Genomic DNA, 57,671 nt, shown 5'->3' with positions numbered 1-57,671 from the left:
TTAAACCGTCTTTACGGCTGGCCGTGGTTTTGCTTACCGCATTCACCGGCTTTCAGTTCACACAGTCACCCACACCGTTGATCGCACCTGAAAAAGATGCACATATTGTTTTGATCGGCAACAACCTGGGTTCGAGAATGATGAACTACGGGTACTTCGAGACCGAACTGCAGCTGCGCTATCCGGAACACCGGCTGTTTATCCGCAATATGTGCGACGGCGGCAATACACCCGGGTTCCGTCCCCATGCCAGTCGCAATTCCCCCTGGGCCTTTCCCGGTGCAGCGCGTTTTCAGACCGAGCTGGCGGCCGGTTCAGACAGCCAGGGTTTCTTCGAGACCGAAGACCAGTGGCTGGAACGGCTGAAGGCCGATGTAATCATTGCCTTTTTCGGTTACAATGAATCCTTTGAAGGGACCGCCGGCCTGGAAAACTACAAGGCGGAGCTGGATGCCTTCATTAGGCATACCCTGAAACAACGTTACAACGGGCGTTCAGCACCCCGGCTTGCCATCGTTTCCCCCATCGCCTTTGAAAACCTGTCCGGTCAATACGACCTGCCCGACGGCAAGGCCGAAAATACGCGCCTGGCCCTGTACACCGAGGCCATGAAGGCCGTCGCGGCAAAGCATAATGTGCTGTTCGCAGACGTCAATACCCTTACCCGCCAGTGGTTCGCCGAAGCAAAGAGCCCCCTGACCATCGACGGCTGCCAGCTGAGCGACCAGGGCTATGCCCGTTTTGCACCGGCACTCGCCGATCTGCTGTTCGGAAAAACACCCGTAAAGGCAGAGAAGAACCGCGCCCTGGTGCGACAGGCCGTACTGGAGAAGAACTGGATGTGGCACAACGATTTCAAGATCCCCAATGGCGTACACGCCTATGGCCGCAGGTACGATCCCTTCGGCCCGGACAATTATCCGGCCGAGATCGCAAAGGTAAGGGCGCTGACCCTGATCCGGGACACCGCAATATGGCAGGCGGTAAAAGGCGTCCGCAAGGATCTGGTGGCCGCAGACCGCAATACGCCCGCCGTTCCTCCGGTAAAGACCAATTATACGCCTGCCGAAGGTGAAGAACTACGTTACCTGACCGGCAAGGAAGCCCTGGGCAAGCTAAAGGTAGCCCCAGGCTTTAAGATCGACCTCTTTGCCTCCGAACAGGAATTTCCCGACCTGGCCAAGCCCTGCCAGATCAGCTTCGACAACAAGGGCCGGCTCTGGGTAGCCACCATGCCCAGCTATCCGCATTACAAACCCGGAGACAGCAGGCCCAACGACAAGCTGATCATCCTGGAAGACTCCGATCATGACGGAAAAGCCGATAAACAGACCGTTTTCGCAGACAGCCTGCACCTGCCCCTGGGCTTTGAGGTGACGGCCGAGGGCGTTTACCTTTCTCAAGGCACGAATCTGATGCTGCTGAAAGACACCAACGGTGATGACAAAGCCGATATCCGCGAGATCCTGCTCAGCGGCTTCGATGACCACGATACCCATCACAATATCCACGCCTTTACAGCCGACCCTTCAGGTGCCATTTACATGGGCGAAGGCGTGTTCCTGCATACCGATGTGGAAACCGCTTACGGCCCGGTAAGGGCGACCAACGGCGGCTTCTTCCGGTACAGCCCGCAGCGCCGTCAGCTGGAGCGTACCGCCCAACCCTATGTACCCAATCCCTGGGGCATTGCCTTTGACGACTGGGGGCAGCCATTTTACGCAGAGACTTCCAGCCCCGACATGCGCTGGATGCTTCCCGTTACCGTAAAACCAAGATATGGCGACACGACACCCGTGGCGCGCAGCCTCATCGAGGAGGAGCACCGGGTACGCCCCACCTCCGGCCTGGAATTTATCTCCAGCAGGCATTTTCCGGACCACATGCAGGGCGATTTCCTGATCAACAACACCATCGGCTTCCTCGGCACCAAACAACACCGTCTGGCCGAGGAGGGCACCGGTTACCAGGGCAGGCACCGGCAGGACCTCCTGGTAAGCAGCGACAAGAACTTCCGGCCGGTAGACCTGGAGTTTGCCCCCGACGGTTCCCTCTATATCGCCGACTGGCACAACATCCTGATCGGGCACATGCAGCACAACGCCCGCGATCCGCTCCGCGACCATTCCCATGGCCGCATTTACCGCATCACCTATCCTTCCCGTCCCCTGGTCACACCGGCTAAGGTAGCAGGCGCCGGCATCCCGGTACTGCTCGATAACCTCAAACTACCCGAATACCGAAGCCGTTACCGCAGCAGGAACGAGCTGCGCGGACGCAAGGCTGCCGAGGTCCTGCCCGCGCTGAAGACCTGGGTATCGGCCCTCGACCCCAAAGACCCGGCATACGAACACCATCTGCTCGAGGCACTCTGGGTAAGCTGGGGTATGAACAAAATTGACCAGGAGCTGCTGGCCAAGCTGCTGTCCGCAAAAGACTACCGGACCCGGGCAGCTGCCGTCATGGCCCTGCGTTACAACGGCCATCAGGTAAAAAACCATCAGGAATTGCTGATGAAGGCCGCAGCAGACCCGCATGGAAGGGTAAGGCTGGCAGCTATCGCTGCAGCTTCCTGGCTGCCGGAAGGAAGGGGGCTGGCCATCCTGAAGGAAGCAGTTAAAATGCCCGTAGACGACTGGATGAAAGCTTCCCTGGAGACCGCGGTTGCACACCTCAGCGGCAGGGCCGCCAGCACAGAAGCAGCGACCACGCCGGAAGCAACAGCGGGCAGCGGCGTCCCCGGCGAAGCATACCTGCAGGGAAAGGCCATCTATGCCCGGGAAGGCTATTGCATTACCTGTCACCAGGCCGACGGAAAAGGCCTGCCCGCCTCAGGCTTCCCGCCCCTGGCCGGGGCCTCCTGGGTAACCGGCAAGGAAGACAGGCTCGTCAAGATCATCCTGAACGGGCTGCAAGGACCCTTGACCGTAAACGGGAAAAAGTATAGCGGCCAGGTACCGATGACCCCCTTCGGCGGTATGCTCAGCGATGAGGAGGTGGCAGCCGTGGCCACCTATGTGAGAAATGCCTTCGGGAACAGCGCAAGCGCCGTAACAGTGGAACAGGTAAAAGCCATCAGAACCGCAACTAAAGGAAAGAAAGGGTTTTATGCGCCCGAAGAGCTGCTGAAAGATTAAGGCTGACGATAAGGTACATTCATCTCAAACTTCCCCGCCCATTGCTTCGGGACAGGCATGCCCAGCGTCCAGTGCACCGCATTGACCACCAGCCTCTGCAGGCCTTCCTCGTTGAAATCTTCCGGATGGCCCAGGGTGGTCGTAAACACACGGCCTCCTGCAGGCGTCTTCCAGGTCCAGGCTACGGGATTTTCAATGGCAGGTTTGTCCGGATTGACCGACTTGCCGCTGAGCAGCCATACCGTCCCCTTTACCGGATAATCCGGCAATACATGGTACAGCCAGGAAGCGACATGAAAGTCGGGCTTCACCCCGGTGAGCACCGGATGCCCGGCCTGTTTGCGGATGACGCTGACGTCTGTCGTCGAATGGTGCCCGTAATGGGTGTGGCCGCCCTTGCCCCAGCCTCCGGGGGCACCCAGTGCGAATTCACCAAACTCGTTCCATTTGACCAGGGCATGCCCCGCCGGATAATTGAACGCATGAGTACTGGTACGAAAACCCATCACCGGCTTACCGGACTTGAGGTATTCGTCGATATATTGCAGCTGCACCCAGGGCAGACGCCGCCAGCGCAGGAAAAAAACGGCAAGGTCGGCTTCCTGCAGGGCCTCCAGGCCGGGGATGTTCTCTTCTGAATTGTAATCTGGCGAAGCCTTCAGTACCAGTGTACGCATGCCATAGTGCTTTTCAAGTTCCGCTGCGATCAGCGGCATGGTCGCCTCACTGCTGTACTCATGGTCACCGGTCACGAAGACGACCAGGGGCTTTTTAGCCACAGCAGTTTTCTGCTTTTGCGCATAGCTCTCCGTATTGATAAAAAAGACAGTGAGCAGGAAAAATAAAAAGACGTTCAGGGTTCTCATGAGTTCAGGGTTCTTTGGTGTCAACCAAAAATAACATAATTTTTCACTTAACCTCCCGCCTTTGTTTTCCCTCCGTTCACCCAGGCTTCACCTGCAACACACCTTATTTATTGAACTTCAGGATGGTAAAGGAATATGGCTTAAACACATATTCCGGGGTAGTCCCGCTCAATGTCACCCTGGTCTTTACGGTCTTGTGCTTTTCCGGTGCTTCCGGGGTATTCCGGTCAGTCAGCCTTCCCGACAGTTCAAAGACCCCGGCTTCCGGGTTGCGGCCTTCAAAGCCCGCCAGTTCCAGTATACCCTTCACGGCTTCACCGCCGGTGTTCACGACATAAAGTGCCAGCGTCCTGCCATCCTCACTCTTCGCGGCGGTCACATCAAGCTTCCCTTCCACCTCGCTCCTGACCTGCAACGACAAATGATTTTCCGACTGCATCTGCTGTGCATAAAAAGGCGGCATTCCCCATACCTGGTCAGGGGTAAAGAAGATCTGGCCCTGGTCCCAGTCATTGTCATTTTGAAGGTAAGGCTGCAGGGCATTGGCCGGGCTGGAAGTCAGGACATCTTCACTGTGCCTGCGGACCGCGTTCAGGTTGGTCGCGTGGCCCAGAGCCCTTTGCATACCGTGTTTGCTGCCATTTTCCTCGAATACCGCGATCTTCATACGGGTCTGCGGGTCCCATTTCCGGAACAGAGCCAGCATTCGTGTCAGTTGCCGATCGGTATCTATGCCCGCCTGCGGGTCGTCGCCCCCGACATGCAGGTCCCAGTAATCGGCCTTGCCGTTCAGCTCCCGGAATACGTATTCCATATTTGGGGACTCGGGGCGCCACCAGGCGGCATGGATAAATTTCAGCGAGGTATCTTTTGATTTCATCGCATCATATAACAGGTGGAAACGTGCGACATATTCCTCATAGGCTTTCCGGTTGTCTCCGTTAAAGATGACTTCCTCGTTGCCGATCTCAATGTATTTTACCTGGTAAGGCTTGGGGTGACCATTTTTCGCACGCAGTGCGCCCCATTTCGTAGTGGCCGCGCCGTTAAGGTATTCCACCATATCTGCCATGTCTTCCGGAGTTTCATAAATGTTTACGGCAAATGCCGGTATGATCCCTGTAGCCTCGCAATATCGCAGGAATTCCTCGATGCCAAAACCATTCGTGGTGTAATGGTTCCAGTGGCCACGGTAGTTGGGGCGCTTATCCGGGTCGCCGATCATTTTCTTAAAGCGGTATTCCGGCGAATTGGTCATGGTTCCGGCATAACGGAGAAAAGTAAGCCCTTGTTCGACCAGTTTATTGCCGATATCGGCGCGTATGGGCAGTCCTTTGAACTGGTCTTTGCCCGTACCCCTCAGCACCACCTGGTCTACCCAAAGTTGGCCTTTTGCCTCCAGGTAAATGGCCAGCCGTGCATTCGGGTCTGCTGCAGCGGCGGTCAGGCTGAACGGGAACTTCTTCCAGGACGCCCCGATACCGCTGAGCTTCTTCACTGCGTAGGTTCTGCTGCCGTCAGCACTTTCGAGCGCCACACTTACTACGCCGCTCACCTGCCCTTTCAGGTAGAGCCTGCCCTGGAACACCTGGCCCTTGCGGACGGCGATACCCCAGCGGTTCAGGCTGCGGTTGGCCACACCTGCCTTTCCGCTGCCCCCGGTAAAGCGGATCACCTGTGCATTTTTACCGTTATAGCCTGCGGAAGCATCCAATTCGAAGCTGGCCCTCGCCTGACCCGTCCGGATGATGTCCCAGTTGTAGCTGACCTGCTCGTCCGTTGCATTGACGAGTTTCAGCGGCCTGGCGATGCCGCCTGTGGTCATCATCACATTACGGAACGATACGGCCGAGCGCCAGGTACGCAGGCCGACCTTTCCCTGGCGCAGGGGATTCGGGTCTGTAAACGAGAATACCTGCTGCCCGTTCAGGTAGACTATAATTTCAGCGCCCTTTAAATCCACCTTCAGCTTGTTCCAGGCTTCAGGGTCGAAGTTAACCGAAGCTTCCTTCAACAATTCAAAGTTCTGCACATGCCTGCCCAGTCCAATCTTTTTGCCGTCGCGGTGCAGGTTGACCTCATAGCCGTCGAAGTTATCGGTACCTACACCTGCATTGGCCACACGGAGCAGCAGCGCGGCGCTTTCACCCCTGCCTGTAAAGCGGATCTCTGCTTCGGCGCTGCCATCTGTCATTTCCTCCGGCTCATAGATCAGCTTGGCGCTGTGGTCGGGTTCCACACCGATGCCATGGGTACCGTGCATGACCACATCGCTGGTCGTGCCCCTTCCCGGGATAATGGTTACCGCACCGTCCTTTGCGGTCCAGAACCCGCTGTACCTGCGCCACTGGTTAAAGTTCAGGCCGGTTGCGGGCTCCTCAAAGCTTTCTCCGAAAATACGCTGGTCATAAAAGCCCCCATAGATCTCATGGTTCACATCTTCTATATTGGACCCGTAAATGAGTGGGCTGATCTTGTTCTCTACCTGTCCGGTATGGATGCGGATGGTTGCCGTCTGCGGTACAGGCAGCCACACCTTATAGCCCTTGGCATCGCGGTTGCCCACGGCATAATAGGGTATTGCAGTAAAGGGGCCTCCCTTGACGGTCTTACCTGTAATTACATTCACGCCATTAAGCAGATCCTTTCTGTACTGCAGCTGCATAGCTGCGCCGGTATCGACCTGGATGGCATCGAGGTCGGCGTTATCCGGGGCTTCGAGTGAATAGACAATTGGGCCGGAGGCGATGGCCACCATATGGTCCAGGTCTTTTACCCTAGGGCTGGCCGTTACCAGGCGCGGGCTCATGTCCAGGTCCAGTTCTATCTTATCGCCTTTCTTCCATTTCCTGCTGATCACCGCATAGCCATTGTTCATGATGACCTTTTCCGGGCTGCCGTTCACGTGTAAGGTAAAATTACTTTTCAGGCCAGACCGGTAAAGCCCGTATGGGTTTTCGACCCCCCGCGCCCAGCCGGGAATGCGGATATGGACACTGAACAACGCCTGCTTGTCCGGATTGACATCCAGCACCACTTTTCCCGCCCAGGGATAAGTGGTCTGCTGATTTACACCGACCCGGTTCCTGCCCACTTCAACCGTTGCTTTACTGCCCGCAAAAAGGTTCACGTAAAGCTGGTTACTGCCTTTGGTCGCATAAATGTAGTCCGCCAGTTCAGATACCATTTTCAGGAACATCGGCGGACAGCACGGACATTCATGCCAGTCCCACCTGGAGTGGTCATGAGCATTCAGGGGGTTCTGATAGGTATATTTAGTCCCGGAAAGGGACACGCCGGTGAGCACGTTGTTGTAGAGTACACGCTCGAATTCGTCCATGTATTTGCCGTCACCCGTCAGTTCATTCATCCTTTGACTGAAGAACCCGGCCCCGACAGCCGCACAGGTTTCCAGGTAAGCTCCGGTAGGCAGGAAATAATCGGGCCCGAACTTTTCGTCATGCGCGATAGCGCCAACACCCCCGGTTACGAACATCCGTTGTCCGGCCATATTATCCCAGAGCCGGGTTGCGGTCTGTACATATTCCGGCATGTGCTCTTCCAGTGCGGCTGCCGTAATGCCTGTAGCCAGAAGTGTGGCCCGGACGGCATGTCCTTCTATCGTCTTTTGCTGAAACACGGGAATAGAGTCCTGGGCATAGTCCCCCCAGGTCGGGCGTACGCCAGGCCCGGACATGCTGCTCTTATATTCTTTCTTGATCCATTGTTCGGCCTTGTCGTTGCCCCAGGTAGCCCATAGTGGGTAACCGCTATTATGGCCGCGGTTCTCAATCCAGAACTTGGCCAGGTTATAATAGTCCTTTTCATTGACCGGCACATCAACCTTTTTCTTCAGCCCGGGATTTTCCTTGTACAGCCAGTAGAGCTTGATCAGCGCTTCTTCGGGACCGGAGTGGGCCGGAACGATATTGCGCTTGGGTACAGGCCCCATCAGGCCGCTCATGTAATTCGCCAGCCTTGTCGCCACTTCCAGCAGCCTGGTTTTCCCGGTTGCCTTATAGTAGTGCACACCCGCCTCGACCAGCATTCCCGAATTGTAGACGTCATGCTGGTAACGCAGGAAACCTCCGTTATCACCCCAGCGGTGACCCGGCTCTTCCAGGTCGGTGTAGGTATTGATATAACCGTCAGGATCTGCCTTTTGTGCGGCGTAGATGCGGTCGATGTACCCGTCGATACGGGCCTGCAGGGCAGCATCAGGATGCCTGGCGATGAGGTCGCCGATACCACGGATACTTTCATAGACCAGCCCGTCGAACCAGGGAAAACCGACATGATGGCCTGTTCCCTTTTTCCCGGAGGCCACCTTGTCAAAATTTTCGAAAACATTGTTTTCAGCGCGTCCACTGGGCTGAGCCAGGTGCTTACCTTCAAATTTGTCCAGTACGTCGTTGGCGGTAGTCGTGCTCCAGAGCGCAAACCTCGGGCTCCAGAACGCATCGTTTATCTGCACCTGTCTCGCTGCCGACAGCTGGTCCCTGTCCTCAGGTTTTCCGGAACGGACCTGTGCCACACTATTTTGCGCAACGGTTGCACCAAGTGCCAGCAATAAAACATATCCTTTCATGTTCATGTGTTCATATGTGGTTCTGCTGCCAAATATATAAATATTTTCAACTGGTACGAACTGGTACGAGTTTTTTATATTTTTTCTTTAAGCGGCAAGCCTAAAACCTATATATTTGCCCTGACCAGAGACAGTGAAAGCAAACAGATCAAAATATAAATTAGTCGTTAACCACGTTACCGACAGGATACAGTCGGAAGCCTACAGGAAGGGGGACCGGATCCCGTCTATCAACGACTTCAGGAATGAATACGGGCTTTCCCGTGATACGGTGTTCGCCGGTCTGCGGGAGTTGATGGCCAAGGGCATCATTGCGCCCAACCAGGGTGTCGGCTATTTCGTTACGAGCACAAAGGTGCAGGCGGGGCACAATATTTTTCTGCTGTTCAATGAGTTCAATGAATTTAAGGAAGACCTGTTCAATGCCTTCATGCAAAATATAGACAGCTCGGCCACGGTGGACCTGTATTTTCACAATTACAACCGCCGGGTATTTGAAACACTGGTCAACGATGCGAACAATAAATACACCGACTATGTCATCATGTCCGGAAAATTCACCGGGATCGGTCCCTTGCTGCAATCGCTTTCGGGAAGGGTTTTTTTGCTTGACCACTTCCATCCCGAACTCCTGGGCAGTTATTCGGCTGTGTTCCAGAACTTTGAAAAGGACACCTACGAGGCCCTGGTATCTGGCCGGGAACTCATCCTGAAGTACAGGCAAATCTTTATGGTACAAAGGGAGGAAAAGGAACCACTGGAGCGGTATGACGGATTAAAGACATTCTGTAAGGAGCACGGTCTGAAGCACGATTACCTTTCAGCAACGGGAAACAGGAAGATCAGGAAGGGCGACTTGTTCATCGTGGTAAAAGACCAGGACCTCGCCGACCTGCTGAAACAGGCCGCGTCACAAGGATTCCACCCGGGAACAGAATTCGGGATCATTTCCTATAACGATACTCCGCTTAAGGAGATCCTTGCCGGCGGAATTACGACGCTTTCCACCGATTTTAAGCTGATGGGCGAAACCATGGCCAGACTGATAGATACGCGGCAAATCTGTTCCATAGAAAATCCCTGGAAACTCAATATCAGGAAGTCATTGTAATCGATTTTGTCTATAATATATGCTGTAAGGCCAACAACACGGTCAGAGCGGCAGCCAGAAGTAAAAAACAGCACCCTGTCCCATTTCACTTTCCACCCAGAGCTTGCCCTGGTGCCGGCTGATGATCTCTGAGGAAATGTAAAGGCCCAGCCCAAGCCCCTCAAAGCGCATTGCCGTATGATCTGCCCGGTAATACCGGTCGAAAAGCAGGTGTCTTTGCGGGGCCTCGATACCCACCCCAAAATCCTGTACAGCCACGGTGATGCCTTTTTCGTCGCAGCGGTAACGGACATAGATCCGGTCTGCAGAAGGGGAATACTTGATCGCATTGCTGAGCAGGTTGTTCATGACCTGTTCCAGACGGGCCGCATCCCCGGGATACTGCACATCCCCCGCAGCTTCCAGCTCGATCCGGTGCCGGTCAGTTGCCTGTTGTGCATTTTCGATACTGTCCCTGAGCATTTTCAGGAAACTGAACGGCGCCATGTTGTACAGGATCTTTCCGGAGGTGATCTTGGTGACGTCTAGCAGGTCATGGATCAGCTTCTCCAGCCTGCCGATCTGTTCGGCGGATTTGCGGATATAGGCTTGCTGTTTCTGCAGGTCGTCGGTTCTGGCCATCAGCTGGTTAAAGCCTTTTATTCCCGTCAATGGCGTTTTCAGCTCGTGGCTGGCAATAGAGATGAACTCGTCTTTCTTCTGATCGATCTCTTTCCGCCGGTCTGTCTCACGCTGCCGGGCAAGAACAGCTTCCGTAACCTCGAGCGCAAAGACCATAATACCGTTTACCGTACCATCCAGGTCATGGCGGGGCTGGTAAATAAAGGTGAAGTAACGTTGTTCAAGCGGGCCGTCGGGCGTACGGGACAGCATAACCGGCAGTTCATTCCCTTCGTAAACTTCATTCTTTTCATACACATTGCGCAGTATGTCATGAACCTGGGTGTTTTCCAGTTCCGGCAATGCCTTGAAGATGGGCTTGCCCAGCAGCTCACGTCCGACGAAAAACTGTTCATACAAAGGGTTCGCCAGTTCGAAAACCAGCTCAGGGCCATACAGGATACAGATCCCTGCCGGAGCCTGCATAAACAACATCCTTAGCCTTTCAGCCTGGGCCCGGGCATGTTCCTGTGCAATGCTCAGCTCAGCTGTACGAGCCAGGACACGACCTTCGAGTTCAACGTTTGTCTTTCGCAGTTCCTCCTGCGTTGAGAAAAGTTCTTCATTGGTAGCGCTCAGCTCTTCATTGGAGGCCTGTATCTCTTCATTGGCCTGGGCCAGTTCGTTATTGAGCCCGATCAGCTCCAGCCGGCTATGTTCCAGTTCCTTTCTGGCGGCCACGACGGTAGTGACTTCATATTTAAAACTTAATACGGCATAGATCTCACCATTGATGTTCCTGAGGGGCTGATAGGAAACGTCAAAATAATGGTCCTTCAGCTCACCGCCGGTGACCGGCGCCAGCGGTACACAGATCTCCTTTTCCGTATGGGTTTCACCGGTCAGGTATACATGCTTCAGCACATCCAGGATAGGTTGGCCGCTGACCTCGGGAACCGCTTCGAGCAGGGGCATGCCCAGGACGTCCCGGTTGGGGAAAAGTTCGGCCTGGTATTGCGGATTGATATATTCATAAACAAAGTCGGGGCCACTGACAATGGCGATCTGCGCGGGTATCTCCTCAAACAAGCGCTGCTGCTGCGCGTTCAGGAGTTTTTCTTTTTCCAGGCTCCGGCGCAGCTGCTGCTCGGAGATCACCTGCTCAGAAACATCTTCCGTCTGATGGATGATGTACCAGATGGACCCGTCGTCGTTCAATACCGGCGTATTGGCACTTTTCCAGTAGCGTTCCTGAAGCCCGTCAGGATTTTCCGGATCAGGGACATCGAAGCGCATCACCGGAAGCGCATCCGGTTTTCCTGTAGCCAGCACTTTTGCGAGCGACTCCGCGATCCCACCGCTCTGCTCGGGCGCCCAGGGAGCCGATACCGGGAACACGTCGAAAACTTCCGCGCCCCTGATGCTGTCCATAGATTTACCTGTGAGCTCAAGATAGGGCGCGGACGCGGAAAGTATCCTGAGTTCCGGGGAAATGATCAGGCATTTTTGTGGCAGCGACTCAAAAAAACGCAGCATCTCTTTCGTAATTCCGGAACGTTCAGGCATGGTCAGGTATGGCCGGGACAAACGGACGGCCATTTACAAAACTAGTCATTTTCATCTTCATCTGCCGTAAAGGATCAGCCATTCAGATCATAGACCTTCAGGTCCTTTTGGGGCGGGCCGGTCAGGACCTTTCCGCTGAGGTCAAAACGTCCCCCGTGACAGGGGCAGTCCCAGCTGCGTTCCTCCGGGTTAAAATTCACGATACACCCGGCATGGGTACAGACCGGGCTTAGCGCAGTGACCTTACCCAGGCTGTCCTTATACAGGGCAATTTTTTCACCCCGGAACGTTACGACCCGGCCTTCTCCGGCTTTCAGCTGAGCTGTGGATTCCAGGTCTTCAAGAGAAAACCGGTCTGCGACAAAATGCCACGCTGCACCCGCATTCTCCTTAACGAACTCGCTGAATCCTGCCACCGGTTTGATCCGGGAAGGACTGAACAGCTCACTGTACCTGTTTACTTTGCCGAGCACCTGATCCCGAAGGATCATCGCTGCAAGCGTGCCGAACATCATGCCATTGCCGTTGTAGCCTGTGGCCACATAAGTATGGTCACTGCCCAGGGGTAGCTTACCGATATACGGAAGGCCGTCTACAGGTACATAATATTGCGAAGACCAGCGGAAAGCGATTTTATCTACTTCATAATATGTCCTTATATAGGACTCCAGCCGCTCAAAGGCGGCCGCAGGGTCGCCCTCGCCCGTCTTGTGGTCTTCCCCGCCAACCAGCAGGTAACGATGTCCGTCTATCTCATGGCTACGGAAATAGTGGTAGGGTTCCTGCATGTCGTAGCTGAGACAGTCGGGGTAACGGTCGTCTTTCAGCGTCAGCCCGAGCACATAGCTCCGGTAAGGGGCGCAGGTAAAGTTGGCCAGGGTAATGCCGGGCGGCATGTGCGTGGCATAGATCAGGTGCCGGGCCTGGTGCACGGCGTCCGCTGTTTTGACCAGGTGAACGCTGTCCTTAAATTCGGCGCCTTCTGCAAACGTGTGTTCGAGCAAGGTACCGTTAAGCTTTAGAAACTCCGCGGCGAGGGCGCGGATGTATTTGAGCGGATGGAACTGTGCCTGCTGTGCAAATCGCAGGGCCCTTTCAAAAGGTACGTGAACGCCATTATCGGCAGCCTCCTCTACAGCTATCCCCGCGGCTTTTGATGACGCCAGGATCTCTGCCAGCTGTTCCGTTTCCTTTTTATTCTGCGAGAAAAGAAAACCGTCCTTGTATTCGAAATCACAATCGATCGCATAACGGCCCGTCAGTTCCCTGATGAACGACAGTGCTTCCTTACCCGAATCTGCGACCAGCTTTGAGGCGGTTTCACCGAAATCCCCGTCAATCTCCGGATAGGTCGTATCGAAAAAGGTATTCAGATGGGCGCTGGTACCTCCCGTGGTACCGAAGCCGGTCTCCGAGGCTTCTATTAAAAGACATTGTTTTCCGGCCTCCTGCAACAGCAATGCGGTAGTGATACCCGTAATGCCGCCTCCGACGACAATGACGTCATACACCTTATCTTCAGCAGGGCTGGTCTGCAGACCCCCCGCAGAAGATTGCCAGATGCTCTCGCAGGCACCGTCACGTGCCTGTTTCTTTTTGTTCCTTGTAGCTGCTTCCATAAATTTTTTATAGTTGGACGTTGGTGATACCTGTCGTCAGTCTTCAGGCATAACAAGCGCGGCAGGACTAAGTTTTTATAGATTTAATCTGTCTAACGTCTTTATCACTTGCGCAAGTGATAAAAAATTTTATATTTGTATAGCCAATAGGGGTTGACAGTAAAAGAAGCTTTTTGAAATGAATGCAAATGAACTTACCCAAATAGCGGGTCTGGTCGCCGATGTCGCCAGACTGATTAAAACCGAACTGGCTTCCAATGGGACCGTCAGTACCGCTGCAGACCAGATCGTCGTATCCATTTCCCGTTTTGAAGTAGAGCACCGGCTCGGAAACCTGTTGCAGCAGATCTACCAGAAGGTCGACCTGCACTTCCCGGTAAGAAAAGAACACCTCTCCCTGATCATCAGGGACGTGGAAGGTGCCTACGAAAACTGTTTCAAGATCTGGAAATCTGCATAGTAAAACATATCTTTAAGCCAGACTGTTTGCTTCATGGCTACTGATAATCAGGCATTACATGCCGTATGGGATAAAAGAAGAGAATTTTTGGCAACCACCGAGGTGGCCCTGCCGCCTATGGAAATATCCGGATTGCTGGCCACCTTTTTCTGCCCGGGTCCCTTTTATTACTATATCGTGGATTTTTATGACCGGAGCATTTCCCTGATGAGCGAGCAGGCTCACGCTTTAATGGGCCTCGACCCGAAAGCTACCACATTTGACGACATCATCTCCCGTGTGCATCGTGAGGATATGGATTTTGTGGTCAGGGCGGAAGCCGCACTCCATGATCTTGTCAAAGATATCGGCTGGGAAAAAGTGAAAAATTATAAAATGGGGTACAGCTTCCGGATGCGCGATGCGACCGGCTCCTACAAACTGTTCCACCATCAGGCTCTGGCACTGACGACCGATAGCAACGGCGGAGCCGGAAAAGTGTTGAATGTGCATACGATGATCGACCACATTGCCGCAACAAACAGCAATAAGGCAACTTTAACGGGTGTCGGGGCGGAAACCGGATTTTATATTCTGGATATCGGGCCTGCTGCCAATATTGCGGACGAGCCCTCTCTTCCCTTTACAAAAAGAGAAAGACAGATCATCTGTCTGATATCGGCAGGTTTAACCAGCGAAACGATCGCTGAACAGTTATTTATTTCAGTTTATACGGTAAAACAGCACAGAAAAAATATTCTCAAAAAAGCAGGCGTAAATACCAGTGCTGAGCTGGTTTCATTGTGCCTGAAAAAGGGGCTGATCTGATTGTTTTTCTATAAATATGAGTTAGCCAGGAACATTAAAGAATAAAAAAATACCTTTATTTAAAACAAAAAGTATATTTTTATACTTTAATCTCGCGGCTATGAACTACAAACTTATTGCTGACCTGTTGCATCTTGCGGAAGAATTTGAACAAGCGGCCCCGCAGAAAGGGTACAGCGAAGATATAAACGGCTTCTGCAACTGGATCGGCGCGAAAGAAAACGGTCATACTGAAGAACCGGACTGGGAATTCAAAGCGCACGGCCGGAGCCCGGAAAGCGTGATCAGTACGCTCATTGTAAAAATGAACCGTTATGCTAAAAACTACGTAAAACCAATTCTGCAAGACTCCGGATTCTCTACCCAGGATGAGTTTGTGTACCTGATCAACCTAAAGGTCTTTGGCAAAATGACCAAAATGGAACTGATCAGGAAAAATATCCAGGACAAACCCGCAGGCATGCAGGTGATCAACCGTCTCATTAAAAGCGGCTGGGTCGAACAAACCACATCTCCGGACGACAAAAGGAGCAAGGTGATCAGGATTACCCCGGAAGGACTCCAGGCATTGGAAGGCCAGATGCATAAGATACGTCAGGCCACCAATATCGTCACCGGAAACCTCGATCACCGGGAAAAGATGGAACTGATCCGGCTGCTGAACAAACTTGATGTATTCCATCACCGTATATACCACCAGAACATAGACAGCGGGCGCTTACTGGATACCGTTATGAGAGATTATCTGAACCCTAAGAATTAACCTGATGAAAAAAATAGCCATTATCGGTTCGGGAATTTCCGGTCTTTCTGCAGCGGCTTACGCGGCGAGGGCAGGGAACGAAGTGCATGTATTCGAAAAAAATTCGGGCCCTGGAGGGCGCGCCCGGCAACTGGTCACGGAAAACGGCTATACTTTCGACATGGGACCGAGTTGGTACTGGATGCCGGACATTATAGAGGGCTTTTTTAAGGATTTCGGTCACAAGGCTGACGACTTTTACGAGCTGATCAGGCTTGACCCGCAATTTGAAATGGTATTCGGGGACGGAACGACTCCGGTACCCGGTCACTATGAAGCGCTGAAAAGACTATTTGAACAGATGCAGCCAGGCGCGGGCCATAAGCTGGAGCAGTTTATGAAATCGGCAAAATTTAAATACGAGGTCGGCATGCAGGAATTTGTAAATAAGCCCTGTCACAGCTGGTTCGAATTCATGTCGCCTAAAATCGCGCTGAGCGCCCTGAAACTAGACCTGCTCTCCAACTTCCGCGACTATGTAGGGAAATACTTTTCCAATCCGAAACTTCGCTTGCTGATGGAGTTTCCGGTCATTTTTCTGGGTGCGTCGCCTAAAAACATTCCTGCCCTGTACAGCCTGATGAACTACGGCGGATATGCGCTGGGCACCTGGTACCCTATGGGCGGCTTTTACAGCCTGGTCCAGGCCATGCTGAAAGTAGCAGAAGGGCAAGGTGCGAATTTTCATTTTGGCCAGCCGGTAGAAAAGATCATTACCGCCGGAGGTGAAGTCAGATCCCTTCGGGTAAAGGGCCGGGAGATCCCGTTTGACGCAGTGATTGCTGCTTCTGATTACCACCATACTGAAACCTTGCTGGAGCCGCAGGAACGGAATTACCATGAGTCGTACTGGCAAAGCCGCACCTTCGCGCCATCCTGCCTCATATACTACCTGGGATTCAACAGACAGGTTCCCAACCTTAAACACCATACCCTCTTCTTCGAACATGACCTCGATGCCCACATCGATACGATCTACAAGGAAAAACAATGGCCGGAGAAGCCCTTGTTCTATGCCTGCTGTCCTTCGAAGACCGATCCGGGCGTGGCCCCGGACGGGCATGAAAATATCTTCCTGCTAATGCCGCTCGCTACCGGCATTGCAGATGATGAGGCCGTCCGTGAAAAGTACCTGGCAGAAATGATCTCCAGGCTGGAAAAACATACCGGCACGCAAGACCTGACTGCGGCGATCGACTATAAAAAAAGCTATTGCGTCAGCGATTTTATCCACGACTATAACGCTTACCAGGGCAATGCCTACGGCCTGGCGAATACACTTGCCCAGACTGCCGTGCGCAAACCTGCAATCCGAAACAAAAAGCTGCACAACCTTTACTATGCCGGTCAGCTGACCGTGCCCGGTCCGGGTGTTCCACCATCCATTATCTCCGGAAAGATTGCCGCAGCAGAGATCAGTAAACTTAACCCCGTCTATAATGAAAGCGCTGTTTGACGAAGTATCCTTCCAGGTGAGCAAGGCCATCACCAAAAAATACAGTACCAGTTTCTCACTGGGCATACTGGCACTGCACCCCAGCATCCGTTCGGCCATCTATGCCATTTATGGCTTTGTCCGGCTGGCCGATGAGATCGTAGACAGCTTCCACGGTTACGACAAGGAGGTACTGCTCCGGCGTTTCAGGGAACAGACTGACGAGGCCCTGAACGAAGGTATTTCGCTTAACCCGGTTTTACAGTCGTTCCAGCAAACCGTGAACAAGTATCACATCGACCGGAGTCTCATTTACCAGTTCCTGAACAGCATGGAGATGGACCTGAAACCGGTAGCATACGATACCGACCTTTACAAGGAATATATCCTTGGCTCTGCTGAGGTGGTCGGCCTGATGTGCCTCCAGGTTTTTGTTGAAGGGGACACCGCAGCTTACACCAGACTAAAGCCTTTCGCCATGAAACTGGGGTCTGCTTTTCAGAAAGTAAATTTCCTGAGGGACCTGAACCATGATTACGAGCAGTTAGGCCGGACTTATTTCCCCAATATTGAGATGAGTATTTTCAACCGTCATGCTAAAGATGCGATCGAAGCAGAGATCGCCGAAGAATTTGCTGAGGCCTTAAAGGGCATCCGTAAACTGCCGGCATCTTCAAAATTTGGCGTTTTCCTGGCTTATAAATACTATCTTTCGCTGTTCAGCAAGATACGTAAAATGCCTCCGGAGAAGATCATGAGTCAGCGTGTACGCATACCGAACCGGCAGAAAGTATCGTTAATGATGAGCAGCTATATCCAGTACAAAATGGCGATATTATGAAAAAGCATTTATTTTTAACCCTGTTTGCGGTCTTTGTATTCTGGTCTGAGGCTTCATCTGCCTTTGATCTTGATTATGTTCGGCAGCATTACCAGAAAGCCGTACATGATAAGGCGCTATGCCGGGAAATGATCAGCCGGCTACGCTCCGGTCCGCGGAATAATACGCAGCTCGCTTACCTGGGGGCACTTCAGGCCATCTGGGCACGCCATGTATTCAATCCCATTACGAAGCTGGCCACCTTTAGCGAAGGGAAGGCCAATATTAAAAAGGCCATCAGTGAAGCTCCCGAAAATGCCGAGATCAGGTTCATCCGGCTCTCGATACAGCGCAACTGCCCGGGTTTCCTGGGATACAGGGACAACATCGGCGAAGACCGGGAATTCCTGATGAGTTCACAGGATGAGCTCAGCTCGGCATTACTGAAAAAAATGGTCACGGAATTGCTGAGACAAACTGAAAACGCTTAGTCATGAACTTTTTACTGGTCCTGTTTACTTTTCTGATCATGGAAGCGGCCACCTGGGTCATCCATAAATATGTAATGCACGGCTTTCTTTGGGTGCTCCACAGGGACCATCATGACCACAGCCATGACGGGCCCCTGGAACGCAACGACTATTTCTTCATCATCTTTGCCATACCGGCCATCATCCTGATGTACCTGGGTGCCCAAAAGGGCTTTAACTACCTGTTCTATATCGGTGTTGGAGTTACGCTCTATGGCATGGCCTATTTCTTCGTTCACGACATCTTTATCCACCAGCGGCTGCACATCCTGCGCGACACACAAAACCCCTACCTGCTGGCCATACGCCGTGCGCACAAGCAGCACCATAAACACACCGGAAAGGAAGAAGGGGAATGCTTTGGCTTTCTCTGGGTGCCGGTTAAATACTTCAGAATGTACTTTGCCAGGCACAATCAATGACCAGCTATACCTATCTCCTGGTCAACTTTCTGACCGTGATCGTCTGCTTTGTTTGCTCATTTGACCGGCGCATCCGGTTTGACCGGCTATTCCCGGCATTCATTAAGGCCGTTTCGATAGGAGCGGTACCTTTTATCGCCTGGGACGCCTGGTTTACCGCAAAAGGCATCTGGTGGTTCAATACAAATTATACCCTGGGTCCTGAGCTCGCAGGCATGCCGTTCGAAGAATGGCTCTTTTTCATCTGCATCCCTTTCTCCTGCATTTTTACCTGGTATTGCCTCAATAAATTCTTTGACCTGACCTGGGCAGACCGTTACAGTGCGGCCATCAGCTGGCTCACCATCATCGTTTGCACGGGTATCGCGGTGGTGTACTTCGACCGGATCTACACTTCGGTAACCACGGTGTTCACCCTCTTCGTCATGCTTTTCCTGACATTTATAGCCAGGGCAAGATGGATCGGCAGGGCTTCCTTAGTTTACCTTATCCTGATGCTGGGCTTCTTTCCGGTCAACGGCGTGCTTACAGGCACGGGTCTGGCCGCCCCGGTTGTCAATTACAACACAGCGCATATCCTGAATATCCGCATGCTGACCATACCGGTCGAAGATGCAGTATATGGATATGCGCAGTTTGTGCTCAATCTGTACCTTTTTGATCGCTTCAGCTCAGGTACCGTAAGTTCGCCACACCGGATGACCTAGGGGATATCTTCCAAAAATCCGGTCTTATGATAGCCTTCAACCTTATAGGTCTGCCCGTCAATGATCAGGTCAAAGGAGATCAGGTCTGCAGGCGTCTTGGACTCCGGCCCCACAGTGCCATTAGTGACCACTTTACCATTCGCCACACTAAACGTCTTGATGGTACCGCTCGTCACAGACGAAATGTTCGTTACGTTCGTCCCTGAAAAGCTTTGCCCGTTCAGGTCGACACTCAGCTTACCCTTTACGCCGATCGGGCCCGTCTCTGCCCTCAATCCGTTCGATTGTATCCACATTTGTGTCGACGAATTGTCCGAGGTATTGAACGTATACAGTGAAAAATAACCTTCTTCCCCGTCCACCGTCACATACCAGTCGCCGGCCATTTTCTCCATCGCCGTACCGCCGGCCGGCACATCCTTTTTGCACGACGACAATAATGTCGCAGCGATCACGAAAAATGCGTTTATATAATTTTTGATTTTCATTTCCTTTTCAGTTAGATCAAACTATTTGCCCCACCATACCTTGTTATACAGCGGCACCTGTGCCGGCGTATTGCTGTTGCGGCTCCGCTCATAATCCGGGAACACAAACCTTCTCGGGAAGTTTCCTTCGCCGGTTACCCCGTTCGGTACATAAACCAGTTCTCCCGGCACATAATCATCATCCGTCGAATACACGTCGCTGATCTCCGGATAACCGGTACGGTTCTGCTCAAAGAATGCCTCCAGTGCATGTGACCCGAACAGCGAGGCCCATTTCTGAACAATGATCGCCTTCAGCTTCTGCTCAAAGGTTCCGGTGAGCGGATAGGCATAGGTCCCTCCCGCCTCAATCAGTGCACCGGGCGTAAGGCCTACCTGTGCAAATGCTGCGGTAACCCCCGCATCGTACTTCTCGCGGGCATTGTCCCCGTTGAAATAACGCTCCAACGCTTCCGCCTCCATAAAAGCTACCTCAGCGGGGCTAAACAGCCAGGCCGTTTCCGTAGGCCGGATGATGGGATTCACCGCATTGTTGTTTCCGTTCAGGTAATCGCCCTGGTGTATCGACTCAATGGGGTAGCCCATCCCGAAGTAGGCCATTCCCCTGGGGTCATTGTTCGCCTCCAGCCAGCTGGTCAGCGTCACGCTTGCGCGCAGGTTATCCGGGGTGTTCTGCCTCCTGAAATTGTACTCATAAAAAGGGTTACTCTTGTTCGGCGCATTCTCAAATAAGCTTACCCCCGCTCCTGCGGTGAGGAACTTGCCCTCGCCTTCATTCGCCTCAAACAGCTCCCTGATTCCTGCTTCTGCCTCAGTTGGCTTTGTGTTCACCATCCGGAGGTACATCTTGAGTTTCAAAGTATTGGCGAACCGTTCCCAGTTATCGATCTCGGTTTCCAGGTCGGCATTGCCCCTTTCGCCAAAGACAAAATCTACCCGAGCCTGCTCCGCTGAATGTATTGTTGCCCGGTAGTCCTTAGCCAGGGCCGCGTCGATCTCCGCGATCAGAGACTTGTAAACCGTATAGCCGTCATCAAACTTCGGCTGCAGAAATTTCTCCGGCTGCAAAGCCTCCGAATAGGGCACCTGGTCAAACAAATCCACCAGCACCTGGTAAGTATACGCCTTCATGACCGTATTCATCAGGTTAAAGCGCCAGTCCTGAGCGGCAACCGCCTTGCTGATGCCCAGCTGGTAATCCGTCAGTGCTCCCTGGTATAGCTCTGCATAAGGTGTGTTGATAAACCCGGAACTGTTCTGTAAGTTGTAATTGTCTACTGTCCGGAACTGGCTTGAACCATTGTTCTGCGCCCAGAACTGGGCCCACATGCCGCCCACAATAGAAAGATCACCGTTCACGTGCCCCACCGTTGACATTACCGCCGAGGGGAACAGTGCCTCCATCGTCGCCTTTTCTATCGACGGGTTGTTGGGGCTTTCATTAATGTCCAGCTTCTTACAGCCGAAGGTCAGCAGTACTGCAAGGGAAGCCAGCCTCCATGTATTCTTATATCCTATTTTCATTTTTCTGCTTACTAAAAGGTTATGTTTAAAGAAAGGCCGGCATTGCGCGTCGACGGCCCGCTTCTGAATTCACCGAACTCGCTGGAAAGGTCGTTTCCATAGTTGGATACCTCCGGGTCTATGATCCGGTTTTCCTTCGGCAGCCAGGTCAGCAGGTTCCGCCCGTAAGCGGTGATCACTGCCCTGTCGGCCCCGATCCTTGCGGCTACCGTTTTGGGAAGCGCATAGCTCAGCGTAATCTCCCGCACCTTGATGAACGTCTTGTCAATGATCCTGTCGGCATAAGATGTAGCCTTGCCCAGGTCCGTATAGTAATAGGCGAAAAAGTTGTTCTCCGTAATGGGATTGGCATTCTCCGCATATCCGGTAACCTGGCCCTGCGCATTCCTCACTTCCACTACCGAGTTCGGCACAATGAACGTTCTGCGGTCATTATAGACCGTATTTGCCGAGTTGCCGACAAAGTTCAGCAAGTCAGCCGTTCCCGAATAAAATACGCCGCCCTTCTTGTAATCCAGCGCCAGCCCCAGGGTGAAATTCTTAAAGCTGAATGAGTTGTTCAGCCCCATGATGAAATCGCGCTGCGACGAGCCGTACTCGCCCAGTTCATCCGCTACAAGCGGGAACCCGTTGCTGCCCACAATAATGCGGCCCTGAGGGTCAAAACGCGGCACAGGTGCTTCCAGTATGCCCAGCGGCTTACCCACCTTGGCCACGAACTGCGCATCATAGGCAAAATTGAGCACCACCCGGCTCAGGCCGTCGGGCAGGGCAAGCACGGTATTCCGGTTTCTCGAAAAGGTATAGGTCAGGTTCCAGGTAAGGTCCTCTGATTTCAGCGGCACGCCGGTCAGCGCCAGCTCGACACCCCTGTTTCTCACTTTACCGAAATTCACCACCCGGAACGCCAGCCCGGTAGACGGGGAAGCCGAGATGGGCAGGATCTGGTCATTCGTGACGCGGCTGTAATACGCCGCATCCAGGCCGAGCCTTCCGCCAAAGAACTGGATCTCACCACCAAGCTCGGTCTCCGCACTGATCTCCGGCCGCAGCTTGTCGTTCCTCAACGTATTGGACACGGTATATCCGGCCACCCCGCCAATCGGGAAGCTGATGTTGCCAAATCCCAGCGGCACATTGGTACGGTTCAGTGTATTGTAAACATTATACGGATCGGTATCGCTTCCGGTCTTACCATAAGCCGCCCTCAGTTTCAGCAGGTTGATCCTTGCCCTGGAAAGATCCGTCAATTGCGAGACAAGCAGGGAAAGGTTCGCGCCCGGATAAAAATAACTCCGGTTCGCCGACGGCAGTGTAGAGCTCCAGTCGTTTCGCGCGTTGAGGGTCAGGTAAGCGAAGCTCTTGTAACCCAGCGTAGCCGAACCATACAGGCCGAACAGCCTGCGCTGCGCCGACAGCTGTGTCGTGGTCGGCGGGTTGCCCGAGTTTTCGATGTGATAAAAGCCCGGAATCGACAGGTCTTCCACACCGGAATACAGCGTCCGGCTACCCCGGTCGTTGAAGTTCAGCCCGATCAGTCCGTTCAGCTCAAAGTCACTGCTGATCTGTTTGTTAAAAAGTGCATTCAGCTTGGAATCGAACTCAAAATACTTCTCATTGCCGTCAATCACATTACCCACGCTGATCTGCCGCACCACGCCCTCATCATTGCCCCCGCCAGACCAGCTGCCGGGTGTCGGGTTATTCTTCGCATTCCAGATCTTATCTACGATGTTGCTCACATCCGCCCCTTGCTGAAACTGGAAGCTCAGCCATTCCGTGGCCTTAAACTTCAGGTCGACGTTTCCGTAAAAGCGGTCGCTCTTAAACCGGGACCCGTTTTCAAATACGGAATAATAGGGGTTCTGGGTGAAGGGGCTGAAAAATCCGTCCACATCATAATACTTATTCTTGTAATCCTTAAATGCCTTTATCGGAAATTCAACCGGTATCTGCAGGATATCTTCGTAGAAAGACGAACCCACGCCCGAGTTGGCCTGGCCGGTCTGTACAGCCCTGGTATTTTTGCCGATATAATTGGCTGATGCGGTAACCGTAAAGTTTTTCAGCTTCGAAGATCCGTTCAGGCTCAGCGAGTTCCGCTTATAGCTGTCATTTGCCCCCGGCAGGATCCCGTCACTGCTGACGTTGCCGTAGGAAAAATGAAAGGTTGCCGTTTCATTGCCCCCGCTGATGGCGATGGTATTGTTATACTCCCGGCCCGTGTCAAACGCCTCGCGAAAAGCATTGGGCAAGGCCACGAAGGGCTTACTCTGGCGCTCGCCGTCCACCTCCGAGCCCCATGGCCGGATCTGCCCGTCAAACTTGGCGCCCCAGCTGCCGTTTTCCGCAATGTAGGCGTATTTGCTGAAGCCCTGCCCGTACTGGTCCTGGAGATCAGGAATGATCGAGACCCGGGTGAAAGCCGCAGCAGATGAAAAGTCCACCTTAAATGCACCTGACTTTCCTTTTTTCGTGGTGATCAGGATAACACCGTTGGATGCGCGCGAACCGTACAGCGAACTCGCCGCAGCACCTTTTAAGATACTGATACTTTCAATATCACTGGGATTAATGTCATTGGCGGCATTGCCAAAATCGTAGTTTTCCTTGAGGTCGCCGATGCTCAGCAGCGGCGAGGCATCTCCCGGCCGCGTATTGTTTACCGGCACCCCATCCACCACATACAAGGGCTGGTTATTCCCCGCGATGGACGAAAAGCCCCGCAGCACCACCTTACTCGATCCTCCCGGCTGGCCGCTCGTTCCCGAAATGTCCACTCCGGCTACCTTGCCCTGCAGGCCCGTTACGATATTGGTCGGTGAGGCCCGGTTGATCTCTTCCGAGGCCACCTGTGTGGACGAGTAGCCCAGCGTTCTCTTCTCCCGGTTCACGCCCAGGGCCGTTACGACCACCTCACCCAACTGCCGGGCGTCCGTCGCCAGGGCAACGTTGACGACGCTGCCGGCACCAACTGTAATCGTTTGTGGAGCATAGCCGAGTGAGCTGAACACCAGCGCGGTCGCCCCCACCGGCAACTGAATGGCATACCTGCCGTCCTGACCAGTCTGTGTGCCGGTCTTCGTTCCGTCTACAAGTACCGAAACTCCCGGAAGCGGCAAACCGTCATCCTTTCCCGTTACGGTACCAGTAATCGTCTTTTGCTGAGCATATGTGGCTGTAACCACAAGCATCAGCAGGACAAAACTTAGTACAAGTCTTTTCATAAATAATAGGTTTTAGTTTGAAAGCTGTCCTGCCCTGACAGACGCCAGGAACAAGACAGTCAAACTTCCCTAATATTTATAGAAAAAAATGTCGCGGCATCACCAAGTTGAACGGAGCTCCCTGCCCCGCTATTCTTATCGTAAAGCGACAGGCAATTGTCTGCAGGTCAGCGTAAAAACACAGCATTCAGAAACAGCCGCTTTCCGTTTTCCCAGAAGGCCCTGAACAGTACATCCGTCCCAAGGTATACCACACTGCCCCGGCCCATCCGCTGCTCCCCGAGCAACATGCCGTTGTTCAGGCGTGCCACCACAGCTTTGCCTGCAATGCCGGCCACATAGCTGTCTTTGTTCAGTAAACCCACATTTCCTTCTTTAGGTAAGGGATCGTAGATTTTATCGTCCGTTTTCAGCGCATAGTAATCATCTCCCAGGCCCGAACTCAGGGGATGGCCCTTATCCAGGTTTATCCGGAAGATCGCCCCCGGGATCGCGTTCGCAAGGTCTTCGCCCCCGGGCACCCCATACTTCAGAGGTGCCTGCAACACCGGTCCGGGCTTTGGCAGATCCTTAATCCTGATCCCGTAGGGCTTTTTCTCAGAAAATGCCGCCACTGCATTTTCCAGCAAGATCAGCTTTCCACCCCGGTTTACCCAGGACTCCAGCCGCGCCGGCAGGTCGTCGGCATAATCGCCGTCCGGCACCACCAGAACATTGGTCTTATGGCTATCCAGCCCGTCCAGTTCGCGCAGGTTCAGCATGCTTACCTGTTGCCCGAGCTCCTGCTCAAAGAAATGCCAGACCTCTCCAGCAGCCTGGGCAGACACTCCGGGGCCGGAAACTACGCCAATACGCACCGGCCTGGTCAATGTATATGCAGAAGAACCCAGGTCCTTCCCTTTTTCCACAGCCCCTCCGGACAGCGTCATACAATCGGCACCAGATGTCCCGGCAATTCCCCGCACTTTATCTGCAAGTCCTTTTATGCGTTCATTCTCTGCACGGTAAATCAGCAAGGTTCCGGGAGAAAAAGACCTTCCCCCGGCAGTAAAGGCCTCACCGGACGTACGCACCCGGATGTCTGCCGCGTGGAGGGCCAGCAAGGCCCGTGCCGCCTTCAATCCGTTCCAGCCAATGACCCAGGCATAAGGCTTATTCGCCGACAGGTCCGCAGCCGGTAAAACCTCAGGACCGGAAAAGCTGCCCTTCAGGGACTCCTTTACCGCATATGCCTTCAGACCAAAGGCGTAAGGCAAGGACCATGCGGTGATGTCATAAGTATTCGGATCACTCACCATCGTCTGAGGCTCGAACAACACGTTCGCCAGAACTGCCGCAGGCTGATGCAGGCTGATGACCAGATCGTTCCGCTCCAGGGTCAGGCTTTCCATCCGTTTGCTTTTATAGCTGAATCCACGCAGGTTACGGGCCCCGCCATAAGCATATACAATACCGTTCCTGTCCAGCAGTTCCGTCAGCCGCTCCAGTTTTTCCCGGTCCGTATCCTTGACGACATAAGTGCGGTATGTCCCTGGCGGTGAGGATACGGAACGCTCAAAATACAGCCTGAACTCCTCCACCAGGCGCTGCGCATGTGTGCTTACAGCCTCCAGTGTAGCCATTCCGGTCGTAAAATGATGTTCGATCCTGTCCTTCAGCTTCAGCGTATCCCCGTTCAGCATGACCACCGCAAGGCCGGCACCGATCCCGCCCTGCTCATAGGTCATCCCGATGGCCCCATTGTACAATGGATAAGTATCTCCATAAGAAGGATACAACAGATCAAACCTTTCCTTCGTAAAATAAGCCCAGCCCTGCTGATCGAAATACTTCGCATTGTTCCGCCCGGCGATCGCCTGGAATTCTCTCTGCCAGGGGGTAATGTCTACGTGGATCGGTTCTGCAGCCGGGGCAAAATAATAAGGCTCGTTATAGTTCTGTTCATGGAAGTCTACATGTACTTCCGGCATCCAGTCCCGGTACAGCTTCAGCCGCTGCCGGGTTTCGAGCTGTGTCTGCCAGGCCCAGTCGCGGTTCAGGTCAAAGTAATAATGGTTCGTCCGGCCGCCCGGCCAGGGCTCAAAATGCTCCCGCGCCATCGGGTCTGCATTCGGTACCTGGTCGCTCACCGAATTGAAATACTGTACATAACGCTCCCTGCCGTCCGGGTTCAGGCAGGGATCTATGACCACTACGGTATTTTCCAGCCACTTTTCCACTTCCGGCGTGCGGCCACCGGTCAGTGTGTAGAGCATCCGCATTGCCGTTTCGGACGAGCTGGCCTCATTGCCGTGTATATTGTAGCTCAGCCATAAGATCACGGGCTGCGGCCGTACCGCCGGCTTTTTCGCCTGGCTCAGTTCCAGGTTGTACTTCCTGATCTCTTCCAGCCGTTCCATATTGCCTTTCGCAGAAACCACCGTTACGAACAGTTCCCGGCCCTCGTTCGTCTTGCCATAACTGATCAGCTTTACCTGCTGTTCCAGTGCAGCGACATAATGAAAATAACCCGAAACCTGTTCATAGGTACTGAACCTGCTGCCCAGTGCATAGCCGAGATAAGCTCCGGGAGATTTCAGCTGCTGTCCCGGAGGCACGACCTGCGCTTCCAGTCCCGGCAAGCCAAGGCCAAGCCCCATCACCAGCAAAAACAGCATTTTCTTCATATCAAGTGTAATATACGAATCCGGCATGATATATTTGTTATCCTTAAGACGGCCAGAAAAACACCGAGACCTATGCGCAACAGCACTATTGAAACACTCTATCAGCATTACCTCCGGCACCCCCAGGTATCGACCGACACCCGCAATATCCAGCCCGGCAGCATTTTCTTTGCGCTCAAAGGCGAGCGTTTCGATGCCAATGCCTTTACGGCACAGGCCCTTGAAGCCGGTGCAGCCTGTGTGGTCATCGACAACCCGGATTACCATCTGGACCAGCGCTGCATCCTGGTGCCCGATGTGCTGACTGCGCTTCAGGACCTCGCCCGTCATCACCGCACGCAGCTCAATATTCCTTTCATCGGGCTTACCGGCACGAACGGCAAGACCACGACCAAGGAGCTCATCAAGGCGGTGCTTACCGAAAAATACCAGACCTTTGCGACCAGGGGCAACCTGAACAACCACATCGGGGTCCCGTTATCCATCCTGTCGATTCCACCGGGAACAGAGATCGCTGTCATCGAAATGGGGGCCAATCACCAGGGGGAAATTGCATTCCTCAGCAACCTATGTATGCCCGATTATGGCCTGATCACCAATGTAGGCCTGGCCCACCTGGAGGGCTTCGGGGGTTTCGAAGGCGTAAAGAAAGGCAAGGGCGAGCTCTATGCGCACCTGGAACAACACCAGGGTACTGCCCTCATTCACCACGACAATCCGCACCTGCTTGAAATGGCCGCCGGGGCGGGGCTCAGCAAGGTCATTTATTATGGTACCGGACCGGCCGACACCATTTGCGGCGAACTGCTGGATGCAGATCCCTTCATCAGGATCAGCTGGCATACAGGAACCGGCCCTGAAACGGGTACAGCCAATTCCGATACCCCGAAACATACCGTACAACTGAACCTCACCGGAGCTTATAACTTTGAAAATATCCTTGCTGCCATTACCATCGGCCAGATCTTCGGCCTGAGTCCCGGTCAGATCAGCACGGGGCTTTCAGGCTATCAGCCGCAGAACAACCGTTCACAGCTGACCCAAACGGCAAACAACACCGTTATCTGCGATTTCTATAATGCCAATCCCAGCAGCATGTCTGCCGCACTGAGCAATATGAACAGCCAGAAGGCTGACCGGAAGGCGGTCATCATCGGTGATATGTTTGAACTGGGAGAAGAGGCCCCGGTGCAACATGAGCGTATTGCCAGGGAGGCGGTTGCCTCAGGTGTCGATCTCCTGGTGCTGATCGGCAGGCACTTTTTTGCGCAGCAGGACAAACCCGGCTTCGCGGCACCCGCAGGTAAGAAAATCCTGTTTTTTGAAAATCCGGAAGAAGCCGGAAACTACTTATCGGCCAATCCATTGAAAAGCCACCTTATCCTGCTCAAAGGTTCAAGAGGAATGGCCCTTGAAAAATTGCTTCCCTTGCTTTAGTATTTACCGATCTGTTCCCGCCAGCGAGGCCCTGAGGCCCACGTCGCTGATCTCCCGCAGCGGATTATCGCGCATATTCTGCTCCACCTCCAGCAGGTATTTGCCGGGGGCGGGAAATTTATAGCTGGTCAGTAAAGGAACTACCGAAGTAAACAGATTACCTGAACCTGCCCCGAGCCATTGGCCGTCAGGCTGCGCAAGCCTGAGCTCATACCTGCGGCTCTGTTTCTTTAACCCCCCGCCGCTGATGTGCAGTAATACGAAAATATTACTGTACCGGTAATCGCTGGTGTGCCTCAGTTTAAAATAGATGTTTACCGGCTTCGCCGCATCCCTGACCTCTACTACCGTATGTACCTTGTTGGCATAGTTCCAGTTGCGCGAAGGCATGGAAATATTGCTGTCGGTCAGGACTCCGGTATCACAAGCCTGCAGGAGCAATACCAGGGCCATAACGGCAAACATCTTCAAGTTATTCATCCTTTGGCCCCTGGTTGTTGCCCCCACGGTTACCTTCTCCTTCCCTGGGTCCACGCTCCGCACCGTCCCTGTTCTTTTTCCTGCGGTTCTTATTGCGGTTACGGCTGCCTGAGGCTCCCGGTACCTGGCCCTCAGCCTGAACCACTCCGCCCTGCGGAGCCAATGCTTCCACTGCAGGGTCCGCCTGTCCGTTCACCTGGTTTCCACGGCCCGTTCCCGGTTTCTGGTTGCCGGCCTGGTTGCCGCCCCGCTTTGCCTGGCCCTGCGGTTTACCTGGCCCGCCTTCCGGCTTGGCCCGCTCGCGGTCCCGGTCCTTGCCTTTTTTCTTATTACGGCTCTTCCGGTTTTTATCGTCCAGGCGCGTCAGGCTGTCCTGGCCCACCACGTTTTCATAATCATGTACTTTCTCTACAGGCGCAGCAGGCTTGAGCGCCACTGCTTCTTCCTTCAGGTTCACCGGTTTTTGTCCCCGCTTGTTCATGGCCATGATCTCCTTCACCCGGTCTACCTTCAGCGGGATCCAGTCTTCCGTGTTGGGGTAGCTGAACCACATCACTTTTTTAAAGATGTCCGTTTTCTGGTGCCTGGCCACCCCGATCTCTGTATGCAGGCTTTCCACCCGGTCGGGGATATCCTTCAGCGCATCCAGATAGGTATCCAGCTCGTAGTTCAGACAGCATTTCAGTTTGCCGCACTGGCCCGCCAGTTTCAGCGTGTTCAGCGACAGGTTCTGATAACGTGCCGCCGCCGTCGATACCGTCTTAAAGTTGGTCAGCCAGGTAGAACAGCACAATTCCCTTCCGCAGGAACCAATACCGCCCAAACGGCCCGCCTCCTGGCGCATACCGATCTGCCGCATCTCGATCCTTACCCGGAAGGCTTCTGCCATCCGTTTGATCAGTTCCCTGAAATCAACACGGCCCTCCGCCGTATAAAAAAAAGTCGCCTTGGTCTTATCGCCCTGGTAATCTACATCACTGATCTTCATGGACAGCCGCAGGTCGAGCGCCAGCGTACGGGCCTTGTGCATGGTTTCCCATTCCAGGCCCTTGGCGATCTTCCATTTCTCCACATCTGCCTCGCTGGCTTTGCGGTACACCTTCCGGGTCACCTGGCCGACCGGCGTCTTCCGGCGCTTCATCTGTATGCGCACCAGTTCACCCGTCAGCGATACGTGGCCGATGTCGTAACCACCGGTAGCGCCTTCCACAGCCACCAGTTCCCCGATCTCCAGGTAAATATTGTCCTGGTTGACAAAGAATTCCTTCCTTGCCCCTTTAAATTTAACCTCAACGATCTGAAAGGGCTTATAATTTGCCGGCATGTCCAGGTTGGACAGCCAGTCGTAAACATCCATTTTTCCGCAGCCGTTGGTCGCGCACGAACCGTTACTTTTGCAGCCTGCGGGGGCGCAACCCCCTCCTGTAGAACAACTTCCACATCCCATATTAATTGTATATATATTGAGTCCCTTGCGGGAACGTTTTAAACTTGATGATTTTTACCAGATGTAAAGATACATCTAAAAACAGAATTTTCGGATTGGCGTTCCGTTCTACGTGGTAATGCGCCTTTTCCAGCTCTGCGATGAGCGCTTCCGTCATCTGCAGGGTCAGCACGTGCGCCGACAGCCTGCGTGCCGTATCCAGTGCGAATGCGGGCAGCCGGACCAGTTGCTCTGCCCCGCTGATCAGCAGCGCGCATTCCCTCAGGAAGCTGATGCCATACTTCAGGAAATTCTTCTGATTTTCCCGCCCCCAGCCTGCGATCTGCTCCGTAAAGCCGGTCATGTCCGATACCCGGTTGCCGTAGCCCATCCGCAGCCATTCTGCAAAATAATCGGCATGCTCATTTTGGGTTGCCTGAACCAATTGCCTGGCCTCAATTAAGTTGCCGTCTGCAAGAAAGCTGTATTCCCTGGCCTGGGCTTCCGAAAGTCCCTGTGTTTCGAGCAGATACGTTTCTACAACGGCATTGGGCAGCTTGGGCACCTTCACGATCTGCGTCCGCGACAGCAAGGTGTTCAGGATCTGGTCCTGGTTGTGCGCCACGAGCAGGAAAAGCGTATTTTGCGGCGGCTCCTCGATGATCTTCAGCAACGCGTTTCCTTCCTTGTCCAGGTATTCGGGCAACCACATGATGAGCACCTTGGTGTTTGCCTCGAAAGCCTTATAACTCAGCTTTTTGATAATGTCATGACACTCGGCGATATTGATATTGGCCTGCTTGTTCTCCGCACTCAGCCTGGAACGCCATACGTCTATATCGAAATAGGGATCTTCCAGCAGCATACCGCGCCATTCGTCGAGTACGTCTACTGCCGTCCTTACTTCCTTAGAGGCGAAAAAGGGATAGGAGAAGTGCAGATCAGGATGGATATAGCGCTCGTACTTCCGGCAGGAGGCACAAAGCCCGCAGCTGTCTTCAGCCTGCTGATCCTCACAGTTGATATACTGGGCATAGGCAATGGCCAGCGGAAGCGCCCCGCTGCCGTCGCAGGAAAGGAACAACTGGGCATGGCTCACACGGCCTTCCCTGACGGTCTGCACCAACTGTCGTTTTACCGCTTCCTGCCCGATGATTTCTTTAAACTGCATTTGGTGCAAAGTAATCATTTTTAGGGAATATCTGCTGCCATCGGGGACAGTACTGCAACAAGTAGTTCCTGGTTAATACTGCGTCCACGTTAAGTCCGTATTGAGTCCACGTTGAGTCCACGTTTTACATGTAAAAACGTGGACTTGACATGGTCGGAACCCAGAGGAAACACGGACGAAAACCAGATGATGGTAAAACCGACAGCGAATGGAGGGTTAACGATCTGTTTACTATCTTTGGAAGTCTGCACTAAAGCAGGCGATGCAAGCAAAACATGCCCAGGATACTTGCCTTTGATTACGGAACCAAAAGGATCGGTCTGGCTGTGACTGACCCGATGCAGATCATTGCTACGGGACTTGACACGGTACACCCGAAAGATATACAGGACTTTCTGAAGAAATACCTGCAGCAGGAACAGGTAGAAGCCTTTGTATTTGGCGACCCCAGGCAGCTGGACGGTTCTCCTTCCGAATCGGCACAGCATGTGAAGGGATTTGCCCGGGCGCTGAAGAAGCTGTACCCGGAAATTCCCCAGTACTGGATAGATGAGCGCTTTACCTCTAAGCTTGCCCATGAGGCAGTGCTGCAGAGCGGGCTGAAGAAGAGCGCCCGGCAGAATAAGGAGCGCATCGATACGATTTCGGCGACGATCATCCTGCAATATTTCATGCAACAACCCCGTTTCTGATAAGATGATCAATGAAGATATGCAGCAACTGCTGCTCAGGTATTGCGAGCCTGAAAATGAGCTGCTCAAAAAAATAGACCGGCAAACCCATCTGAAGGTACTGATGCCGAGGATGCTGTCCGGGCATTACCAGGGAAGGGTACTGAGTATGCTGAGCAAGATGATGGCGCCGAAGCGGGTGCTGGAAATAGGCACCTTTACCGGTTATGCCACACTATGCCTGGCCGAAGGCCTGGCGGATGACGGCCTCCTGTATACCCTGGATATCAATGTGGAACTGGAAGACATGGTGCGGGGCTTCTTTGCCGAAAGTGGCTACGATGAAAAGATCCGTTACGTCCTGGGTGATGCGGGCCAGAGTATCGGCCGGTTACTGGAGGAAGAACCGGATGTATCTTTTGACCTGGTGTTCATTGATGCGGATAAAAAGAACAACGGCACTTATTATGACCTGGTGTTCGAGCGGGTGCGCCCCGGCGGCCTGATCATCGTGGACAACGTCTTGTGGAGCGGAAAGGTTTTGCAGCAGGCACAGGATAAAGATACCAGGAACATCACCAACTTTAACGACAAGATCGCGGCGGATGGCCGTGCGGAAAAGCTGATCCTGCCGGTTCGGGACGGCTTGTTCATCATCAGGAAAAAAAAATTGACATGACCAGACAAACCTCATTTACTTCAGCCCTTCTTTTTAGCCGGTACGGCATACCGCTGACCGTCTTTATCTTCAGCATGGCTTTTCTTTCTGCCTGTAAGTCGAGGAAATACAGTAAAAACAACAAAAAGATCGAAAAGGAGGCTACGAAGACCAATCCGGACTATAAGTCAATGACGACGATGAACTATATCGAAACATTTAAGGCAGTGGCGATACAGGAGATGAATATGGCGGGAATACCTGCGAGCATTACGCTGGCCCAGGGAATCATTGAGTCGGGCAGCGGCAACAGCGACCTGGCCCGTTATGCCAACAATCATTTTGGGATTAAATGTACCTCTGACTGGAAAGGCAAGGGCTATTATAAGGACGACGACCAGAAGGACGACTGCTTCCGGGTATATAAGGATGCAAGGGAATCTTTCCGCGACCATTCTGAATTTTTGAAGCGTAAGCGGTACAGTGCGCTTTTTGAGCTGGACAAGAATGATTACCGTAACTGGGCCTATGGCCTGAAGGCGGCAGGCTATGCGACAAATCCGAAGTATCCGGACCTGCTGATCAATGTGATTGACAAGTACCAGCTTTACCAGTATGACCAGCCGGAAACGGAAACCGAGAAGCTGAAACGGGAAGACAAGGTCTTTACCGAGATCAACGCGAACATTTCGAAGGAACAGAAGAAATTTACGCCAGTGGAGACTCCGCCATCGGGCGTGGTCGTCAAGGCCCCGGATACGCTGCGGATCTCTGCATCTCCAGACTCCGGTCTGCCGCCTGCACCTGTATACAAGCCCTATAGTGGCAAAAAGACAAAAGACGCCGTAACGGGAAAGCCTGACAGCAGGCGTGTCGTCTTTGAGGATGATGCGGTAGCAAAAGAAAGGGAAAAGCGGCTCAACCAGGCTGAAAACAGCACGGACACGTCCTCAGCAATAACAAGAGATGCGGCGGTGAATACTCCGGCGGTGGCGGTCCCCGCTCCGGCTAGTCCGGCGGCTCCGGTAATGGCCCAGCCTGTGCCTGCGGACAAAAGCTATACGGTACAGAAAGGAGATACGCTTTACAGCATTTCACGCCGATTCAATATCTCCGTAGACGAGCTGAAAAAGCTGAACGGACTTGCAGACAACGGCATTAAAATAGGACAGAAGCTGGTACTGGCCAAATGAGCGTTAAATTATGTTAAGGGAAATCTGCAGTCAATGACTATATTGTAATTTTGTGCTGTGTCAATGAGATTTCTGCTTTTCGTGTTGTTGGGCTTTTATGGTCTGCGGGCTGCGGCGCAGAGTGGTGGCGTGCGCGGTTTTGTGATCGACAAGGAGTCCCGGCAGCGTCTGGCAAAGGTGTACATCTACAATTCGACCAGGGATGAGGGTATTTATAATACGGCCAAGGGTGAGTTTGCGATCAAGGGGATGCCTGGAGATACTTTATTTGCGGCCCTGCAGGGATATGCAGTGGATACGATCGTACTGGACGGACAGCGTTCGGTATACTTCCAGCTGAAATCACTGGCCATCAACCTGCGTGAGGTGCCGATCATCGCAAAGAAACTGACTCCCCTGGAGGAATATCAGCAGAAACAAAAGGAGTTTAAGTACAAACTGGACAAGGGCGATGCTAAGGACCTCCTGAACCTGGGGCTGGGTGGCGTGGGCCTGGGCATAGATGCCATCTATAACCTGCTGAGCCGTGAGGGGAAGAATGCCCGGCACCTGCAAAAGGTCCTGGAAAGGGATTACAAGGATGCCCTGATCGACTACCGTTACCGCGCGGACTATGTAAAGCGGGTGCTGCAGATCAGCGATACTGAAGCCGAAGATTTTATGCATCAGTACCGTCCGACCTATGATTTTGTGGTCAATGCCTCTGATTATGACTTTGTGGTTTTCCTGAGGAACAGCTATGCGAGCTACAAGCGAAACCCGGCTGCTTTCCGCCTGCAGCCATTGCCGAAGATCAAGGTTGAGGAGTTTTAAAAAGCAAATACTTTGTCATTTGACTTTTAATACAGCGGTTTTTTCTTTTTCTTTGTAAGGATGAAGCCTTTTAGTATCTGTATCTTACTGTCTTTTATAGGCGTATCTGCGCTCCGCGCACAGGAGGCCGATACCATTCCTATCGAGACCAAAGGTCTTGATATCAAGCTGAAGCGCAGTCCGCTGCCGGCACGCGTGGGTGCCCTTACCTTTAAGCCGGTAAAGATCGCCCCGGTCGTGATCGACGAGAAAGTGAACTACTGGACGACGGTGACCCAGATTGGCATTGATGTGAACCAGGGTGCCTTTTCAAAGAACTGGCGGGCAGGCGGGGTCAACTCTCTGGCGCTTGGCGGTAACCTGAATTACCGTGCGGCTTATTCTAAGAAAAGCTATAGCTACACCAGTGAGGCCAGGATGGAATATGGCCGCATCAACAATAAGGGCCAATTACAGAAGAAAACAAAGGACCGGATTTTCTGGGACAACAAGGGCGGCCTGCAGCTTTCCAAAAGCTGGTATTTTTTCGGGTCGATCACTTTTGAATCCCAGTTCGACAAAGGTTATGCCTATTACAGAGACAATAACGGACCTGAGCAGGCGGAGCTGATATCAAAGTTTATGTCTCCGGGGTATCTGACAGAGTCTATAGGTTTCGAGTACAAGCCTGCGCCCTACTTTTCGACCAGGATCGGTACCGGTACGGCAAAACAGACGTTTATGATAGATACAGCTGTCATCACGAAGCGCTTCAATCCGGGAAACTATGGGCTTAGGCTCGGCGATCGGAATAACCCCGATGTCAGTCCGCCGCAGACGTTCAGAAATGAGCTGGCCTTCCAGGTGACGAGTGAACTGCGGGACAAACAGATCATGAAGAACGTATTCCTGTATGCGAGATACAACATGTTCATTCCCTATGACAGGAGCCTGGACAATATTGACCACCGCCTGGACATTACACTGAAATCGCAGATCAATAAGTATATGCGGGTGCAGATCAATGGGGTGGCCTTGTTTGACAAGGATTCTGACAAAGAGATCCAGGCCAGCCAGAACCTTTCGCTGGGCTTTGCCTTTTCATTCCCGAGATAGGACTTGCGCAGCCTGTGCCTAGCAGGATTCATACAAAAAATTAATATCTTTGGACGCGTGGTCTGTGACGGGCGGGGTTCACCTGAAATGGGTGTCCTGGTTACAGACATTGCGTTTTTACCCATAAGCACTCAAGAAGATGTTTGAAAATTTACAGGATAAGTTAGACCGTGCATTTAAGGTTTTAAAAGGACAGGGCAGCATTACGGAGATCAACGTGGCAGAGACCATGAAGGAGATCCGCAAGGCCCTGCTCGATGCTGACGTCAATTACAAGACGGCCAAGAACTTTACGGACCAGGTGAAGGAAAAAGCGCTGGGCGCGAATGTACTGACCAGCATTTCTCCGGGCCAGCTGCTGACCAAGATCATGAATGACGAGCTGGCTGCACTGATGGGTGGCGAGGTAACGGAACTGGACCTGAAGGCCAGTCCGACGGTCATATTGATCGCCGGTCTGAACGGTGCGGGTAAGACGACCTTCACGGGCAAGCTCGCAAACTTTCTGAAGGCCAAAGGTAAAAAGCCTTTGCTGGTGGCAGGTGATGTGTACCGCCCCGCTGCGATCGACCAGCTGGAGGTGCTTGGCGGACAGGTCGGTGTTCCTGTATATGTCAACCGGGATTCGAAAGATCCGGTGGGTATTGCCATGGAGGGTATCGCAGAAGGAAGGAAACAGAATAACAATGTGATCATTATAGATACGGCGGGCCGCCTGGCTGTGGACGAGCAGATGATGGATGAGATCGCCGCTGTGAAAGCAAGTACCAAACCGCAGGAAATCCTGTTCGTTGTTGATGCCATGACCGGACAGGATGCGGTTAATACCGCAAAGGCCTTTAACGACCGGCTCGACTTTACGGGCGTAGTGCTGACCAAACTGGACGGCGATACGCGTGGTGGTGCCGCGCTTTCGATCAAATCGGTGGTCGACAAGCCGATCAAGTTCATCGGTACGGGCGAAAAGATGGAAGCCCTGGATGTGTTTTATCCGGACAGGATGGCTTCACGCATCCTGGGTATGGGTGACGTGGTTTCCCTGGTAGAGCGGGCACAGCAGCAGTTTGACGAAAAGGAAGCGGCGGAACTGCAGAAGAAGATCCGTAAGAACAAGTTTGACTTTAACGATTTCTATAACCAGATCCAGCAGATCAAGAAAATGGGGAACATGAAGGACCTCATGGGCATGATCCCGGGCGTAGGCAAGATGATGAAGAATGTGGAGATCGGTGACGATGCATTCAAGAGCATTGAGGCAATTATCCAGTCGATGACCCCCTTTGAGAAGGAAAATCCGGACAGCATACAGCAAAGCAGGAGGATCCGCATTGCAAAGGGTTCCGGCACCTCGATTGAGGAGGTGACCAAGCTCATCAAGCAGTTCGAGGACATGCGCAAAATGATGAAGCAGTTCTCCAATCCTGCGGCAGCGGCTAAAATGATGCGCAATATGCCGAAAATGCCCCAGGGCAGGATGTAACAGCTCCTGAAAAAAAAATTCAGATTTTAATATAGCGGAGAAGAAAATACAGCATAGTTTATCCAAAAATGAATTTGGATAAACTATGCTGGTAAAAACTTACGGCAGCGCGGTCTTCGGAGTAGATGCGCTGACCATTACACTCGAGGTGAGTATTGGCGGAGGCAACCGCTATCATATTGTGGGCTTGCCCGACAGCGCCATCAAAGAGAGCCTGCGCCGGATCGAGAGCGCGATACAGGCGGTGGGCCTGAAAATGCCGAGACAAAAGATTGTCATTAACCTGGCTCCTGCAGACATCCGCAAGGAAGGTTCTGCTTATGACCTGCCGATAGCCATAGCCATTCTGGCTGCTTCTGAGCAGATTAGCTCCGCTGAGGTTTCTGATTATTTCATTATGGGTGAACTTGCCCTTGACGGAGGGCTGCATCCGGTAAGGGGTGCATTGCCCATTGCCATACAGGCCCTCGCTGCTGGCATGAAGGGTTTTATCCTGCCTGCAGGCAATGCCCGGGAAGCCGCCATCGTGGATGGCTTGGCGGTCTACGGGATGAAAAGCCTTGAAGAAGTGATCGGGTTCTTTTCGGGGAAAGGACGGCCGGAAAGGGTCACTGCAGATACGGGTGACGAGTTCCTGAAGCGTATGAACAGTTATCCGTATGACTTCGCAGATGTAAGGGGGCAGGAGAACATAAAAAGGGCGATGGAGATTGCCGCAGCCGGCGGCCATAACCTGATCCTGATCGGGCCTCCGGGAGCAGGGAAAACCATGCTTGCCAAAAGACTTCCGACCATACTTCCCCCGCTTAGCCTGAATGAAGCACTGGAGACCACCAAGATACATTCTGTAGCCGGTAAACTGGGCGCATCGGCTTCGCTGATGACGGAACGGCCCTACCGGAGTCCCCATCATACCGTCTCGGACGCTGCGCTGGTAGGCGGAGGCTCAAACCCGCAGCCCGGGGAAATCTCTCTGGCCCATAACGGTGTGCTGTTCCTGGATGAGTTGCCGGAATTCAAGCGCAGCGTCCTGGAAGTCATGCGACAACCTCTGGAAGAACGTAATGTGGTCATCTCCCGGTCCAGGATGTGTGTAGAGTACCCGGCCAGCTTCATGCTGGTCGCCTCGATGAACCCTTGTCCCTGCGGTTTCTTTAACCACCCGGAAAAAGATTGCACATGTGGCCCGGGCGTAGTTCAGAAGTACCTGGCGAAGATCTCCGGGCCCCTGCTGGACCGGATCGATCTGCACGTAGAAGTAACCCCTGTACATTTCAGTGAACTGACGGCATCGGCTGGTGCAGAAAGGAGTGCAGACATCCGGGCGCGGGTGATGGCGGCAAGATCTGTGCAGGACAAGCGCTTCGCCGGCAATGCTTCGGTGTATTTCAACGCGCAGATGAACCCGAATATGGTAAGGGGCATCTGCCAGATCAATGAAGAAGGTAAAATGCTGGTTAAAAAAGCAATGGAAAAGCTGGGTCTTTCGGCCAGGGCCTATGACCGCATCCTGAAGGTTTCCCGGACAATTGCAGACCTGGCGGAAAGTGAGCAGATTAGCCCGCAGCACCTGGCGGAGGCCATTCAGTTCCGCAGTCTGGACCGAGGGGCCTGGACCGGCTGATGTGCCGGACCTCGCCCTGAAAGTTCAGCTGTCTAAAAATCAAACTTCAGCCGGAGGCCTGTGCCGATGAGTTTCAGGTTTTCCCTGGTCACTTCCTTCATGGGGACCTTCATAAAGGGCTCAACAGAAATGGCCCTGGAACCTGCAATCTTTTGCCTGTAGCCAACGGAAAAATTGTAGAAGCCTATGTATTTATCGTTGCTCAGCTCTGACTGAGGCGCGCTTTCGGTAGTGCGAAGGGTGGTGACAATGGTATTAAAGCCATCTTTGTTATCACCGTGCAGCGACTCGCCAGACTGAACCAGCTTTTCCTCCACATAACTGTTTTTCTGGTTCTGGCTGATCACGGCAAACGCCGAAACTCCAACGTTGGCATAAAAGTTCTTGCTGAACCGGTATTTGAGTTCAAGGGGAATGTCAATACCGGCAACCTTAGTCTCGACCGATTCCAAGGTTCGGCTCTCGCGTGCAAAGCCTGCGCTGGCCGGATAATTAGCGCCCTCTGTACCTGAGGAAGCGACCCCGGAGGCTGCCAGCTGATTATAGGAAATACCTGAGCTGAGTGAAATTTTTCCCGATAAGGCGTAGTCCATATTGACGCCATAGCCCATATTGAGTTTGTTGTTATTGCTGATAGACGGGGCAACCATGACGCCAACGTCCCATTTGTCGTCTGTCTTTGGCCTGTTCGCCTTGTGATCTTTAACTGACCTGTCCACAGCGGCAAGGCTTTCTCTTTGAAGAAACTCCTCAATGCCTGGTTTCCGTTCTTCCGCTTTGACCGGCGCTGGCTGGCCAGTGCTGCTTTTTGGCGTTCCTGCCACTGCACCTGCGGGGGATGACTTGGTCACTGCCGCCAGGTCAGCGGCCTGCTGATCATTTTCTGATGTCTGATCTGGCCGGGCAAAATCGGGGGCAATTTGCGATACCTTGATTTTCGCATGCGTTTCAGGGATACCGGAAGGCTTTGTCCCTGACACCTGTATCTCCCGGGGTTCAACGGTGGTGCCCGGTGAGATGCGGCCCTGCCTTTCAGACTGTAACGGGGCTACCGCAGGCGGCAGTCCGGTTGCAGACCTGGTTCCGGCGGCGTGGATATTGTCTTTTGAGAATACCGGTTTAGGACGGTTCCCGGAATAAAGGTAAAGTCCGGCGGTAATGAGTAACAGGGCGGCGACCCCGCTAAGTGGTCCGATCCAGAAAAGGACCGGGCGCCGTTTCCGGGCTGTATCCAGGGTATTGAATTTTTCCCAGGCTCCTTCGCTATAGGGTTCCTCGTGTTGCATCAGGGCTTCCCTGATCTGGGCAATCAGCGCTTCATCTCCCGGGTCTTTATCTCTAACTGTTCGCATAACTTTGAATTGAGGTCCTGGTATACAAAGCCCTTAGACGGGCTTTGGCTCGTGTAAGGTAAACGCGGCTTGAGCTTTCAGGGATGTTCAGGGCCCTGGCAATCTCATCATGGGAAAATCCTTCTACTTCGTACATATTGAATATGACCCGCTGTGTCTGGGGCAGGGTATTGAGCATACGCATAATATCCTGCACGTTGAGCACCGACAGGGCGTTAACCTCGGACAGCGGCTGCTGTTCCTCAACGATGTCGTCAACATGCAGGAAAGTCTTTCTGGACCGGAGAAAATCTATGGCTGTCCTGGAAGCTATTTTTGCGATCCAGCCCCTGAAGGCCTTCTGCAATTCGCTCTTTTCCCTGGGAAAGCTGAACTGTGCAATGCTCCTGAAGATCTTGATAAAGGTATCATTGACCAGTTCTTCGGCATCGTCCCGGTCATCTGCATACCGCAGGATAACGCCCATAAGGTAGCCATAGAATGATTTATAGATCATTTCCTTGCTCTTGTTCCTATTGTTCAGGCACCCTTCTATTGCGTCTTCGAGCTCGAGCATTCTCCTTATACGTGGATAAGTAACGTATTGATTCTCATCATTTAATTACGCAAAGATGGGTATTTTTCCGTTGTCTATTTATGTTCGAACACTGCGATGCCCAGTTTCGTATCATCGGCAGCCGCTTTCAGGCCTTTCACCCATACGGTATAGGTCTTGCCAGCTTCGATTTTTATGTCGGCGAGTGTGGCGGTTACACTGCCGTCGGCATTTTCAACATGGAAGGTTACTTTCGCTGCCGGGTCGATCTCTGTAAAATCAGTATAGGACTTAAACGCCTTGCCGCTAAAAAGATCGGCATCTTTACCTGCGATGGAAAGGCTGAGTTCCGGGGCATCCGGGCTCAGGTGGACAAAGCGTACTTTAGCTTTTCCCGAGGCAGGTGCAGTAAGGTCGTCCTTAACAAAGAGATATTTCAGGGCGTCAAACTTGTCGTAAATGAACAGAGAGTAGGCCTTCTGGTCTTCCAGTGTCAGGTCTTCACTGACCAGCAAAGGCGTGGTTGTGTTTTTCTTTACCGTGATAAGCCTTCTCTTTCCGGAATAAAGGCTAAAGTAGCCCATCTTGTTGCCAAAGGCAAAATCAACATTATTTGCACGGGTGCCGTCCACATAAAAATCCAGTTTTTCTGTGGTGGGCGAGGCATGGATGATGTTTAGGCCTGAGATGGGTGGCACTACAAGTTCACGGTCGTCTTTTGAACAGGATGCAAGGCTTATGGATAGGGTAGCTATCGCGGCAATAATGGTTTTAATCTTCATAGTAATGTTCTTTTGTCTGTGCTGTGGCCATCAGCTTTCTCCGTGAAAACGGGGCCTGGCCGCGAAACGCTACAGCTGAAGAGAAAAAAAAACGCCGCCCGGAAATCCTGTCCCTGAGGAATGATTTCCGGGCGGCGTAATGCCTCATACTGCTCTTATCAGATCAGCTCGACGCTCCTGCTGACAAATGCGGTCAGATCGGCTCCGGTAAGCATGCCTTGTGCAAGCAAAGCCAGGTCTACGGCCTGTTTGGCCAGCAGGGCCCTGGTTTCATCATCTGAAGCAGCGGCGATTTTGCCGATCAGCTTGTGATTACCATTGATGGCCACTTTATAGCTGTCCGGCATACTGCCATAGAAGCCCATGCCCCCGCCCATTGCGGCCATGTCCTTCATCCGGCGCATGAACTCGTCCATCGTAACGGTAACCGGAAGTTCTTCAGGGTTCAGCCCGACGACTTCTACGGTATAGCCTGGTTTGCTGATGGCTTTCTCAAAGACTTCTTTAACGGTTTTGGCCTGGTCTTCGGTAAGTACGGATTCCGTCTTGTCATCTTTATCAATAAGCTGACTGGCTACTCCGGAATCTACGCGTTTTAGGGAGGTTTTTTCCAGCTTTTGCTCCAGGTGGCTGACAAAGTGGTTGTCGATAGGGGAGTTCATGACGAGCACATCGTACCCGAGCTTACCTGCCGACTGGATAAAGCTGTCCTGTTTGGCCGGGTCATTGGCGTACAGGTAAACGACCTGGCCATTCTTGTCGGTTTGCAGGCCCTGTACTTTTTCCCGGTATTCTTCAAGCGTGAAATGTTCCTCTTTGGTATTGGTCAGCAGGGCAAAGTCTTTGGCTTTGTCGTTGAATTTTTCTTCACTGACCATACCGTATTTCACAAACAGGCCGATATCACTCCATTTTTCTTCAAAGGCCTTACGGTCTTTGTTGAAAAGCTCCTGGAGTTTGTCGGCTACTTTTTTGGTGATATAGCTGTTGATCTTCTTTACGTTACTGTCTGCCTGCAGGAAGCTGCGGGACACGTTCAGCGGAATGTCGGGGGAGTCGATGACCCCATGCAGGAGCATCAGGAATTCCGGAACAATGTCCTTTACTTCATCGGTAATGAATACCTGGCGTGAGAAGAGCTTGATCTTGTTGCGCTGAAGGTCAAAATCGTTCTTCACTTTAGGGAAATAAAGTACTCCGGTCAGGTTGAACGGGTAATCGACGTTGAGATGTATCCAGAACAACGGATCGTCTGAAAAAGGATAAAGCTGCTTATAGAACGACAGGTAATCTTCATCTGACAAATCTGCAGGCGCCTTTGTCCAGATGGGATTGGTGGTGTTGATGATGTTGTCCACCTCAACACTCTTATATTTTGGTTTGCCTTCTTCGTCTTCTCCGTCCGGTTCCTGCGTTGTCTTTGTACCGAATTTTATCGGCACCGGAAGGAATTTACCGTATTTATCCAGAATACCTTCCAGCTTATATTTATCCAGGAACTCTTCGGAATCGGCATTGATGTGCAGGATGATGTCGGTTCCGCGCGTAGTACGGCTTCCGGCACTGATCTCGAAGGTGGTGCTGCCGTCACAGATCCATTTTGCAGGTTCTGCCCCGTCCTGGTAGGATAGGGTCTGTATCTCGACCTGGTCTGCAACCATAAAGGCAGAATAGAAGCCAAGACCAAACTTACCGATGATCTCGTTGGCGTCTTTGGCATCCTTGAATTTCTCTACGAATTCACTTGCCCCGGAAAAAGCGACCTGGTTGATGTATTTCTTGATCTCCTCAGCAGTCATGCCCAGACCGTTGTCGGAAATGGTGATGGTTTTGTTGTCCTTATCGAGCGAGACTTCTACCAGCGGCGCACCGAGTTCTCCGTTGTATTGCCCGAGCGCGGAAAGACGCTTGATCTTCTGTACGGCGTCAACGGCATTGGAAACGAGCTCCCTTAAAAAGATCTCGTTGTCTGAATAGAGGAATTTCTTGATGATCGGAAAGATGTTTTCCGTGTGGATGGATATGGTCCCTTTTTCTTCTATGCTCATATATAAATGCGTTTTTGTTTATAGTTTGCTCACTATCAAGGGCTATTCCAATTTGTCAAGGCTTGTCAAATTGACAGTTTTCTGCTTACCTTTGCGCCCTGATGGAATATCACATTCATACCCTGCCAAACGGCATCCGCCTGTTGCATGTGCCTTCGGCTTCGCCTATTTCACATGCCTGCATCATCATCAACAGCGGGTCCAGGGATGAAAACCCCGGAAAAGCGGGGCTGGCGCATTTCATTGAACATCTGGTATTCAAGCGCACCAGAAAACGCGGGACGGCACAGATTCTGAACCGCCTGGAGAGTGTGGGAGCAGATCTGAATGCCTATACGACCAAGGAATATACCTGTATCCATGCTTCCTTCCTTAACCCCTACCTGGACCGCACGCTGGAACTTTTCCAGGACATTGTTTTCCATTCTACTTTTCCTGAAAACGAGCTTGAAAAGGAAAAGGGCGTGGTGCTGGACGAGATCGCTTCGTATCTTGACCAGCCGGAAGAGGCGATATACGATGACTTCGAGGACCTGTTGTTTGCCGGGCACCCGCTTGGGAACAATATCCTGGGAACGGAGGAAAGTGTGAATGGTTTTACCAGGGAAGATATCCTGCAGTTTATGGCGGAAAATTACCATACAGACCGGATGGTCGTGGCGGTACTTGGCAATTACAGCCTGGCCAAGGTGGTAAAGACGGGCTCAAAATACTACGCAGAGATTGCCGAAAACTCTTCACAGCCTTCCCGAACGGCTCCTGTGAAGCTGGACGGATTTTCGCAGGTGCTGGACAAACCGATACAACAGGCCCATGTGGTCATGGGTGCTCAGGCTTATTCCGTATACGACGACCGCAAAACGGCGCTGTTGCTCCTGAACAACCTGCTGGGCGGCACAGGCATGAGCTCGGTGCTGAACCTGCAGCTGAGGGAAAAATATGGCATTGCCTATACGGTGGAGACAAGCTACAGCCCGCTGAGCGATACGGGCATCTTTACCTTATATTTTGGTACGGACAAGGAAAAACTGGGCCGGGCTACAGCCGTAGTGGAGCGGGAATTCAGGAAGCTTCGCGAAGGTTCGCTGACGGAGTTGCAGTTGCAAAAGGCGAAGAATAAGTTTATCGGGCAGATTGCGCTGGGCGAAGAAAACCGGATTGGCCTGGTGATCGCCATGGCCAGGAGCCTGATCGAGCATGACCGGATCGACGATCTGCAGGCTATCTTCGGCAAGATCCGGGCAGTGGGACTTGATGAAATGAGGGCTGTCGCCGCTGAAATGCTGGCCCCGGAGAATCTGAGTACCCTGACTTTTTATCCTTTAGCTTAATTTCGTAACTTTGTAGCATGAAGTTGCCTATCGTAGCCTATGGGGACCCTGTCCTGAAGAAAGTTTGCACGCCGATCGATGAATCTTATCCTGAACTGCAGACGCTGATCGCCAATATGTTTGAGACGATGTATAATGCCCATGGTGTAGGTCTGGCTGCACCGCAGATCGGTCTGCCGATCCGGCTGTTCATTGTAGATACTGCTCCCGGCGACGACGAGGATAAAGACCGCTACCGCAAGGTGTTCATCAATGCAGAAATACTGGAGGAAACCGGCGAACCCTGGGCGTTTAACGAGGGCTGCCTCAGCATTCCTGAAATCAGGGAGGACGTCATGCGCAAACCTAATGTTAAGATCAGGTATTATGACGAGAACTGGCAGCTGCACGAGGAAGACGTAAGCGGTATGGCTGCACGCGTGATCCAGCATGAATACGACCACATTGAGGGCACTTTATTTACAGACAAGCTGGGGCTGCTGCGCAAACGGATGCTGAAAGGCAAGCTGGACGCGATCTCCAGGGGAAATGTATATCCTGAATACAAAATGAAGTTCCCTAACCAGAAGAAGAAACGTTAGTTCTCCTTGCTTTTGTCGCCCTTAAAAATAGACTGCATCAACTTTCCCCAGGCGAAGGGATTCAGCAATGGGTTGGTCTGCACCATATTCTTATTTAAGGCGCGATCATGGTTTAAGCGGTAATTGGTACTTTGGATCTCCCCGGCATCACGCGAAAGGGTGACCATTTTATCGCTGATGCTCTCCTGAGACAGGTTTTTAAGGGCAATGAGGTAATCATCGTCTGCGATCTTCATGGACATGAAATCGCGGGTGAATTCTTCTACGGTAGCCCAGGGATATACCCGCACGACAGGCAGGTTGATGATCTCTGCCTTCATCTTGATCATGACCGTGTATTTGGTATCGTCAATCTGTGCCGGAATGGGCAGGATCAGGTCTTTATACCCTACTGCTGAATAAAGTATTGTATCTCCGGGGCGGGCGATAAAGGAAAAAAAGCCCTTATAGTTGGCCGCATAACGTTGTTCCTTATTGGTCAGATTGGTTACCGTAACGTAAGGCACAACCGTATTACTGTCTACATCGGTGATAATACCGGAAAACTGGATCAGCTTCTTCTCGCCCCCACCCTCCTGTGCAAACACAACGGTGAAGGACATCAGCAGAAGAAAGGTCAGCAAGTACTTCATATTCGCAAAGTTAGCGCTATTATAACGCAGGGGTAGTTAAATTGTGTTAAATCCCTATACTGCCGGCTCGGTCAGGTTAACGGCAACGACCGAGGTAATTTCAGGCACAGCCTTTTTAATAGCCTGTTCGATACCTGCCTTCATGGTCATAAAGCTCATTTTACAGGAACCGCAGTTGCCCAGCAATTTTAACTTCACCACTTTTTCTTCGGTGATCTCTTCTATCTCCACATCGCCCCCGTCTGCGACCAGGTAAGGGCGGATAGTCTCTAGTGCCGCTTCAACTTGTTCTGTTAAATTCATTGGTTAATGATTTGGAATATAAAGATAGCAAATTTTTAGGAATTGGCGGTTTGCGCATTACTGATGGCCACCTGCTGGGCGACCCGGCCTGCCAGCCGGGCAAAAGCGGCCGCAAGCGGGCTGTCTTCAAGGGCAACCGGACTGCCCTGGTCACCGGCTTCGGAAATTCGCTGTACAATGGGGACCTCGCCTAAGAAAGGAACTTCAAAGTGTTGTGCCAGCTGCTTTCCCCCGTCTTTCCCGAAAAGGTAGTATTTATTGCCCGGAAGTTCTTCCGGTGTGAAATAGGCCATGTTCTCTATTACGCCAAGTACCGGGATGTTGATGCCGGGCATTCGAAACATAGAAAGCCCTTTACGGGTATCTGCCAGTGCAACCTGCTGCGGGGTGGTCACGACCAGGGCGCCCGCGATGGGAAAACCTTGTGTGATGGTGATATGGATATCCCCGGTACCGGGAGGCAGGTCTACTATGAGGTAGTCCAGTTCACCCCAGTCGGCATCATTGAACAGTTGTTTTACGGCATTGGATGCCATAGGCCCACGCCAGGGAACAGGCTGGTCGGGATCGGCAAAGAACCCCAGTGAAAGGACCTTGATGCCATATTTTTCAATGGGCAGGACGAGGGTCTTGCCATCGGATGTTTCTCTTGCGTTTGGCCTGGCGCCAACCAATCCAAACATGGTGGGTAAAGAAGGGCCGTAAATATCGGCGTCGAGTAACCCCACCTTTGCGCCGTCTCGCGCCAGCGCCACCGCCAGGTTGCTGGAAACCGTGGACTTCCCTACTCCACCCTTGCCGGAGGAAACCAGCAGGATATTGCGGATGTCTTTCAGGGCCGTGGTGTCCATCGGCCTGGTTACTCTGGAAGTGACGTTAATCTCTACTTCCGCTTCCGGGCTCACCAAATGTTTGACCGCATTGGTGCAGGCGTTCTTCAGCATGTCTTTCATGGGGCATGCCGGTGTAGTGAGCTCGAGGGTGAAACTGACCTTCAGGTCTTGTATCTTCAGGTCCCGGATCATATTGAGGGTAACCAGGTCTTTTTTCAGGTCCGGGTCTTCCACATGCTTCAGGGCCGATAAAACTTGTTCTGGGCTAATGATCATTTTTCCAAAATTAATTAAAACTGCGCTAGGGCGGGCTGTCTTTGGTTATAATATTGCAATAAGCTGAATATATGAGGGTTAAACAAAACAGGTTTGCCGTTCGTTGATTTAAGGTTTTAAAGCGTATTTTTAACACGAAATAAACACCGGCATTTAACGTTAGCATAAAATATTTATTCACGGCATGCAGATTCCAAAAATTAACATCCCGAAAAAATACGTCCGGGCGGGCATATGGGTGCTGGGAATTTTGACAGTTCTTGTGCTGATCGGCGGGGCAATCGCCTACACCAAACGGGAAGCTTTGCTGAAAAAAATAATGGCCAGGGCCATTGCAAAGGCAGAAAATGATTATGGTCTGGGCATAAAGATCAGCCGTTCCGGCTTCAGCGGGCTGAGTTCGGTACACATGCAGGGGATTTCTGTGGTCCCCAGGGACAGGGACACGCTGGCAGCCATCGGGGACGTGACCATCAGCGTAAAATTAATGCCCCTGATTTTTGGTGACGTTAAGTTTTCACAGGTCCTGCTGCATAAAGCGAATATGAACATTGTATTCCGGGATTCGCTGAGCAACCTGGATTTTATTCTGAAGCGTAAAAAGAAAGATGCTGAAGAGCCTAAGGCTAAGCTCGACCTCAGTGCCCTGGCGCATAATCTGCTGAACCAGTTGCTGTATAAGATTCCGGAAGATATGGAACTGACAGACTTTTCGGTTAAACTGAATGACAATGACACTGCAGGGATAAAATTATATATCCCTTCTGCAATTACAGATGACGGGGAGCTAAAGTCCACGATCGTTGTGAATGACAATGAGGCCAGATGGCATTTGAACGGATTGCTGAAACCCGGCAAAAAACAACTCGATTTTACGCTGTTTGCAGAAGGCAAGCCGGTTGAATTGGCTTACCTGAACAAGAAGCTGCATGCCCGGTTCAGTTTTGACACGGTGCGAACCCAGTTAAAGGATGCAGGGTACAGCGGCAGTGAATTTAAGATTTCGGGTTCATGGTCGGTGAGCAACCTGCTGGTCAACCATCCGAAGATTGCGTCAAATGATATTGTTGTTCCGGGCGGAAGGATAGAAGCAGATGTGCTGGTCGGCAAAAATTACGTAGCCCTGGACAGCTCTTCTACTGTCTTCCTCAAACAGGCGGAACTGCACCCTTACCTGAAATATACGCTTTCCCCGCATAAGATTTATGAGGTGAAACTGCGTGCGCCGGAACAGGATGCCCAGCAAATGCTTAACTCATTCCCTGTAGGTCTTTTTGAGTCGCTGGAAGGCCTTAAAGTGAGCGGAAAAGTAAAATATGACCTGGATTTTTATCTGGACAGCTCCCAGCCGGACTCCGTAAGGTTTTCTTCCGGGCTCACCCCGTTCAATTTCAAGATATTGAAATGGGGCAAAACAAACCTTCAGAAGATCAACAAGGATTTTGTATATACGCCGTACGAGTACGGTAAACCCATGCGGGATATCCTGATAGGGCCTTCCAATCCTAATTTTACGCCGTTATCTGAAGTCTCCAGCAATTTTAAAAACGCGATACTGACTTCTGAGGACCCTTCCTTTTTTACACACAAAGGCTTTATACAGGAGTCGATCCGAAAGTCTTTTGCCGTGAATTTTAAGGAAAAGCGTTTCGTAAGGGGTGGCAGTACGATCTCTATGCAGCTGGTAAAGAATGTATTCCTGAGCCGTAAAAAAACGCTGGCCAGAAAAGCGGAGGAGATCCTGATCGTCTGGCTGATTGAAAACAATCACCTGATCAGCAAAAACAGGATGCTGGAAGTTTATGTCAACATCATCGAAATGGGCAACAATGTGTATGGTATTGGCGAAGCTGCAAGACACTATTTTGGGAAATCGCCGGCCGAACTGAATATTGGTGAAGGCATCTTCCTCGCAAACATTGTCCCGCGACCGAAAATTGCATTGTACAAGTTCAGGGGAGACGGCGGCCTGAAAGACTACATGCTGCCCTATTTCCGGTATATCGGCAACATTATGGCCAAACGGGGCTTAACCCCTCCTGACACCAATGGTTATGGCTTTTATACGGTAAGACTTAGGGAAGGCCTGAGGCAGTACCTGCTGCCTGACTCGGCAACAATAGACACCGCCGCGTTTGATAACGATGACCCATTGCCTGCCATTGAGACCAACGATGAATCGAAAGCGCTGTTCGACCGGCTTTTTGGTTCGCCGAAACGGGATACGTTACCCAAACTGCAACCCGTCGATACCGTTCCGAAAACCAGGAAGGAGCTCCGTCAGGAAAGAAGGGAACAGCGCAGGCGCGAGCAGGAGCTGAAAGAGCTGCAGGACCAGCAAGAGAAACAAAAAGGCCAGTCATAATCATGGATAGAATTCAGATAGCGGATAAAGAGTTCGAGATCTTCCTGGAAAACGATCAGATCTGTAAACGGATAAGGTTAATGGCCATACAGATCGGGGTAGACTATGAAGGCCGCTGCCCGGTTTTTATCGGCGTACTGAATGGCAGTTTTATATTTATGGCCGATCTGCTGAAAGAGCTGACCATTCCCTGTGAAGCTACCTTTATCCGTGTTTCGTCTTATCAAGGTACTGAAAGCAGCGGTACGGTAAGGGAGATCATCGGGATTACGGATAACTTGAAGGACAGGGACGTGGTCATCGTAGAGGATATTGTGGATACCGGACTGACGCTTTCGTATCTGATCGGCGAACTGCGGCAGCAAGCCCCGGCTTCACTCGCGGTATGCTCACTCCTGCTCAAACCCGCTGCATTAATAACGAAAATGGATACCATGCAATATGTCGGGTTTGAGATCCCGAACGAATTTGTAGTGGGCTATGGCCTGGATTACAATGGCCTCGGACGCAATCTTAAGCACATCTACAGGGCCAAATCTGGTGCCTGATGGTCATTTTACCATATTTTTTTTACATTTTTGCGAAGACAATTATTTTCGTTCAAAATGACCATACATAAAGAAGGCTATACCAGCATCGCATTAACGGTTTTATTCGTTTTTATCCTGAATGCGGTAATTGACTACCGTTTTGCAGATGTAGCGTGGTTAAAATGGCTAACCTATATTTTTTCACTCTTCCTTTTTTTAACGGTTCTTCAATTTTTCAGAAATCCCAAAAGAAGTTTCACATCCGGGGATAATCTGGTGATCTGTCCTGCGGACGGAAAAGTTGTCGTAATTGAGGAGACTGAAGAAGCGGAGTACTTTAAGGATAAACGCCTTCAGGTATCTATATTTATGTCCCCTGTCAACGTCCATATTAACAGAAATCCGATATCGGGTATGGTACGCTTCTTTAAATATCATCCGGGAAAATATCTTGCTGCCTGGAACCCTAAATCTTCTACGGAAAATGAGCGTACTACCGTTGTAGTAGAACACCAGAACGGTACTCCGGTACTGTTCAGGCAAATTGCCGGCGCCCTGGCCAGAAGAATCGTTTGGTATGTAAAAGAAGGCGATCAGGTAAAACAAGGTGAGGAATTCGGGTTCATTAAATTTGGTTCCAGGGTAGATATCTTCCTTCCATTGGGGACCAAGGTTAACCTGGAACTTAATCAGGTAGTAAAAGGTGGCATTACTGTACTGGCCGAGCTTGGATAAGCTGCGGTTAAGCCTCTTTTTTTTGCTCATCCCGAACCGGGTGGTCCGCAATTGAACGCTGGACAGGATAAGCAAATGCCGAACCGTGTTTTTCAACTATTTCGACTAATTTAAAATTGACCCCTTCCTTTAAAGCAACAAATTGGCTGTATGGCATGCTGACAACAAGGTAAACCACCTGGACCTGTAAGGAGGAATCGGCAAAGTGATCAAAAGTCGCGTATCCGTCTCTGATATTTGAATCGGCAGAAAGACAATCATTAATTTCCTTTAAAATGGCTTTCACTGCCAGGGAACCTGTCTCATAAGTAAGGCCTATAAAAAAGTTTACCCTTCTGAACTCCCTCATGGTCACATTTTCCAGTACGCCATCGATCATGGCCCGGTTAGGGATCACAATGGTTGTCTTATCGGGGCTGATGAGCCAGGTACTTCTGAAACCGACTTTCTGGATCGTGCCTTCTATTCCATCAACCTTGACGACATCACCAACTGTAAAAGGCTTATCCAGGAATATTGTAAATGAGCCCAAAAGGTTTTCCAGGCTTTCCTTCGCTGCAAGCGCAATGGCAATACCCCCTATTCCAAGTCCGGTAATGAGCGTTAGTACATTAATCTCGAATACGAAGCCAAGTAATACAAAGAAGCCCATAAAACAAACCAGTGTTTTAGTCAGTTCCTTAAGGAAAGGTATCAGCTGATCATCCGTTTTGTTCTGCGTAATCGTCGCCCTCATTTTTAACACATAGGCAATGAAGTCTACGATTCTTAAAATGATCCAGAAGACAGACAGTATGATCAGGAAAAGAAAAACCTTATCAATTGCATCTCCTATGGTAATATGTAACCTCGGCTTTACCCGGTGCCAGATGATAACGTCCAAAGGATGGGAAATTTGGTTTATGGCAAGATAGATGGTACAAAAAGTGATAAAAGACTCTATCGGTTTTAGCAGCAGAGAAACAAACGTGTCGTTGTGTGCGTCACTGGCAAACCTGCGGAATACGGTGAAAAGTAAAAGACTTACCAGCCTGGACACAAGTCTCTTAAAGACCAAGCCCAGGAGAATGACCCCCGCTAACAAACAATACTGTCTGATACTGTTGCCCCAGTATATCTGATTAAAAAAATCGTAATTCATCACCATACAAAAAAAGCCTCCCGGGATCCGGGAGGCTTAAATATAACTTAAAGAGATAAATAAATTAAACCCTTTTTGATTTGATCCTTGCAGCTTTACCAGTAAGCTCACGCAGATAAAACAGCTTAGCTCTGCGTACTTTTCCGTAGCTGTTCACTTCGATTTTAGCAATATTTGGCGAGTTAATCGGGAAGATACGTTCTACTCCAACCCCATTGGAAATTTTACGTACGGTAAAGGTTTCATTTGCCCCTACGCTGTTACGTTGTAAAACTACGCCCTGGTAAATCTGAATACGCTCTTTATTACCTTCGCGAATTTTATAGTGAACGCTCACTGTATCTCCTGATTTGAACGCAGGGACTTCATTCTTTACGATTACCTGCTCTTCAACAAATTTTACTAAATCCATGATTCTAAGCTATTAAGCCGACTTTTTCTTCTTTAAAATCGGACTGCAATATTAGGAATATTATTTCATATAAAAAAGTGATTTTAATTTTTTTCCACATATCTCCTAATTTCCACAGGGCATATGGCCAACTGGCTCATTGCAAATCATATCGCCAGATTTCTCGTTGAAGAAGGGCATGCATAAGATCCATTGGATAAAGCCTTCGCCCATTCCAGATAAGCCTAGTCTTCCAGTAAATCCGGGCGCCGCTTAAGGGTCCGCGCAAGGGCCTGCTCGTACCTCCACTCATTGATCTTCGCTTCATGACCACTGAGCAGGATATCTGGCACTTTATGCCCTTTCCAGTCTGCTGGCCTGGTATAAACCGGGGCATCCAGAAGTTCTCCCTGAAAGCTATCGGAAAGCGCGGAAGTCTCATCATTAAGTACACCGGGAATAAGCCGGATGATGGCATCAACCATAACCGCAGCAGGCAACTCGCCTCCTGAAAGAACATAGTCCCCAATTGAAATTTCCCGTGTTACAAAAAGGTCCCTGATGCGCTGGTCAATTCCTTTGTAATGTCCGCACAAGATCATCAGGTTCTTCTTTACAGAGAATTCGTTAGCTATAGCCTGGTTGAATGTCTCCCCATCGGGGCTCATAAAGATAATGTCATCATACTGATGGGCTGATTTCAGCGTTTCGATACATTTTGCAAACGGCTCTATAGACATTACCATACCACTGCCCCCACCGTAAGGATAATCGTCTACACTTTTTTGCTTGTTGGTTGCATAATCTCTCAGATTATGTACAAAAATCTCCGCAATCCCCTTTTTTTGGGCCCTGAGCAAAATGGAATGAGCAAAAGGGCTCTCCAGTAGTCCTGGCAAAACAGTGATGATGTCAAAACGCATAGGACAAAGGTAAGAATATACTTATGGATTGAGATATATATCCAGAAGGCCTTCGGGAAGCCGCATCCGAAGCACACCGTTCTCCTCGTCGATTTCGACAATCATATCTTCATTAAGCGGAAAAAGAATATCTCTGCCTTTGTTGCTAACCGTAGCTACAAACTGCTGCGGGTATTCATTCACTTCAGTAATCTCTCCCAGCTCCCCATGGAGCTCATCAATAACAATGAAGCCTTCCAGATCTTCATAGGTAAAGTCTTCTTCATCCTGTTCCGGCATTTTTTCCTCCGGCAAATAGACCCTTTTTTTCACCAGTGCCTGGGCTTTATCGATGTGGTCGACATCATCAAAGAAGAAATTCCCGGTATTGTTATGCTGAAGCCGGTACGCTGAAACAAAAAAAGGGACCAGTTTCCCGTTAAGGTCAAGAAACAGGACATCCAGATCAAGGGCCTCAGGTGTGTCGTATTCAAAATAAACCTGGACTTCTCCTTTGAGTCCCTTAGTCTTGGTAATGTATCCTATATAGTGCGCTTCTTCTATTTTCATCTATTAAATATTTGGGGTATCGATGCCCATTAATAAAAATAGCGAAAGTCCGCTATGGGCTCTCGCTATTTTTTAGAAAATCACAAAAGGATTACGCGTTTTCCTCGTTGCCTTCAGTAGTTTCAGCAGCAGGAGTCTCTTCTGCGCCAACGGCATCTTCCACAGGTGCTTCTTCAACTACTTCTTCTACAGGAGCATTTTTAATCGCAAGAGCTGCTGCGCGGTCCGCGTTCTTCTTAGCTTCAGCAGCCAAAGCAGCCTTTTTCACTTCTTCTTTTGATTTAACCAGGTTTTCTTTTTTACCCTCGATCCGGCTCTCTTTAGCGCTCAGCCATTCCGCAAATTTTGCTTCCGCCTGCTCCTGGGTCAGTGCGCCTTTTTTAACGCCACCCTCAAGGTGTTTTTTGTACAAAATTCCTTTGTAAGAGAGAATTGCACGACAGGTATCTGTAGGCTGTGCCCCTTTGTTTACCCAATCCAAAGTTTTATCGAAATTTAGTTCGATGGTCGCTGGATTAGTGTTTGGGTTATAAGAACCTAAACGCTCGATAAACTTACCATCTCTTGGCGCGCGTGAATCCGCTACTACCACGTGGAAAAAAGGCTTACCTTTCTTTCCGAATCTCTGCAATCTGATTTTAGTTGCCATTCTTTTTTGTTTATGTATTCAACATAGTTCCCGGAGCTCCATGCTGCGGGGCTGCAAAGATATGCAAAATACCTATGACTGACAATACGTTATAAATTTTAAATTCCTTTTACATTACTTCCCGGGCGAAAGGGGATATTTGTGCAATGACAATTCACCGCCAAAGGATCGTCGTCGACATGGACGAAGTTCTTGCCGATCCGATCGAGAAATTCATACAGCTTTATAACCGGGATTATGGAGTGCCGCTGGACCTCCAGCTTATCCCGGGGAATGAGATCTTCGAGCATGTGCCCGAACATGCAAAGGATAAATGGTTCGAATACATCAATGAACCTGGCTTCTTCCGCAACCTTACTCCCATACACGGTAGCATAGATGCCATCAGGAAACTTCAGGAAAAGTACGATGTTTACATTGTTTCCGCAGCAATGGAATTCCGCAATTCCCTGATCGATAAATACGACTGGCTGGCTGAACATTTTCCTTTCATCTCCTGGAAAAACATCGTCTTCTGCGGCGATAAGATTGTTTGTGCCGACATCATGATCGATGACCGCGTGAAGAACTTTGCAGGCTTTAACGGAAGGAAACTACTTTTTACCTCCCCTCATAACCTTCTGCTTACGGAATACGAGCGCGTTAACAACTGGCAGGAGGTTCTGGATAAGTTACTGTAACATTTTATTGGTCCCGGCATCTAAATGAAAAACGAAAAAAGATGTTAGTTACGACAACCAATACTGTAGAAGGAAAAAAAGTAGTTAAATACCTTGGTCTGGTTACCGGGGAAACAATTATAGGTGCAAATATCTTTAAAGACCTTTTTGCAGGAATAAGGGATATCGTCGGAGGCCGTTCAGGATCCTACGAACAAGTCCTTCGGGAAGGAAAGAATACGGCCATCAATGAGATGCAGCAATATGCCGCAGCCTTAGGGGCAAATGCCATTATCGGGGTTGACCTTGACTATGAAACCGTAGGTAGCGGCGGAAGTATGTTAATGGTGGCCGCGACAGGTACCGCTGTAATTATAGAATAAGAAAAAAGGCCCATTAAGGGCCTTTTTTATAAGGAAAGGATTTCTACAAGTTTCATCCATGCCGGACTGATCTCCTTTGCGTCCAGGTGCTTTATCGCATGGTCAAAGGGTGTAAATACAATTTCCTTGTCTTTCTGTCCAACCATAGCTCCTGAATGCCCGTCAAGTAATCCTTCAACAGCAACGACACCCAGCCTGCTCGCCAGTACCCTGTCCATACAGCTTGGCGAACCTCCCCTCTGAATGTGGCCAAGCACGGAAACACGGATGTCATAAGCCGGGAACTTCTTTTTCAATACTTCACCTACATTAAATGCTCCCCCGATCTCATCTCCCTCTGCAACGATAATGATTTTTGAGGCTTTGTCTTTACGGCCGCTTTCCAGCCTTGTGATCAGACCTTCAACCCCCATATTCGCTTCCGGGATCATAATTGCCTCTGCTCCTACTCCCAAGCCACTTCTTAATGCGATCAACCCGGAATCCCGCCCCATAACTTCTACGATAAACAACCGGTCATGCGACTCTGCCGTATCCCTGATCTTATCCACCGCATTAATCACGGTATTGATTGCCGTATCATAGCCTATGGTAAAGTCTGTTCCCTCAAGATCATTGTCTATTGTACCGGGCAGCCCCAGTACCGGAAAGCCGAATTCCTGGCTGAACAGGTGGGCTCCTGTAAATGTCCCATCTCCGCCGATTACGATCAATGCATCAATTTGATGGCCCTTCAACTGCTCAAAAGCCTTTTTCCTGCCCTCTTTTGTACGAAAGTTATCACTCCTTGCCGTTTTAAGGATTGTTCCTCCTCTCTGGATGATATTCGCAACCGATTTACGGTCCATTTCGATGAAATCAGCATTGATCAGGCCCTCGTAGCCCCGTAATATGCCTGTCACTTTCAAGTCGTGATAAATCGCGGCCCTGACAACGGCCCGGATGGCCGCATTCATACCTGGGGCATCTCCTCCAGATGTCAATACACCTATGTTCTTAATTTTATTCATTTGGTTTTATCAGCTTTTTAAATTCATCCAGGCCTTTCTGCAGATAAGCAGCGTATTCCTTTGCATCAAATATTGCTCCCCTGGGTCCTGTCAGGGCATTCAGTTCATGGTCCGCCAAAACATACAGCGGCTGGGCATTAGACCCGTAACGCGTAGCCTGGAAATCAAGGTTCCAGTAGCCCAGGTCATCCGTGTTGCGTTTCAATATCCTGGAATAATGAACCTTGTCGGCAGGCATTT

At 51.3% G+C, this 57,671-nt stretch carries 49 protein-coding genes and 1 pseudogene (1 of these 50 running past the window's edge); 25 read left to right on the top strand and 25 right to left on the bottom strand.

Features of this window, described 5'->3' with window-relative positions; all coding sequences use genetic code 11:
• Positions 1–3,137, top strand: partial view of a PVC-type heme-binding CxxCH protein gene (locus tag P2W84_RS06330; protein WP_276089279.1) — the 3' portion only. The gene continues 25 nt to the left of window position 1, outside the view; 3,137 of the gene's 3,162 nt are visible here — the last part of the coding sequence; its start codon lies beyond the left edge, outside the window; the stop codon is at positions 3,135–3,137.
• Here the strand turns inward: P2W84_RS06330 and P2W84_RS06325 are convergent.
• Together P2W84_RS06325 and P2W84_RS06320 are read right to left on the bottom strand one after the other, a co-directional pair.
• The gene (locus P2W84_RS06325) at positions 3,134–4,003 is read right to left on the bottom strand and encodes a ThuA domain-containing protein (protein WP_276089278.1); all 870 of its coding nucleotides are present in this window, start codon (positions 4,001–4,003) and stop codon (positions 3,134–3,136) included. The two genes, P2W84_RS06330 and P2W84_RS06325, sit on opposite strands and share 4 nt — an antisense overlap.
• 103 nt (positions 4,004–4,106) lie before the next feature.
• On the bottom strand, positions 4,107–8,591 hold the full coding sequence (locus P2W84_RS06320; protein WP_276089277.1) for a beta-L-arabinofuranosidase domain-containing protein: 4,485 nt from the start codon (positions 8,589–8,591) through the stop codon (positions 4,107–4,109).
• Between the two features lie 133 nt (positions 8,592–8,724).
• Here P2W84_RS06320 and P2W84_RS06315 point away from each other — a divergent pair, with 133 nt between their 5' ends.
• Positions 8,725–9,702, top strand: coding sequence for a GntR family transcriptional regulator (locus P2W84_RS06315; protein ID WP_276089276.1), 978 nt, complete (start codon positions 8,725–8,727; stop codon positions 9,700–9,702).
• Positions 9,703–9,744: 42 nt separating this feature from the next.
• Here the strand turns inward: P2W84_RS06315 and P2W84_RS06310 are convergent, their stop codons facing one another.
• Positions 9,745–11,901: a PAS domain-containing protein gene (locus P2W84_RS06310; RefSeq protein WP_276089275.1), complete on the bottom strand. Its 2,157-nt coding sequence runs from the start codon at positions 11,899–11,901 to the stop codon at positions 9,745–9,747.
• A 41-nt stretch (positions 11,902–11,942) separates the two neighbouring features.
• On the bottom strand, positions 11,943–13,487 hold the full coding sequence (locus P2W84_RS06305; protein WP_276089274.1) for an FAD-dependent oxidoreductase: 1,545 nt from the start codon (positions 13,485–13,487) through the stop codon (positions 11,943–11,945).
• 178 nt (positions 13,488–13,665) lie between these two features.
• Here P2W84_RS06305 and P2W84_RS06300 point away from each other — a divergent pair, with 178 nt between their 5' ends.
• The 8 genes from P2W84_RS06300 to P2W84_RS06265 all read left to right on the top strand — a co-directional run bounded on the left by P2W84_RS06300 (position 13,666) and on the right by P2W84_RS06265 (position 19,470).
• Positions 13,666–13,947 carry a hypothetical protein gene (locus P2W84_RS06300; RefSeq protein ID WP_276089273.1) on the top strand — a complete coding sequence of 94 codons (282 nt, stop codon included), beginning with the start codon at positions 13,666–13,668 and terminating at the stop codon, positions 13,945–13,947.
• Between the two features lie 33 nt (positions 13,948–13,980).
• Positions 13,981–14,754 (top strand): LuxR C-terminal-related transcriptional regulator, encoded by a 774-nt coding sequence (locus tag P2W84_RS06295; RefSeq protein ID WP_276089272.1) that lies wholly within the window; start codon positions 13,981–13,983, stop codon positions 14,752–14,754.
• A gap of 100 nt (positions 14,755–14,854) precedes the next feature.
• On the top strand, positions 14,855–15,517 hold the full coding sequence (locus tag P2W84_RS06290; protein ID WP_276089271.1) for a MarR family transcriptional regulator: 663 nt from the start codon (positions 14,855–14,857) through the stop codon (positions 15,515–15,517).
• 4 nt (positions 15,518–15,521) lie between these two features.
• Positions 15,522–17,012, top strand: coding sequence for a phytoene desaturase family protein (gene crtI, locus P2W84_RS06285; protein WP_346348950.1), 1,491 nt, complete (start codon positions 15,522–15,524; stop codon positions 17,010–17,012).
• Complete coding sequence (locus P2W84_RS06280; protein WP_276089270.1) at positions 16,996–17,832, top strand: phytoene/squalene synthase family protein; 837 nt, start codon at positions 16,996–16,998, stop codon at positions 17,830–17,832. Before crtI ends, P2W84_RS06280 begins: the two co-directional genes overlap by 17 nt.
• Positions 17,829–18,302 (top strand): hypothetical protein, encoded by a 474-nt coding sequence (locus P2W84_RS06275; RefSeq protein ID WP_276089269.1) that lies wholly within the window; start codon positions 17,829–17,831, stop codon positions 18,300–18,302. The genes P2W84_RS06280 and P2W84_RS06275 overlap by 4 nt, the downstream gene beginning before the upstream one ends.
• A 2-nt stretch (positions 18,303–18,304) precedes the next feature.
• On the top strand, positions 18,305–18,763 hold the full coding sequence (locus P2W84_RS06270) for a sterol desaturase family protein (RefSeq protein ID WP_276089268.1): 459 nt from the start codon (positions 18,305–18,307) through the stop codon (positions 18,761–18,763).
• A complete protein-coding gene (locus P2W84_RS06265) occupies positions 18,760–19,470 on the top strand; it encodes a lycopene cyclase domain-containing protein (RefSeq protein ID WP_276089267.1) in 711 nt (236 codons plus the stop codon). Before P2W84_RS06270 ends, P2W84_RS06265 begins: the two co-directional genes overlap by 4 nt.
• On the opposite strand, the gene P2W84_RS06260 is transcribed toward P2W84_RS06265, so the two are convergent.
• The 4 genes from P2W84_RS06260 to P2W84_RS06245 form a co-directional block, all read right to left on the bottom strand.
• On the bottom strand, positions 19,467–19,958 hold the full coding sequence (locus P2W84_RS06260; RefSeq protein ID WP_276089266.1) for a lipid-binding protein: 492 nt from the start codon (positions 19,956–19,958) through the stop codon (positions 19,467–19,469). The two genes, P2W84_RS06265 and P2W84_RS06260, sit on opposite strands and share 4 nt — an antisense overlap.
• A gap of 21 nt (positions 19,959–19,979) precedes the next feature.
• Positions 19,980–21,482, bottom strand: a complete 1,503-nt coding sequence (locus tag P2W84_RS06255) for a SusD/RagB family nutrient-binding outer membrane lipoprotein (protein ID WP_276089265.1) — start codon at positions 21,480–21,482, stop codon at positions 19,980–19,982.
• Between the two features lie 11 nt (positions 21,483–21,493).
• Positions 21,494–24,709 (bottom strand): SusC/RagA family TonB-linked outer membrane protein, encoded by a 3,216-nt coding sequence (locus P2W84_RS06250; protein ID WP_276089264.1) that lies wholly within the window; start codon positions 24,707–24,709, stop codon positions 21,494–21,496.
• 167 nt (positions 24,710–24,876) lie between these two features.
• Positions 24,877–27,375 (bottom strand): M14 metallopeptidase family protein, encoded by a 2,499-nt coding sequence (locus P2W84_RS06245; protein WP_276089263.1) that lies wholly within the window; start codon positions 27,373–27,375, stop codon positions 24,877–24,879.
• 72 nt (positions 27,376–27,447) lie between these two features.
• Here P2W84_RS06245 and murF point away from each other — a divergent pair, with 72 nt between their 5' ends.
• The gene (gene murF, locus P2W84_RS06240; RefSeq protein ID WP_276089262.1) at positions 27,448–28,812 is read left to right on the top strand and encodes a UDP-N-acetylmuramoyl-tripeptide--D-alanyl-D-alanine ligase; all 1,365 of its coding nucleotides are present in this window, start codon (positions 27,448–27,450) and stop codon (positions 28,810–28,812) included.
• Positions 28,813–28,815: 3 nt separating this feature from the next.
• On the opposite strand, the gene P2W84_RS06235 is transcribed toward murF, so the two are convergent.
• Genes P2W84_RS06235 through P2W84_RS06225 form a run of 3 tightly spaced genes read right to left on the bottom strand, consistent with a single transcriptional unit; the run spans position 28,816 to position 31,889 of the window.
• Complete coding sequence (locus P2W84_RS06235; RefSeq protein WP_276089261.1) at positions 28,816–29,292, bottom strand: gliding motility lipoprotein GldH; 477 nt, start codon at positions 29,290–29,292, stop codon at positions 28,816–28,818.
• Positions 29,285–30,739 carry a regulatory iron-sulfur-containing complex subunit RicT gene (ricT, locus tag P2W84_RS06230; protein ID WP_276089260.1) on the bottom strand — a complete coding sequence of 485 codons (1,455 nt, stop codon included), beginning with the start codon at positions 30,737–30,739 and terminating at the stop codon, positions 29,285–29,287. The genes P2W84_RS06235 and ricT overlap by 8 nt, the downstream gene beginning before the upstream one ends.
• Before the next feature lies 1 nt (position 30,740).
• On the bottom strand, positions 30,741–31,889 hold the full coding sequence (locus P2W84_RS06225; protein WP_276089259.1) for a hypothetical protein: 1,149 nt from the start codon (positions 31,887–31,889) through the stop codon (positions 30,741–30,743).
• Positions 31,890–32,164: 275 nt separating this feature from the next.
• On the opposite strand from P2W84_RS06225, the gene ruvX reads away from it, so the two are divergent.
• From ruvX to P2W84_RS06190, 7 genes are all read left to right on the top strand, one after another.
• Complete coding sequence (gene ruvX / locus P2W84_RS06220) at positions 32,165–32,581, top strand: Holliday junction resolvase RuvX (protein ID WP_276089258.1); 417 nt, start codon at positions 32,165–32,167, stop codon at positions 32,579–32,581.
• Positions 32,582–32,585: 4 nt separating this feature from the next.
• Positions 32,586–33,239, top strand: coding sequence for a class I SAM-dependent methyltransferase (locus tag P2W84_RS06215; protein ID WP_276089257.1), 654 nt, complete (start codon positions 32,586–32,588; stop codon positions 33,237–33,239).
• Positions 33,236–34,411, top strand: a complete 1,176-nt coding sequence (locus P2W84_RS06210) for a glucosaminidase domain-containing protein (protein ID WP_276089256.1) — start codon at positions 33,236–33,238, stop codon at positions 34,409–34,411. Before P2W84_RS06215 ends, P2W84_RS06210 begins: the two co-directional genes overlap by 4 nt.
• 63 nt (positions 34,412–34,474) lie before the next feature.
• On the top strand, positions 34,475–35,224 hold the full coding sequence (locus P2W84_RS06205) for a hypothetical protein (protein WP_276089255.1): 750 nt from the start codon (positions 34,475–34,477) through the stop codon (positions 35,222–35,224).
• A 60-nt stretch (positions 35,225–35,284) separates the two neighbouring features.
• Positions 35,285–36,319: a DUF3078 domain-containing protein gene (locus P2W84_RS06200; protein ID WP_276089254.1), complete on the top strand. Its 1,035-nt coding sequence runs from the start codon at positions 35,285–35,287 to the stop codon at positions 36,317–36,319.
• 139 nt (positions 36,320–36,458) lie between these two features.
• A complete protein-coding gene (gene ffh / locus P2W84_RS06195; protein WP_276089253.1) occupies positions 36,459–37,799 on the top strand; it encodes a signal recognition particle protein in 1,341 nt (446 codons plus the stop codon).
• Between the two features lie 85 nt (positions 37,800–37,884).
• Positions 37,885–39,423 carry a YifB family Mg chelatase-like AAA ATPase gene (locus tag P2W84_RS06190; protein WP_276089252.1) on the top strand — a complete coding sequence of 513 codons (1,539 nt, stop codon included), beginning with the start codon at positions 37,885–37,887 and terminating at the stop codon, positions 39,421–39,423.
• Between the two features lie 32 nt (positions 39,424–39,455).
• Here P2W84_RS06190 and P2W84_RS06185 read toward each other — a convergent pair whose 3' ends face one another.
• The 4 genes from P2W84_RS06185 to htpG all read right to left on the bottom strand — a co-directional run bounded on the left by P2W84_RS06185 (position 39,456) and on the right by htpG (position 44,140).
• The gene (locus tag P2W84_RS06185; protein WP_276089251.1) at positions 39,456–40,775 is read right to left on the bottom strand and encodes an outer membrane beta-barrel protein; all 1,320 of its coding nucleotides are present in this window, start codon (positions 40,773–40,775) and stop codon (positions 39,456–39,458) included.
• Positions 40,762–41,331: an RNA polymerase sigma factor gene (locus P2W84_RS06180; protein WP_276089250.1), complete on the bottom strand. Its 570-nt coding sequence runs from the start codon at positions 41,329–41,331 to the stop codon at positions 40,762–40,764. Before P2W84_RS06180 ends, P2W84_RS06185 begins: the two co-directional genes overlap by 14 nt.
• 74 nt (positions 41,332–41,405) lie before the next feature.
• Positions 41,406–42,092, bottom strand: coding sequence for a DUF4397 domain-containing protein (locus P2W84_RS06175; RefSeq protein ID WP_276089249.1), 687 nt, complete (start codon positions 42,090–42,092; stop codon positions 41,406–41,408).
• 158 nt (positions 42,093–42,250) lie between these two features.
• Positions 42,251–44,140: a molecular chaperone HtpG gene (gene htpG, locus P2W84_RS06170; protein WP_346348949.1), complete on the bottom strand. Its 1,890-nt coding sequence runs from the start codon at positions 44,138–44,140 to the stop codon at positions 42,251–42,253.
• Between the two features lie 101 nt (positions 44,141–44,241).
• On the opposite strand from htpG, the gene P2W84_RS06165 reads away from it, so the two are divergent.
• Both P2W84_RS06165 and def read left to right on the top strand, forming a co-directional pair.
• A complete protein-coding gene (locus P2W84_RS06165; RefSeq protein WP_276089248.1) occupies positions 44,242–45,471 on the top strand; it encodes a pitrilysin family protein in 1,230 nt (409 codons plus the stop codon).
• A gap of 17 nt (positions 45,472–45,488) precedes the next feature.
• A complete protein-coding gene (gene def / locus P2W84_RS06160) occupies positions 45,489–46,052 on the top strand; it encodes a peptide deformylase (protein ID WP_276089247.1) in 564 nt (187 codons plus the stop codon).
• Here def and P2W84_RS06155 read toward each other — a convergent pair.
• Genes P2W84_RS06155 through P2W84_RS06145 form a run of 3 tightly spaced genes read right to left on the bottom strand, consistent with a single transcriptional unit; the run spans position 46,049 to position 48,096 of the window.
• The gene (locus P2W84_RS06155) at positions 46,049–46,684 is read right to left on the bottom strand and encodes a hypothetical protein (protein ID WP_276089246.1); all 636 of its coding nucleotides are present in this window, start codon (positions 46,682–46,684) and stop codon (positions 46,049–46,051) included. The two genes, def and P2W84_RS06155, sit on opposite strands and share 4 nt — an antisense overlap.
• 54 nt (positions 46,685–46,738) lie before the next feature.
• The gene (locus P2W84_RS06150; RefSeq protein WP_276089245.1) at positions 46,739–46,987 is read right to left on the bottom strand and encodes a NifU family protein; all 249 of its coding nucleotides are present in this window, start codon (positions 46,985–46,987) and stop codon (positions 46,739–46,741) included.
• Between the two features lie 35 nt (positions 46,988–47,022).
• Positions 47,023–48,096 (bottom strand): Mrp/NBP35 family ATP-binding protein, encoded by a 1,074-nt coding sequence (locus P2W84_RS06145; RefSeq protein WP_276089244.1) that lies wholly within the window; start codon positions 48,094–48,096, stop codon positions 47,023–47,025.
• A 184-nt stretch (positions 48,097–48,280) separates the two neighbouring features.
• Here P2W84_RS06145 and P2W84_RS06140 point away from each other — a divergent pair, with 184 nt between their 5' ends.
• The 3 genes from P2W84_RS06140 to P2W84_RS06130 are packed head-to-tail and all read left to right on the top strand — an operon-like array spanning position 48,281 to position 51,726.
• On the top strand, positions 48,281–50,461 hold the full coding sequence (locus P2W84_RS06140; protein ID WP_276089243.1) for a biosynthetic peptidoglycan transglycosylase: 2,181 nt from the start codon (positions 48,281–48,283) through the stop codon (positions 50,459–50,461).
• Between the two features lie 2 nt (positions 50,462–50,463).
• Entirely contained in the window at positions 50,464–51,009 is a 546-nt protein-coding gene (hpt, locus tag P2W84_RS06135; protein ID WP_276089242.1) for a hypoxanthine phosphoribosyltransferase, read from the top strand.
• Between the two features lie 57 nt (positions 51,010–51,066).
• Complete coding sequence (locus P2W84_RS06130; protein ID WP_276089241.1) at positions 51,067–51,726, top strand: phosphatidylserine decarboxylase family protein; 660 nt, start codon at positions 51,067–51,069, stop codon at positions 51,724–51,726.
• Positions 51,727–51,733: 7 nt separating this feature from the next.
• Here P2W84_RS06130 and P2W84_RS06125 read toward each other — a convergent pair whose 3' ends face one another.
• The 5 genes from P2W84_RS06125 to P2W84_RS06105 all read right to left on the bottom strand — a co-directional run bounded on the left by P2W84_RS06125 (position 51,734) and on the right by P2W84_RS06105 (position 55,379).
• Positions 51,734–52,609 (bottom strand): mechanosensitive ion channel domain-containing protein, encoded by an 876-nt coding sequence (locus P2W84_RS06125; RefSeq protein WP_276089240.1) that lies wholly within the window; start codon positions 52,607–52,609, stop codon positions 51,734–51,736.
• 322 nt (positions 52,610–52,931) lie between these two features.
• Complete coding sequence (rplS, locus tag P2W84_RS06120) at positions 52,932–53,279, bottom strand: 50S ribosomal protein L19 (RefSeq protein ID WP_276089239.1); 348 nt, start codon at positions 53,277–53,279, stop codon at positions 52,932–52,934.
• A gap of 224 nt (positions 53,280–53,503) precedes the next feature.
• Positions 53,504–54,181 (bottom strand): tRNA (guanosine(37)-N1)-methyltransferase TrmD, encoded by a 678-nt coding sequence (gene trmD / locus P2W84_RS06115; RefSeq protein ID WP_276089238.1) that lies wholly within the window; start codon positions 54,179–54,181, stop codon positions 53,504–53,506.
• 21 nt (positions 54,182–54,202) lie between these two features.
• Positions 54,203–54,730 (bottom strand): ribosome maturation factor RimM, encoded by a 528-nt coding sequence (gene rimM, locus P2W84_RS06110; protein ID WP_276089237.1) that lies wholly within the window; start codon positions 54,728–54,730, stop codon positions 54,203–54,205.
• A gap of 91 nt (positions 54,731–54,821) precedes the next feature.
• Positions 54,822–55,379 (bottom strand): 30S ribosomal protein S16, encoded by a 558-nt coding sequence (locus tag P2W84_RS06105; RefSeq protein ID WP_276089236.1) that lies wholly within the window; start codon positions 55,377–55,379, stop codon positions 54,822–54,824.
• Between the two features lie 146 nt (positions 55,380–55,525).
• On the opposite strand from P2W84_RS06105, the gene P2W84_RS06100 reads away from it, so the two are divergent.
• A complete protein-coding gene (locus tag P2W84_RS06100; RefSeq protein ID WP_276089235.1) occupies positions 55,526–56,059 on the top strand; it encodes a 5'(3')-deoxyribonucleotidase in 534 nt (177 codons plus the stop codon).
• A 41-nt stretch (positions 56,060–56,100) separates the two neighbouring features.
• Positions 56,101–56,421 (top strand): heavy metal-binding domain-containing protein, encoded by a 321-nt coding sequence (locus P2W84_RS06095; RefSeq protein WP_276089234.1) that lies wholly within the window; start codon positions 56,101–56,103, stop codon positions 56,419–56,421.
• A gap of 26 nt (positions 56,422–56,447) precedes the next feature.
• Here P2W84_RS06095 and pfkA read toward each other — a convergent pair whose 3' ends face one another.
• On the bottom strand, positions 56,448–57,431 hold the full coding sequence (gene pfkA / locus P2W84_RS06090) for a 6-phosphofructokinase (RefSeq protein WP_276089233.1): 984 nt from the start codon (positions 57,429–57,431) through the stop codon (positions 56,448–56,450).
• Positions 57,424–57,671: pseudogene (locus tag P2W84_RS06085) on the bottom strand (hypothetical protein); the annotation flags it as partial. The gene pfkA and the pseudogene P2W84_RS06085, both read right to left, overlap by 8 nt.

It is taken from the genome of Pedobacter sp. JY14-1 (assembly GCF_029269825.1).
Lineage (GTDB): Bacteria > Bacteroidota > Bacteroidia > Sphingobacteriales > Sphingobacteriaceae > Pedobacter.
The sequence above is the reverse complement of the archived record's forward strand: the minus strand, read 5'-3'. Positions and strand labels throughout refer to the sequence as shown.

Bases quoted from the DNA above. Each gene is read 5' to 3' on its own strand.
- pfkA (WP_276089233.1), bottom strand. From the start codon at position 57,431: ATGAATAAAATTAAGAACATAGGTGTATTGACATCTGGAGGAGATGCC.
- P2W84_RS06260 (WP_276089266.1), bottom strand. From the start codon at position 19,958: ATGAAAATCAAAAATTATATAAACGCATTTTTCGTGATCGCTGCGACA.
- P2W84_RS06205 (WP_276089255.1), top strand. From the start codon at position 34,475: ATGAGATTTCTGCTTTTCGTGTTGTTGGGCTTTTATGGTCTGCGGGCT.
- crtI (WP_346348950.1), top strand. From the start codon at position 15,522: ATGAAAAAAATAGCCATTATCGGTTCGGGAATTTCCGGTCTTTCTGCA.
- P2W84_RS06130 (WP_276089241.1), top strand. From the start codon at position 51,067: ATGACCATACATAAAGAAGGCTATACCAGCATCGCATTAACGGTTTTA.
- P2W84_RS06320 (WP_276089277.1), bottom strand. From the start codon at position 8,591: ATGAAAGGATATGTTTTATTGCTGGCACTTGGTGCAACCGTTGCGCAA.
- P2W84_RS06140 (WP_276089243.1), top strand. From the start codon at position 48,281: ATGCAGATTCCAAAAATTAACATCCCGAAAAAATACGTCCGGGCGGGC.
- P2W84_RS06245 (WP_276089263.1), bottom strand. From the start codon at position 27,375: ATGAAGAAAATGCTGTTTTTGCTGGTGATGGGGCTTGGCCTTGGCTTG.
- P2W84_RS06105 (WP_276089236.1), bottom strand. From the start codon at position 55,379: ATGGCAACTAAAATCAGATTGCAGAGATTCGGAAAGAAAGGTAAGCCT.
- P2W84_RS06180 (WP_276089250.1), bottom strand. From the start codon at position 41,331: ATGCTCGAGCTCGAAGACGCAATAGAAGGGTGCCTGAACAATAGGAAC.
- P2W84_RS06290 (WP_276089271.1), top strand. From the start codon at position 14,855: ATGAACTACAAACTTATTGCTGACCTGTTGCATCTTGCGGAAGAATTT.
- hpt (WP_276089242.1), top strand. From the start codon at position 50,464: ATGGATAGAATTCAGATAGCGGATAAAGAGTTCGAGATCTTCCTGGAA.
- P2W84_RS06165 (WP_276089248.1), top strand. From the start codon at position 44,242: ATGGAATATCACATTCATACCCTGCCAAACGGCATCCGCCTGTTGCAT.
- rplS (WP_276089239.1), bottom strand. From the start codon at position 53,279: ATGGATTTAGTAAAATTTGTTGAAGAGCAGGTAATCGTAAAGAATGAA.
- ricT (WP_276089260.1), bottom strand. From the start codon at position 30,739: ATGGGATGTGGAAGTTGTTCTACAGGAGGGGGTTGCGCCCCCGCAGGC.
- murF (WP_276089262.1), top strand. From the start codon at position 27,448: ATGCGCAACAGCACTATTGAAACACTCTATCAGCATTACCTCCGGCAC.
- trmD (WP_276089238.1), bottom strand. From the start codon at position 54,181: ATGCGTTTTGACATCATCACTGTTTTGCCAGGACTACTGGAGAGCCCT.
- P2W84_RS06265 (WP_276089267.1), top strand. From the start codon at position 18,760: ATGACCAGCTATACCTATCTCCTGGTCAACTTTCTGACCGTGATCGTC.
- P2W84_RS06300 (WP_276089273.1), top strand. From the start codon at position 13,666: ATGAATGCAAATGAACTTACCCAAATAGCGGGTCTGGTCGCCGATGTC.
- P2W84_RS06280 (WP_276089270.1), top strand. From the start codon at position 16,996: ATGAAAGCGCTGTTTGACGAAGTATCCTTCCAGGTGAGCAAGGCCATC.
- P2W84_RS06225 (WP_276089259.1), bottom strand. From the start codon at position 31,889: ATGCAGTTTAAAGAAATCATCGGGCAGGAAGCGGTAAAACGACAGTTG.
- P2W84_RS06325 (WP_276089278.1), bottom strand. From the start codon at position 4,003: ATGAGAACCCTGAACGTCTTTTTATTTTTCCTGCTCACTGTCTTTTTT.
- def (WP_276089247.1), top strand. From the start codon at position 45,489: ATGAAGTTGCCTATCGTAGCCTATGGGGACCCTGTCCTGAAGAAAGTT.
- P2W84_RS06305 (WP_276089274.1), bottom strand. From the start codon at position 13,487: ATGGAAGCAGCTACAAGGAACAAAAAGAAACAGGCACGTGACGGTGCC.
- htpG (WP_346348949.1), bottom strand. From the start codon at position 44,140: ATGAGCATAGAAGAAAAAGGGACCATATCCATCCACACGGAAAACATC.
- P2W84_RS06310 (WP_276089275.1), bottom strand. From the start codon at position 11,901: ATGGCCGTCCGTTTGTCCCGGCCATACCTGACCATGCCTGAACGTTCC.
- P2W84_RS06155 (WP_276089246.1), bottom strand. From the start codon at position 46,684: ATGAAGTACTTGCTGACCTTTCTTCTGCTGATGTCCTTCACCGTTGTG.
- P2W84_RS06150 (WP_276089245.1), bottom strand. From the start codon at position 46,987: ATGAATTTAACAGAACAAGTTGAAGCGGCACTAGAGACTATCCGCCCT.
- P2W84_RS06100 (WP_276089235.1), top strand. From the start codon at position 55,526: ATGACAATTCACCGCCAAAGGATCGTCGTCGACATGGACGAAGTTCTT.
- rimM (WP_276089237.1), bottom strand. From the start codon at position 54,730: ATGAAAATAGAAGAAGCGCACTATATAGGATACATTACCAAGACTAAG.
- P2W84_RS06200 (WP_276089254.1), top strand. From the start codon at position 35,285: ATGAAGCCTTTTAGTATCTGTATCTTACTGTCTTTTATAGGCGTATCT.
- P2W84_RS06185 (WP_276089251.1), bottom strand. From the start codon at position 40,775: ATGCGAACAGTTAGAGATAAAGACCCGGGAGATGAAGCGCTGATTGCC.
- ffh (WP_276089253.1), top strand. From the start codon at position 36,459: ATGTTTGAAAATTTACAGGATAAGTTAGACCGTGCATTTAAGGTTTTA.
- P2W84_RS06190 (WP_276089252.1), top strand. From the start codon at position 37,885: ATGCTGGTAAAAACTTACGGCAGCGCGGTCTTCGGAGTAGATGCGCTG.
- P2W84_RS06270 (WP_276089268.1), top strand. From the start codon at position 18,305: ATGAACTTTTTACTGGTCCTGTTTACTTTTCTGATCATGGAAGCGGCC.
- ruvX (WP_276089258.1), top strand. From the start codon at position 32,165: ATGCCCAGGATACTTGCCTTTGATTACGGAACCAAAAGGATCGGTCTG.
- P2W84_RS06095 (WP_276089234.1), top strand. From the start codon at position 56,101: ATGTTAGTTACGACAACCAATACTGTAGAAGGAAAAAAAGTAGTTAAA.
- P2W84_RS06175 (WP_276089249.1), bottom strand. From the start codon at position 42,092: ATGAAGATTAAAACCATTATTGCCGCGATAGCTACCCTATCCATAAGC.
- P2W84_RS06215 (WP_276089257.1), top strand. From the start codon at position 32,586: ATGATCAATGAAGATATGCAGCAACTGCTGCTCAGGTATTGCGAGCCT.
- P2W84_RS06255 (WP_276089265.1), bottom strand. From the start codon at position 21,482: ATGAAAATAGGATATAAGAATACATGGAGGCTGGCTTCCCTTGCAGTA.
- P2W84_RS06210 (WP_276089256.1), top strand. From the start codon at position 33,236: ATGACCAGACAAACCTCATTTACTTCAGCCCTTCTTTTTAGCCGGTAC.
- P2W84_RS06145 (WP_276089244.1), bottom strand. From the start codon at position 48,096: ATGATCATTAGCCCAGAACAAGTTTTATCGGCCCTGAAGCATGTGGAA.
- P2W84_RS06275 (WP_276089269.1), top strand. From the start codon at position 17,829: ATGAAAAAGCATTTATTTTTAACCCTGTTTGCGGTCTTTGTATTCTGG.
- P2W84_RS06235 (WP_276089261.1), bottom strand. From the start codon at position 29,292: ATGAATAACTTGAAGATGTTTGCCGTTATGGCCCTGGTATTGCTCCTG.
- P2W84_RS06250 (WP_276089264.1), bottom strand. From the start codon at position 24,709: ATGAAAAGACTTGTACTAAGTTTTGTCCTGCTGATGCTTGTGGTTACA.
- P2W84_RS06295 (WP_276089272.1), top strand. From the start codon at position 13,981: ATGGCTACTGATAATCAGGCATTACATGCCGTATGGGATAAAAGAAGA.